Origin of the sequence: Streptomyces sp. NRRL F-5755 (genome assembly GCF_001279365.1) — a bacterium.
GTDB classification, from domain to species: domain Bacteria; phylum Actinomycetota; class Actinomycetes; order Streptomycetales; family Streptomycetaceae; genus Streptomyces; species Streptomyces rimosus.
Window position 1 is genome coordinate 1 of the sequence record NZ_LGCW01000300.1, and the last position, 44,599, is coordinate 44,599.

The 44,599-nt window shown below is 71.5% G+C and carries 44 protein-coding genes and 1 pseudogene; 26 read left to right on the forward strand and 19 right to left on the reverse strand.

Features of this window, described 5'->3' with window-relative positions; all coding sequences use genetic code 11:
• Nucleotides 1-161: 161 nt before the first annotated feature.
• Entirely contained in the window at nt 162-770 is a 609-nt protein-coding gene (locus tag ADK86_RS33485; protein ID WP_053699996.1) for a TetR/AcrR family transcriptional regulator, read from the reverse strand.
• A gap of 43 nt (nt 771-813) precedes the next feature.
• Here ADK86_RS33485 and ADK86_RS33490 point away from each other — a divergent pair, with 43 nt between their 5' ends.
• The 5 genes from ADK86_RS33490 (at nt 814) to ADK86_RS33510 (ending at nt 5,283) form a co-directional block, all read left to right on the forward strand.
• Nucleotides 814-1,785 carry a DUF2867 domain-containing protein gene (locus ADK86_RS33490; protein ID WP_053700025.1) on the forward strand — a complete coding sequence of 324 codons (972 nt, stop codon included), beginning with the start codon at nt 814-816 and terminating at the stop codon, nt 1,783-1,785.
• Between the two features lie 45 nt (nt 1,786-1,830).
• The gene (locus tag ADK86_RS33495) at nt 1,831-2,592 is read left to right on the forward strand and encodes a 4'-phosphopantetheinyl transferase family protein (RefSeq protein WP_053699997.1); all 762 of its coding nucleotides are present in this window, start codon (nt 1,831-1,833) and stop codon (nt 2,590-2,592) included.
• A gap of 193 nt (nt 2,593-2,785) precedes the next feature.
• Nucleotides 2,786-4,276, forward strand: a complete 1,491-nt coding sequence (locus tag ADK86_RS33500) for a CoA transferase (RefSeq protein WP_078952431.1) — start codon at nt 2,786-2,788, stop codon at nt 4,274-4,276.
• 87 nt (nt 4,277-4,363) lie between these two features.
• Entirely contained in the window at nt 4,364-4,906 is a 543-nt protein-coding gene (locus tag ADK86_RS33505) for a GNAT family N-acetyltransferase (protein WP_053699998.1), read from the forward strand.
• On the forward strand, nt 4,906-5,283 hold the full coding sequence (locus ADK86_RS33510; RefSeq protein WP_053699999.1) for a glyoxalase superfamily protein: 378 nt from the start codon (nt 4,906-4,908) through the stop codon (nt 5,281-5,283). Before ADK86_RS33505 ends, ADK86_RS33510 begins: the two co-directional genes overlap by 1 nt.
• 30 nt (nt 5,284-5,313) lie before the next feature.
• Here ADK86_RS33510 and ADK86_RS33515 read toward each other — a convergent pair whose 3' ends face one another.
• Nucleotides 5,314-5,649 carry a DUF6204 family protein gene (locus tag ADK86_RS33515; RefSeq protein ID WP_053700000.1) on the reverse strand — a complete coding sequence of 112 codons (336 nt, stop codon included), beginning with the start codon at nt 5,647-5,649 and terminating at the stop codon, nt 5,314-5,316.
• 155 nt (nt 5,650-5,804) lie between these two features.
• Between ADK86_RS33515 and ADK86_RS33520 the strand changes: the two genes are divergently transcribed.
• The 5 genes and pseudogenes from ADK86_RS33520 (at nt 5,805) to ADK86_RS33540 (ending at nt 12,365) form a co-directional block, all read left to right on the forward strand.
• Complete coding sequence (locus ADK86_RS33520) at nt 5,805-6,710, forward strand: arginase family protein (RefSeq protein WP_053700001.1); 906 nt, start codon at nt 5,805-5,807, stop codon at nt 6,708-6,710.
• Between the two features lie 108 nt (nt 6,711-6,818).
• Complete coding sequence (locus ADK86_RS33525) at nt 6,819-8,858, forward strand: DUF5107 domain-containing protein (protein WP_053700002.1); 2,040 nt, start codon at nt 6,819-6,821, stop codon at nt 8,856-8,858.
• An 83-nt stretch (nt 8,859-8,941) separates the two neighbouring features.
• Nucleotides 8,942-9,691: pseudogene (locus ADK86_RS33530) on the forward strand (aminoglycoside adenylyltransferase family protein); the annotation flags it as partial.
• A 279-nt stretch (nt 9,692-9,970) separates the two neighbouring features.
• Nucleotides 9,971-10,837, forward strand: a complete 867-nt coding sequence (locus ADK86_RS45325; protein WP_053700027.1) for a protein-L-isoaspartate O-methyltransferase family protein — start codon at nt 9,971-9,973, stop codon at nt 10,835-10,837.
• Nucleotides 10,838-10,997: 160 nt separating this feature from the next.
• Nucleotides 10,998-12,365: a cytochrome P450 gene (locus tag ADK86_RS33540; protein WP_053700003.1), complete on the forward strand. Its 1,368-nt coding sequence runs from the start codon at nt 10,998-11,000 to the stop codon at nt 12,363-12,365.
• 12 nt (nt 12,366-12,377) lie between these two features.
• Here ADK86_RS33540 and ADK86_RS33545 read toward each other — a convergent pair whose 3' ends face one another.
• Together ADK86_RS33545 and ADK86_RS33550 are read right to left on the reverse strand one after the other, a co-directional pair.
• Nucleotides 12,378-13,526 (reverse strand): terpene synthase family protein, encoded by a 1,149-nt coding sequence (locus ADK86_RS33545; protein ID WP_078952432.1) that lies wholly within the window; start codon nt 13,524-13,526, stop codon nt 12,378-12,380.
• Nucleotides 13,523-14,203 (reverse strand): hypothetical protein, encoded by a 681-nt coding sequence (locus tag ADK86_RS33550; RefSeq protein ID WP_053700004.1) that lies wholly within the window; start codon nt 14,201-14,203, stop codon nt 13,523-13,525. The genes ADK86_RS33545 and ADK86_RS33550 overlap by 4 nt, the downstream gene beginning before the upstream one ends.
• Nucleotides 14,204-14,433: 230 nt before the next feature.
• On the opposite strand from ADK86_RS33550, the gene ADK86_RS33555 reads away from it, so the two are divergent.
• The gene (locus ADK86_RS33555) at nt 14,434-15,357 is read left to right on the forward strand and encodes an NADP-dependent oxidoreductase (RefSeq protein WP_053700005.1); all 924 of its coding nucleotides are present in this window, start codon (nt 14,434-14,436) and stop codon (nt 15,355-15,357) included.
• Between the two features lie 27 nt (nt 15,358-15,384).
• On the opposite strand, the gene ADK86_RS33560 is transcribed toward ADK86_RS33555, so the two are convergent.
• The 5 genes from ADK86_RS33560 to ADK86_RS33580 all read right to left on the reverse strand — a co-directional run bounded on the left by ADK86_RS33560 (nt 15,385) and on the right by ADK86_RS33580 (nt 20,110).
• The gene (locus tag ADK86_RS33560) at nt 15,385-15,735 is read right to left on the reverse strand and encodes a VOC family protein (RefSeq protein ID WP_030591809.1); all 351 of its coding nucleotides are present in this window, start codon (nt 15,733-15,735) and stop codon (nt 15,385-15,387) included.
• Between the two features lie 102 nt (nt 15,736-15,837).
• On the reverse strand, nt 15,838-16,962 hold the full coding sequence (locus ADK86_RS33565) for a CapA family protein (protein ID WP_053700029.1): 1,125 nt from the start codon (nt 16,960-16,962) through the stop codon (nt 15,838-15,840).
• 191 nt (nt 16,963-17,153) lie between these two features.
• Nucleotides 17,154-17,969 (reverse strand): class I SAM-dependent methyltransferase, encoded by an 816-nt coding sequence (locus ADK86_RS33570; RefSeq protein ID WP_053700006.1) that lies wholly within the window; start codon nt 17,967-17,969, stop codon nt 17,154-17,156.
• 80 nt (nt 17,970-18,049) lie between these two features.
• Nucleotides 18,050-19,531 (reverse strand): bifunctional phosphatase PAP2/diacylglycerol kinase family protein, encoded by a 1,482-nt coding sequence (locus ADK86_RS33575; RefSeq protein WP_078952433.1) that lies wholly within the window; start codon nt 19,529-19,531, stop codon nt 18,050-18,052.
• 135 nt (nt 19,532-19,666) lie between these two features.
• On the reverse strand, nt 19,667-20,110 hold the full coding sequence (locus ADK86_RS33580; protein WP_053700007.1) for a CBS domain-containing protein: 444 nt from the start codon (nt 20,108-20,110) through the stop codon (nt 19,667-19,669).
• Between the two features lie 267 nt (nt 20,111-20,377).
• Here ADK86_RS33580 and ADK86_RS33585 point away from each other — a divergent pair, with 267 nt between their 5' ends.
• Nucleotides 20,378-20,662 (forward strand): DUF6158 family protein, encoded by a 285-nt coding sequence (locus tag ADK86_RS33585; RefSeq protein WP_234317673.1) that lies wholly within the window; start codon nt 20,378-20,380, stop codon nt 20,660-20,662.
• Between the two features lie 168 nt (nt 20,663-20,830).
• Here the strand turns inward: ADK86_RS33585 and ADK86_RS33590 are convergent, their stop codons facing one another.
• A complete protein-coding gene (locus ADK86_RS33590) occupies nt 20,831-21,922 on the reverse strand; it encodes an enolase C-terminal domain-like protein (RefSeq protein ID WP_053700031.1) in 1,092 nt (363 codons plus the stop codon).
• Between the two features lie 331 nt (nt 21,923-22,253).
• Between ADK86_RS33590 and ADK86_RS33595 the strand changes: the two genes are divergently transcribed.
• Nucleotides 22,254-23,114: a SigB/SigF/SigG family RNA polymerase sigma factor gene (locus ADK86_RS33595; protein WP_053700008.1), complete on the forward strand. Its 861-nt coding sequence runs from the start codon at nt 22,254-22,256 to the stop codon at nt 23,112-23,114.
• Nucleotides 23,115-23,283: 169 nt separating this feature from the next.
• Nucleotides 23,284-24,048 (forward strand): SDR family oxidoreductase, encoded by a 765-nt coding sequence (locus tag ADK86_RS33600; protein WP_053700009.1) that lies wholly within the window; start codon nt 23,284-23,286, stop codon nt 24,046-24,048.
• A 12-nt stretch (nt 24,049-24,060) separates the two neighbouring features.
• Here ADK86_RS33600 and ADK86_RS33605 read toward each other — a convergent pair whose 3' ends face one another.
• Nucleotides 24,061-25,377: a PAS domain-containing protein gene (locus ADK86_RS33605; RefSeq protein ID WP_053700010.1), complete on the reverse strand. Its 1,317-nt coding sequence runs from the start codon at nt 25,375-25,377 to the stop codon at nt 24,061-24,063.
• A gap of 183 nt (nt 25,378-25,560) precedes the next feature.
• Between ADK86_RS33605 and ADK86_RS33610 the strand changes: the two genes are divergently transcribed.
• The 3 genes from ADK86_RS33610 (at nt 25,561) to ADK86_RS33620 (ending at nt 28,958) form a co-directional block, all read left to right on the forward strand.
• Complete coding sequence (locus tag ADK86_RS33610; protein ID WP_053700011.1) at nt 25,561-26,361, forward strand: ANTAR domain-containing response regulator; 801 nt, start codon at nt 25,561-25,563, stop codon at nt 26,359-26,361.
• Nucleotides 26,362-26,525: 164 nt separating this feature from the next.
• Nucleotides 26,526-27,740: an aminotransferase class I/II-fold pyridoxal phosphate-dependent enzyme gene (locus ADK86_RS33615; RefSeq protein WP_053700012.1), complete on the forward strand. Its 1,215-nt coding sequence runs from the start codon at nt 26,526-26,528 to the stop codon at nt 27,738-27,740.
• Nucleotides 27,741-27,890: 150 nt separating this feature from the next.
• Nucleotides 27,891-28,958 carry an MBL fold metallo-hydrolase gene (locus tag ADK86_RS33620; protein WP_053700013.1) on the forward strand — a complete coding sequence of 356 codons (1,068 nt, stop codon included), beginning with the start codon at nt 27,891-27,893 and terminating at the stop codon, nt 28,956-28,958.
• Nucleotides 28,959-29,029: 71 nt separating this feature from the next.
• Here the strand turns inward: ADK86_RS33620 and ADK86_RS33625 are convergent, their stop codons facing one another.
• On the reverse strand, nt 29,030-29,386 hold the full coding sequence (locus tag ADK86_RS33625; protein ID WP_053700014.1) for a hypothetical protein: 357 nt from the start codon (nt 29,384-29,386) through the stop codon (nt 29,030-29,032).
• Nucleotides 29,387-29,542: 156 nt separating this feature from the next.
• Nucleotides 29,543-30,328 carry a GntR family transcriptional regulator gene (locus ADK86_RS33630; RefSeq protein ID WP_053700015.1) on the reverse strand — a complete coding sequence of 262 codons (786 nt, stop codon included), beginning with the start codon at nt 30,326-30,328 and terminating at the stop codon, nt 29,543-29,545.
• 110 nt (nt 30,329-30,438) lie between these two features.
• On the opposite strand from ADK86_RS33630, the gene ADK86_RS33635 reads away from it, so the two are divergent.
• From ADK86_RS33635 to ADK86_RS41720, 4 genes are all read left to right on the forward strand, one after another.
• Nucleotides 30,439-30,846, forward strand: a complete 408-nt coding sequence (locus ADK86_RS33635) for an NUDIX hydrolase (RefSeq protein ID WP_053700032.1) — start codon at nt 30,439-30,441, stop codon at nt 30,844-30,846.
• Between the two features lie 46 nt (nt 30,847-30,892).
• On the forward strand, nt 30,893-31,321 hold the full coding sequence (locus ADK86_RS33640; RefSeq protein WP_033034027.1) for an ATP-binding protein: 429 nt from the start codon (nt 30,893-30,895) through the stop codon (nt 31,319-31,321).
• The gene (locus ADK86_RS33645; RefSeq protein WP_053700016.1) at nt 31,315-31,704 is read left to right on the forward strand and encodes a hypothetical protein; all 390 of its coding nucleotides are present in this window, start codon (nt 31,315-31,317) and stop codon (nt 31,702-31,704) included. The genes ADK86_RS33640 and ADK86_RS33645 overlap by 7 nt, the downstream gene beginning before the upstream one ends.
• Before the next feature lie 270 nt (nt 31,705-31,974).
• Nucleotides 31,975-32,829 carry a GIY-YIG nuclease family protein gene (locus ADK86_RS41720; protein ID WP_078952435.1) on the forward strand — a complete coding sequence of 285 codons (855 nt, stop codon included), beginning with the start codon at nt 31,975-31,977 and terminating at the stop codon, nt 32,827-32,829.
• 414 nt (nt 32,830-33,243) lie between these two features.
• On the opposite strand, the gene ADK86_RS41725 is transcribed toward ADK86_RS41720, so the two are convergent.
• From ADK86_RS41725 to ADK86_RS33660, 5 genes are all read right to left on the reverse strand, one after another.
• Nucleotides 33,244-33,729, reverse strand: a complete 486-nt coding sequence (locus ADK86_RS41725) for a type II toxin-antitoxin system VapC family toxin (RefSeq protein WP_078952436.1) — start codon at nt 33,727-33,729, stop codon at nt 33,244-33,246.
• Nucleotides 33,722-34,549: a hypothetical protein gene (locus tag ADK86_RS43500; RefSeq protein WP_159394022.1), complete on the reverse strand. Its 828-nt coding sequence runs from the start codon at nt 34,547-34,549 to the stop codon at nt 33,722-33,724. Before ADK86_RS43500 ends, ADK86_RS41725 begins: the two co-directional genes overlap by 8 nt.
• Nucleotides 34,550-36,894: 2,345 nt before the next feature.
• Nucleotides 36,895-37,704, reverse strand: a complete 810-nt coding sequence (locus tag ADK86_RS33650; RefSeq protein WP_078952437.1) for a WbqC family protein — start codon at nt 37,702-37,704, stop codon at nt 36,895-36,897.
• On the reverse strand, nt 37,646-38,314 hold the full coding sequence (locus tag ADK86_RS33655) for a YdcF family protein (RefSeq protein WP_053700017.1): 669 nt from the start codon (nt 38,312-38,314) through the stop codon (nt 37,646-37,648). Before ADK86_RS33655 ends, ADK86_RS33650 begins: the two co-directional genes overlap by 59 nt.
• A gap of 13 nt (nt 38,315-38,327) precedes the next feature.
• Nucleotides 38,328-39,428, reverse strand: coding sequence for a hypothetical protein (locus tag ADK86_RS33660; protein ID WP_053700018.1), 1,101 nt, complete (start codon nt 39,426-39,428; stop codon nt 38,328-38,330).
• Between the two features lie 186 nt (nt 39,429-39,614).
• Here ADK86_RS33660 and ADK86_RS33665 point away from each other — a divergent pair, with 186 nt between their 5' ends.
• Genes ADK86_RS33665 through ADK86_RS33675 form a run of 3 tightly spaced genes read left to right on the forward strand, consistent with a single transcriptional unit; the run spans nt 39,615 to nt 40,935 of the window.
• Nucleotides 39,615-40,037, forward strand: coding sequence for a hypothetical protein (locus ADK86_RS33665; RefSeq protein WP_053700019.1), 423 nt, complete (start codon nt 39,615-39,617; stop codon nt 40,035-40,037).
• An 8-nt stretch (nt 40,038-40,045) separates the two neighbouring features.
• Nucleotides 40,046-40,459, forward strand: a complete 414-nt coding sequence (locus tag ADK86_RS33670; protein ID WP_053700020.1) for an ATP-binding protein — start codon at nt 40,046-40,048, stop codon at nt 40,457-40,459.
• Complete coding sequence (locus tag ADK86_RS33675) at nt 40,453-40,935, forward strand: hypothetical protein (RefSeq protein WP_053700021.1); 483 nt, start codon at nt 40,453-40,455, stop codon at nt 40,933-40,935. The genes ADK86_RS33670 and ADK86_RS33675 overlap by 7 nt, the downstream gene beginning before the upstream one ends.
• Nucleotides 40,936-41,193: 258 nt before the next feature.
• Here ADK86_RS33675 and ADK86_RS33680 read toward each other — a convergent pair whose 3' ends face one another.
• Nucleotides 41,194-42,159, reverse strand: a complete 966-nt coding sequence (locus ADK86_RS33680) for a hypothetical protein (protein ID WP_234346189.1) — start codon at nt 42,157-42,159, stop codon at nt 41,194-41,196.
• An 859-nt stretch (nt 42,160-43,018) separates the two neighbouring features.
• Between ADK86_RS33680 and ADK86_RS33685 the strand changes: the two genes are divergently transcribed.
• Together ADK86_RS33685 and ADK86_RS33690 are read left to right on the forward strand one after the other, a co-directional pair.
• Nucleotides 43,019-43,624: a hypothetical protein gene (locus ADK86_RS33685; RefSeq protein WP_053700023.1), complete on the forward strand. Its 606-nt coding sequence runs from the start codon at nt 43,019-43,021 to the stop codon at nt 43,622-43,624.
• Between the two features lie 114 nt (nt 43,625-43,738).
• Nucleotides 43,739-44,239, forward strand: a complete 501-nt coding sequence (locus ADK86_RS33690) for an NUDIX domain-containing protein (RefSeq protein ID WP_053700024.1) — start codon at nt 43,739-43,741, stop codon at nt 44,237-44,239.
• Nucleotides 44,240-44,599 lie beyond the last annotated feature (360 nt).

The following is a 44,599-nucleotide window of genomic DNA, read 5'->3' on the forward strand; positions in this document are numbered from 1 at the left end:
GGGGTGGGGCGGGTGGTCCGGTCCGGACCTCTCCACTCCATGCCCCATGCACGTAGTACGTCTATGTGCAGCCCGGCCAATTCCGGCCGCGCGACGGCGTGCCGCGGGGCATCGGACCGCGGAGGGCGGAGGGCGTCGTTCCGCAGCCTGCGGACGCCGGATCAGTCCTGGTGGAGCAGGGTGTCGAGCACCGAGTCCAGGTAGCCGTCGCGGCCGGGCCCCTCGGGGAGGCTCCCCGGGACGGCGTGGCTCAGCTGGGTGTGGCCGAGATACGCCGTATACGCGAGCAGGCCCCGGCGGCGGGCCTCGGCCTCCGGGAAGCCCAACGCGGCGAACAGTTCGGCCAGATGACCGACGCGGCGGTCCGTCACCCGCCGCAGGGCCGCCGCCACGCGCGGGTCCGCGGCCGTGGCCAGCAGCGCGACCTCCAGCGGGTCCTCGGCCGACGCCGCGGTCGCGTACGCGAACAGGGCGCGCAGCCGCCGCTCCGGGTCGGGTTCGGCCGCCAGCTCCGTGATGACCGCTTCGGTGTGCGACTGCTCCCAGCGCTCCAGCGCGGCGTCGACCAGCGCCTCCCGGTTGGCGAAGTGCCAGTAGAAGCTGCCCTTCGTGGTGCCGAGGCGGGCGGCGATCGGCTCCACGGCCACCGCGGCCAGGCCGCCTTCGCCGATGGCCGCGAGGGCGGCTTCGGCCCAGTCCTGCGCGGTCAGCCGGCGGCGGGTGCCCTTCGGCTGCGTACGTTCCCCGGTTCGCTGTGGCGCCATGACCATACGCTACCGTACGGTCAACATACGCAACCGTATGGAGGTGCCCATGCGCACGGTCCGCGATGTCCACGCACGCACCGTCGGCGCCCCGGCCGGGACGGTCGGTGCCCTGCTCGACCGGCTGGCGGGCGACGACGACCCGCTCTTCCCGGTGCCGGTGTGGCCCGCCATGCGCTTCGACCGCCCGCTGGGCACCGGCGCGACCGGCGGCCACGGCTTCGTCCGCTACCGGGTCACGGCGTACGAGCCCGGGCGCCGCGTCCGCTTCGACTTCCCCGACGGCGGTCACCACGCCTTCGAGGTCACCCCGCTCGACGCCGGGAGCTGCCGGGTGACCCACGTCCTGGAGAGCCGGCTCCGTGGCGCCGGGCGCGTGGCCTGGCCGCTGGCGATCCGGTGGCTGCACGCCACCGTCGTCGAGGAGGTCTTCGACAACGTCGAGCGCGCGGCCACCGGCACGGTCCGCGCCCCGGTCCGCCGGTCCCCGTATGTCCAACTGCTCAATCGCCTCCTGTGGGACCGCCCCACCGCCGTCGCACTCCCCGCCGGCGCCCGGCTGGCCCGTACCGCCTTCGCGCGCACGGACTTCCAGGACGCCTGGCAGCTGCCGCTGCCGCCCGGGATGCCGCGCGACCCGGCGGCCTGGAAGGACGTGCTGCGCGGCGCGTTCCCCGAGCAGGGCCGCGCCACGACCGCGGACGGGGGCGAACTCCTGCTCGGCAAGGACGCCCGCCACCTGGACTTCCGGGCGTCGATCCTGGTCGAGAGCCCCGCCGCGGGGGCGGACGGGCGCACGGCGGGCCACGGCGGCCGGGTGACGCTGAGCACCGTCGTGCGGACCCACCACGCGGGCGGGCGGCTCTACTTCGCGCTGGTCCGGCGCGTGCACCCGGTCCTCGCCCGTGCGATGCTCCGCCGTACGCACCGCAGGCTGGCGCTGGCCGCACCGAGCGCGGGGGAGCGCGAGTGGGCCGCGCGCGCCCCTCGGGCCGGGTACGGTCACCGGACACGGCCGTGACGGTGCCGGGCGGACGGGCGACACGAGAACGAGGGAGTACGACCGATGACCACGGGCGATACCTGGGCCCCGAGCGACGAGTGCGGCGCCGCGCGGCCCGCCCTGATACCCGAGGCGTACGACCCGGCCGCGCTGCCGGGACCGCTGCCGGCGGACGGCCCGCCGGCGGTGTCGCTGTGGCTGGTGCGCACCGTGCCCGAGGCCGGACTGCACGACACCACGGTGCTGGACGCGGGCGAGCGCAAGCGCACCGCCGCGTTCGTCCGGCCCGGTGACCGCGACACCTACGCCACCTCGCACAGCGCGCTGCGCCGCCTGCTCGGCGCGTACCTGGACCGCGATCCGGCCGCGCTCCGTTTCGTACGCGAACCCTGCCCCTGCTGCGACGAGCCGCACGGACGTCCCGCGCTCGCCGGTGCCGGGATGCCGCTGCACTTCTCGCTCTCGCACACCGGCGACATGGCGCTGATCGGCTTCGCGCGCACGCCGGTGGGCGTGGACATCGAGAAGCCGGCGTCGCCCCGGACCGTGGCCGAGGTGTCGGGCATGCTGCACCCGCAGGAGCGCGCGACGCTCGACGCGCTGCCGGAGGCCGCCCGCCCGGCCGCGTTCGCGCGCTGCTGGACCCGCAAGGAGGCGTGTCTGAAGGGCAAGGGCAGCGGCCTGGCGGGCGACCTGATGACCACGACGCTGGTCGGCGCGGGGCCGGTACCGGTCCCGGTGCCCGGGTGGGAGATGGCGGACGTGACGGTGCCGGACGGGTACGCGGCGGCCTGCGCGGTCCGTACGGGGGGCGTCGGGGGCTGACCGGGGACGCCGGGATGGGCGGGTCCCATCGGCCCGCCGCGCAGTCGGGCCGTTTTCGGCGGCCCGCGCGGTGGTGCGTATGGCGAGCGGCGCGACTGACCGGGATGCCGGGATCACCCGGACCCACCGGCCCGCCGCGTAGTTGAACTGTTCTTGATCGACGCCGTACCGCACCGGATGCCACACTTCGTGCATGACGCACTTACCTCCGGGCGGTACGGCGGACGGCGCGGAAACCGGCGCTCCGGACCAGGTCGCCCGTGGCGGTGCCACCGCCACGGACCTGGTCTGGGCGGCCCTCGGCGGAGACCCCGCCCTGCCGGAACGCGTCACATACGGCGGCCCGCCCGGCGCGGCCGAGGACCTGCTCGCCGCCCGGCTCCCCGTCCTCCCGGCGGCCCGCTCCGCCGTCGCCGTCTGCGCGCTCGCCGCCGCCGAGCTGACCGCCCGCCGCACCGGGCGCGCCGTACCGGCCGTACGCGTGGACGACGCCGCGGTCACCACCGCCTTCCGCAGCGAACGCCATCTGCGCATCGACGGCCGCGCCCTTTCGGCCTTCGCGCCGCTCTCGCGCTTCTGGCGGACCGCCGACGGCTGGGTCCGCACCCACGCCAACTACCCGCACCACCGCGCCCGGTTGCTCGCCGCACTCGGACTGCCCGGGACGGCGGACGTGGCGGACGTGGCGGCCGAACTCGCCGGGCGGCGCGCCGAGGAAGTCGAGGAGACCGTGTACGCGGCGGGCGGGCTGGCCGTCGCCGTCCGTACGCCGGGCCGGTGGGCCGCCCACGCGCAGGGCGCCGCGGTGGCCGCCCGGCCGCTGCTGACCCTGGAGAGCATCGGCGCCGGGGCCCCGCCGTGCCGCCTCGCCGCGCTCGGCGACGGCCCGGACCCGCTGCTCCCGGCCGCCGGACTCCGGGTGCTGGACCTGACCCGGGTGATCGCCGGGCCGGTCGCCACCCGCACCCTCGCGCTCCTCGGCGCCGATGTCCTGCGCCTCGACGCGCCCCACCTGCCGGAGAGCCCGGACGCCCACGCCGACACCGGCTTCGGCAAACGCTCGGCCACGCTCGACCTCGGTTCCCGTACCGGACGCGCGGCTCTCGACGGCCTCCTCGACACCGCCGACGTGGTCGTCACCGGCTACCGGCCGGGTGCCCTGGACCGGTTCGGCCTGGCGCCCGAGGCCCTGGCGGAGCGCCGGCCGGGCCTGGTCGTCGCCCGGCTGTCCGCCTGGGGCGGCCATGGGCCGTGGGGCGCACGGCGCGGCTTCGACAGCCTGGTGCAGGCGGCCACCGGTATCGCCGTCATCGAGGGGGACGCGGACGGCACCCCGGGCGCGCTGCCCGCCCAGGCCCTGGATCACGGTACGGGCTATCTGCTGGCCGCGGCGGTGCTGAGCGCCCTGACCGAACAGTCCCGTACGGGCGGTACGCGGCTGGCCACCCTCGCCCTGGCCCGGACCGCCACCTGGCTGCTCGACGAGATCCCCGGACCGGACCCCGCCCCGCGGCCGACCGCCACCCGGCCGTACGACCCCGCCCGCTGCCTCACCGATACCCCCAGCCCCTTCGGCACCCTCCGCCATGCCCTCCCGCCCGTCGCCTTCGAGGGCGGCCCGCTCAACTGGCACCGCCCGCCGGGGCGCTTGGGGGCCGACGCCCCGGCCTGGGAGGACCGCTGACCCGGCGGGCCCGGAAGCACGCCCCGCGGCTCGCGCACCCCGCCGGAATGCCTGGCGTGGCGGCCCGTCACTTCGTACGATCGGACGATGGGTGACGATCATTACCTCGCCACCGGTCCGCGGGTCGGCATCCGGCACTTCACCGCGGCGGACCGGGCGGAGTTCACGGCGCGGGCGCGCGAGAGCGTGCCGTTGCACCGGCCGTGGCTGTCGCCGCCGGTCACCGACGCGGCGTACGACCGCTACTTCGCCAAGCTCCAGGAGCCGACGCGCGAAGGCTTTCTGATCTGCGAGCTGGAGTCCGGCCGCATCGCGGGGTTCCTGACGGTCAACAACATCGTGTACGCCGCCTTCCGCAACGGCGCGGTCGGATACGGCGCGTTCGCGCACGCCGCCGGGCGCGGCCTGATGAGCGAGGGGCTGCGGCTGGCCATGCGGTACGCCTTCGACGAGCTGGGGCTGCACCGCCTGGAGATCAACGTCCAGCCGGACAACGAACGCTCCGTGGCCCTCGCCCGGCGCGCGGGCTGCCGTCTTGAGGGATACTCGCCCGACTTCCTGTTCATCGACGGCGCCTGGCGGGACCACGAACGCTGGGCGATCACGAGCGACATGTTCGAGGCGGCCTGATGTCCGAGATCACCTTCCGGCACCCCGTCCCGGTGCTGCGCGTCTTCGACGTGCCCAAGGCGCACGAGTTCTACCTCGGCTACCTGGGCTGCGCCGTCGACTGGGAGCACCGCTTCGCGCCGGAGCTGCCGCTGTACACGCAGGTGTCGCGCGGCGGCCTGGTGCTGCACCTGTCCGAGCACCACGGCGACGGGACGCCCGGCTCGGTGGTGTACGCGGAGCTGTCCGGCGTGCGCGCGCTGCACGCCGAACTGTCGGCCAAGGTCTACCCGTTCCTCAGCCCCGGCCTGGAGGAGGACGGCGAGATCGGGCTGACGCTGACCCTCACCGACCCGTTCGGGAACCAGCTGCGGTTCAACGAGCCGCCCGCGCGGTGAGCGGTTCCCGGCCCTGGAGGCCGGACGGGCTCAGCGGCCCTTCCGGTTGATCTTCATGGTGTCCATGTCGGTGGCCGAGGAGCGCAGGTCCCGGTAGCCGTACCCGGCCGCGGTGAGCGCCGCCTCCGCCTTCTCCTCGGCGAGGGCGGCGGCCAGCTCCTCGCCGTCCGCCGCGTCCGAGACGATCACGTACCGGTAGGTGAACGAGCGCAGCGCGGTGTCGTAGACGAGCGAGCCCTCGGGCGTGAACCGGTGCTGCGCCAGGCCGTGCTGGTCCGCCTCGGCCAGCAGCTTCGCCCTGGCCTCGTCGGTCAGGCCGTCCCACCGGCCGCGCACGATCACCCGGTAGGTGTGCTGCGTCGCCATCGCCGTGTCCCTCGTTCCGTTCCGTACGTATCGATGCGCTTGCAACGGTACGGCATGGCGCCCGGCCGCGCGTCCCCTTTTCCGGTGCCGGCTGACCCCTGCCCCGCCCCCGGAAAACCGTTGCCTCCCGCCTCCCGGTGCGATGAGATGGCCGGATGCGCCGCATCGTGCTCCTCGACGCCCCCTCCAACCTCGGCCTGCGCCCGCCCGCGCCGGGCACCGTCCCCGGCTGCTACAAGCTGGCGGGCGCGCTGCGCGAACAGGGCCTGCTGCGGCGGCTCGGCGCCCTCGAAGGCGGCGTCGTCGTACCGCCCCGCTACGACCTGAACGGCTGGAAGGAGGGCGACGGCGACTTCAACGCCGCCGCCATCGCGGACTACACCCGCCGGCTCGCCGCCCGCGTCGAGACACACGTACGCGCGGGCGAGTTCCCCGTCCTGCTCGGCGGCGACTGCTCCATCCTCCTCGGCGCCGTCCTCGGCCTGCGGCGCACCGGCCGCTACGGCGTCGCCTACCTCGACGGGCACGCCGACTTCCGGCACCCCGGCAACACCGGCCGCAACGGACCCGTGGGCGCCGCGGCGGGCGAGGGCACCGCCCAGATCACCGGCCGCGGCCAGGCCGACCTCACCGGCATCGACGGCCTCGCACCGTACGTACGCGACACCGACCTGCACATTCTCGGCATCCGCGACGACGACGAGGACCGCCCGGAACTGACCGGTCTGGGCATCTCCCACCGCACGGCCTCCGAGATCAGGGAGCAGGGACCGGCCACCGTCGCCCGCAAGGTTCTGCGCGATCTTCAGGACGCCGCCCCGGACGGCTTCTGGATCCACCTGGACGCGGATGTCCTCGATCCGAGCGTCATGCCCGCCGTCGACAGCCCCGACCCCGGCGGGCTGCTCACCGCCGAACTGCGCGACCTGCTCGCGCCGTTGGCCGCCTCCCCGCGCTGCGTGGGACTCGACCTCACCATCTACGACCCGGACCTCGACCCCGAAGGCACCGGCGCGGCGCTCCTCGCCGGTCTGCTCGAAAGCGTCCTCGCGCGGCCCTGACCGCACCTGGCCTCAATAGGCCCTGTTCAGGCGCGCGCCGACAGGGTTCCATGGTCAACAGGCGGCCACCGTACCCGAGGTGGCCCGGTACAACCATGCGAGGCAGCAGTGGCCACGAGTGTGCGACGCACGACCCTGACCCTTCCCGCGGCGCCCGTCGGCCCGGCCGGTCCGCTGCCCGCCGTACGGACCCTCGGCGACGTGCACCGCGTCGAGCTGTCCGAGGATCTGGACCTGCCGCCCGACATGGCCCGCCAGCTCCGCTACGCGCCACTGGACTCGCTGCTGCCCGAGAGCGTCCGCGACGGGTACGGACGGACCCGTGCCGACACCGCCCTCGACGCGCTGGTCATCGAGAACGACCGGCTGCGCGCCACCGTCCTGCCCGGCCTCGGCGGCCGCGTCCACTCCCTCCACCACAAGCCCACCGGCCGCGAACTGCTCTACCGCAACCCCGTCCTCCAGCCCGCCAACTTCGCGCTCAACGGAGCCTGGTTCTCCGGCGGCATCGAGTGGAACATCGGTGCCACCGGGCACACCACCCTCTCCTGCGCCCCGGTGCACGCCGCGACCGTACCGGCGCCCGACGGCGGCGAGATGCTGCGCCTGTGGGAGTGGGAGCGGCTGCGCGACCTCCCCTTCCAGGTGGATCTCTGGCTCCCGGAGGGCTCCGACTTCCTCTACGTCGGCGTACGCATCCGCAACCCCCACCTGAACGCCGTCCCCGCCTACTGGTGGTCCAACATCGCCGTACCGGAGGACGAGCACACCCGCGTCCTCGCCCCGGCGGACGCCGCCTGGCACTTCGGGTACGAACACCGGCTGCGCCGCATCCCCGTCCCCGAGTCCGACGGCGCCGACCGCACCTACCCGCTGCGCAGCGAATTCCCCGCCGACCACTTCTACGACATCCCGGACGGCGACCGGCGCTGGATCGCCTCGCTCGACGGCTCCGGACACGGCCTGGTCCACACCTCCACCGACACCCTGCGCGGCCGCAAACTGTTCCTGTGGGGCGCCGGCCGCGCCGGACGCCGCTGGCAGCAGTGGCTCACCGAACCCGGCACCGGCGGCTACGCGGAGATCCAGGCGGGCCTGGCCCGTACGCAGCTGGAGCACGTACGGCTCGACGGCGGCGCGGAGTTCGCCTGGCTGGAGGCGTACGGGCCGCTCGCCGCCGACCCGGCCGCCGTGCACGGTACGGACTGGGCGGCGGCCCGGCGCGAAGTCGGCGACCGGCTCGAAGCGGCCCTGCCGCGCGCAGAGGTGGACGCGGCCTTCGCCGCCTGGCGGCCGCACGCCGACCTCGAACCGAAGGAAACACTGGCCACCGGCTCCGGCTGGGGCGCGCTGGAACGCGCCCGCACCGGCCACGACCTGCCCGGCACCCCCTTCGCCGAATCCACCATCGGCCCCGAACAGCGCCCCTGGCTGGCGCTGCTGCACACCGGCGACTTCCCGCGCGAAGCCGGCGTGCCCACCGCGCCCCTCGTCTCCGCACCCTGGCGCGACCTGCTGGAATCCGCGCCGCCCGGACCGGCCACCGACTACCACCTCGGCATCGCCCAGTGGCACGCGGGCGACCGGGCCCAGGCCGTCCGCAGCTGGGAACGGGCCCTGGCACACGGCACGGACTGCCGGCCGCTGTACTGCCTCGCCGTCGCCGAGGAGACCGAAGGGGAGACGGCGCGGGCGGCCCAGCGCTACGCCGAGGCGCTGGCCTGCGTACCCGACGACGAGACGGGGCCGGAGCACACCGCGCCGCTGCTCCCGGCGTTGGTCCGGGCCGCGGTCCCCGCACTGCTCGCCGCCGGACGGGCCGACGAGGCCGCCGCCGCCCTTGACCGCATCCCGGCAGCCGCCCGTACGAACGGCCGCTTCGCCCTGCTCACCGCCCAAGTGGCCCTGGCCCGGGGCGACGCCCCGGCCGCCCGTGCCGTCTTCGACCGCGGCTTCGAGGTCCCCGACCTCCGCGAGGGCGACGAAACCCTCAGCGACACCTGGTACGCCATCGCCGACCGCCTCACCGCGGGCACCGGCCCGGTGACCCCGGCCGTCCAGGCCAAGGCCCGTGCGGAACACCCACTTCCGGAGCGCTACGAATTCCGGATGCGGGAGATTCCGCTCCCCGCCGGCGCAGTCGATTGAGCTGACCGGCAGCCATCAGCCGCCACTCAGCGGCGCGCGGGAAATCGCGTGCCGCCGGGCGGGCGGTGTCCGACACTGACGCAATGGACCAGCTCGCGCAGACCGCCGGACTCGTCGGCGACGTCCTCGGCCCGGACCTCCTCGGCACCTACCTCCACGGCTCCGCCGTGCTCGGCGGCCTCGCCCCGGCCAGCGACCTGGACGTACTGGCCGTCACGCGGCGGAGCCTGGACGACCGGCAGCGCCGCGCGCTCCTCGCGGGCCTGCTGGAGATCTCCGGGCTCACGGCCACCGTCCGGCCGGTCGAACTCACCGTGGTCGTACAGTCCGAGGTCCGCCCCTGGCGGTTCCCGCCGACCGGAGACTTCCTGTACGGCGAGTGGCTGCGCGACACACTCCGGACGGGCGGACCCCCGATGCCCGAGCCGATGCCCGACCTGGCCCTGGCGCTCACGATGGCCCTGGCGGGCGACCACCCCCTCACCGGACCACCGCCCGCCGAACTCCTCGACCCCGTCCCGCACACCGACCTCGTCCGGGCGAGCGTCGAAAGCATCCCCGAACTCCTCGCCGACCTGGCCGGCGACACCCGCAACGTCCTCCTGACCCTGGCCCGCATCTGGACCACCCTGGCCACAGGCCACGTCAAGCCCAAACACACCGCCGCCGACTGGGCCCTCACCCACCTCCCCACCCCACACCGCCCCGCCCTCCGACACGCCCGTGACCTGTACCTCACCACCCTTTACGAGGACGAGGTCTGGCCCCGTGAGCTGATGGAGCAGGTGCGTCCGCACGTGGACGAGGTGCTGGCCCGGATCGATGATCTGCGGCGGGGGGGAATGAGCGGGGCGGCTCCCCGCCACCGTGGTGGGTGCCGGACGACGACCGCGGCGCGATTCCCGGGACCCGCTGGCGCTCCGCCGGCACCCCCTGGACACTGTTCCTGTCGAACCCGCCTGTGCGAAGGGGGCCGTGATGGGGCATCGGCAGGAACAGAACGGGCAGGTCGGTGGGGACTTCGCGAGTCCTGGGGAGCCGGGGAGTCCGATGCCGGAGGACGATACGCCGGTGGAGGACGAGGACGACGGGTAGCGCGGCCCGGTACCGGCATGGTGGACGCGGTGGCGCTGCGGCGGGGATGCGTGGCGGCGATCGACGGGTACGGCGGTGGGTACTTCCACGAGCGTGACTGGCTGCGGGCGGCGTTCCTGGAGGTGCCGCGCGAGCACTTCGTACCGGACCGGGTGTGGTGGCCCACCCGGCGGGACGGACGCTATCCGCTGCTGGACCGGAACGAGCGGCCGGGGCAGTGGCTCAAGGCCGTCTACCGGCCCCTCGCCGCGCTGATCACGCAGATCGACGACGGGCGGGTGCGCCCCGAGGACGGCCCGGCCGTCGAGGGGTGTTTCACCAGTTCCGTCTCCTGCAGCGCGGTCATCGTCGACATGCTGCACCACCTGGACCCGCAGCCGCACGAGCGGGTGCTGGAGATAGGTACGGGCAGCGGCTACACCACCGCCCTGCTGGCCCGCCGGGTCGGCGCCGCCAACATCGTCACCGTGGAGATCGACCCCGACCTGGCGCGGCGGGCCGCCGGCAATCTCGGCGCCCTCGGCCTGGCCCCGCACACCGTGGTCGGCGACGGCGAGGGCGGCTACGCGGCTGCCGCACCGTACGACCGGATTCTGTCCACGGCCGCCGTCCGTCACATACCGGCCGCCTGGCCCCGGCAGGTACGCACCGGTGGAGTGATCATTACGCCGATCGACACCCCGTACAACACCGACGCCCTGGTCAGACTCGTCTGCGACGGACGCGGCAACGCCACCGGCCGTCTCATCAAACCCGTCACGTTCATGAAGACGCGCGGCCAGCGGCCCCGCCGCTCCTACGGGGAGCTGGGCTGGCCCGGGTGGAGCGAGCACCGCGTCACCGTCGGGGCGGACGGGCAGCATATCGACATGGGCAGGCCGTGAGCTGACGGGGACGCGCCCCGTATGGCCCGGTGTGGCTGGGCGGGCGGAGCCAGGACACCCGCATAGGGTGCGGTGCGGGCGTGTTCGGCGTGATCACGCCTGCGCGTGCCGCCCGGCCGCGTCCGCCACACCGCGCCGCGGAAGAGCGAAGAGCACCGTCATGGCGAGCCGTACCCGTATCGATACAACCAGTCGTAGCGCGCACCGGCTGCACACCGTCCCCTTGCGCCACGTCCTCGGCGGCCTGCGGGCGGGCGGTCCGCTGGCGCTGATGGAACGTACCGGGCGCCGGTCGCAGGGCGCGCTCACCCGGCTGGACCTGGGCGCCTTCCGGCCCTTCCTGGTCACCCACCCCGATCATCTGCGGCACGTCCTGCGCGATCACGGTGCGAACTACCGCCGGGGCACGGCGATGTGGAAGGCGATGGGGCGGCTGACGGGGCTGGGGATCGCGGGCGAGGGGCCACAGTGGCGGGCCAGCCGTGAGCTGTGGTGCCAGGGGCTGTCGGGCGGTGCGCACGCCTTCGCCGACGGTACGGCCGACGCGGTCGCCGGGGCGGTGGCGGACCTGGAGCGGCGGGTGGCGGCGGGCGCGACGGTGGACGCGCTGACGGAGATGACCCGTATCGTGCTCCGGGTCATCAATCCGGCGTTCTTCGGCTCGCGCATTCCGCAGGGGGAGTGCGACCGGCTCGCCGCGGCGGTAGCCGTCGCGTTCGACTCGCTGCTGTGGCGGATGGCGCTGCCCTTCGTACCGCTCGCCGTGCCGTTGCCGGGCGACCGCGCCTTCACCCGCGCCACCCGTACGGTCAACGGCATCCTGCTGCCGCTGATCCGCCGGGCACGGCACGCGCGGCACCGCGGCCCGGACCTGATGAGCGCGCTGCTCGACGGGGCGGACGCCGACGGCCGGGCGCTGGGCGACGCGCAGGTGGCCCAGGACATCGTGGCCATGTTCGTGGCGGGTTCGGAGTCCAGCGCCCTGACGCTGACCTGGGCCTGGGTCGCCCTCGCCGGGCATCCCGACATCGCGGCGGAGGTGCGCCGGGAGGCCGACGCGGTGCTCGGCGGAGGGCCGCCCCGGCCCGAGCACGCCCGCCGGCTGGTGTTCACCCGCAGGGTGCTGGCCGAGGTCTGCCGCCTGTATGCGATGGCGTGGGCGGTGCCGCGGACGGCCGTCGCCGAGGATGTCATCGGCGGGGTGACCGTTCCGGCCGGTGCCACGCTGGTGCTCTCCCCGTACCTGACCCACCGGCTGCCCGCCTTCTGGGAGCGGCCGCTGCGTTTCGACCCCGGCCGCTTCACCGACGAGCGCGTACGGGGCCGGCACCCGCTGGCCTACCTGCCGTTCGGTGACGGGCCCCACCAGTGCGTCGGCCAGGCGTTCTTCTTCCAGCAGGCGGCCCTCGTCGTGGCCACGATGATGAGCCGCTTCCGTATCGCCATGCCGACGCGGGCCGAGCCCAGGGCCGCGGTCGCGCTGCGCCCGCGGGGCCGTGTCGATCTGGTGCTCACCCCGCGCGGCTGACGGCTGGCGGCCTCAGAACCGGTCCCACCACCAGGCGATGGACGGGATCGGCGGCGGCGCGTCGGCGCGCGGCGCGACGGGGGTGAAGGAGCCGGTGGTACGGACGGCGCCGGGGTGGCGGCCGTCGGGGTTGGTGTAACGCCCGGCGCGCAGGCCCCATTCGAGGTTGCCGCGGATCAGGTGGGAGAGGTGGCCGAGGTAGCGCCGCAGCGGCTCCTGCGTTGCGGGCAGCACCTGGTCCCGCAGTCGTACGAAGCGCAGGGTGAGCCGGTTGCACAGGTCGACGGCCGCGGCCGTCGCCGCTTCGAGGCCCAGGCCGTGTTCGGCGGCGAGGATGTCGACGAGGTTCAGCCGGCAGCGCGCGGGCCGCGGGTCACGGGCGGCCAGCCAGCGTTCCTTGCCGTAGGAGAACAGATCGTCGTCGAAGGCCGCCGTGGTGAAGGCCAGTTCGCTGAGCGCGCGCACCACGGGCGCGTCCATCGCCGCGCCCGGTATCTCCGCGCCGTCGACGATCTCCGTCCAACTGGTGGTCGCCGTACCGGCCGCGGTGTGCTGGCGCAGGTGGGCGTAGTCGTCCAGGGACGGCGTACGGTCGCCCAGGCGGCAGCCGAACTCCCACAGTACGCCGAGGAACCAGGCGCGGTGCCCGTCCACCATGCGCCTGACCTGCACCGGTGTGCCTTCGGCACGACAGCGCGCCGCCAGGTCGCCCGCCGCTGCCAGGTACGGGTCCCGGTCGTCGCCCGGTACCGTCCCCGGCGCCTCCAGCACCCGCAGCAGGCGCGTGGCGAAGCCCGCGAAGTCACCGGCGCGCAGGCTGGCCGGGCCCTCGTCGCAGTGCTGGTCGTCGAAGGCGAACATCAGCGCGCACCAGTCCACCGCCAGCTGGAGGCGGCCGCCCGGCGCCCGGGGCATGATGCGGCCGTAGAAGCCCCCGACGTCGTTGCCGGTCATCCGCACCCGCTGCGCGCCGTCCCGGCACAGGCCGTACCCGTTCAGCCAGTCCGCCGCGCACGCGTTCAGCCGGCCGGCGTCCGGGTGGACGGCGCTGGGCAGCGGGCAGTAGCGCGGGGGGAGTACGACACGGACCTGCTCGGCGCCACCGTGCTCCTGTACGCCGACGGCGGCCCGGCCGAGGACACCGTCCCGCGTGCCCGTCACGGCAGCAGGGCGCGGGACAGCGCCCGTGCCGCCTGGGCCACGTCACCACCGGCGGTGGTGTCGAACACCGTGCCCTGGCTGGACAGCGGGCTGGTGCCGAAGGCTTCCTGGAGAGCGTTGTGCCCGCCGGTGCCCAGGCTCAGGGCGGCGGCGCCCTCGGCGGAGCCCTTGGCGAGATCGACCTTGGTCTTGCCCACGTCGAAGGCGAAGGAGAACAGCTCCACCGACTGCTGCCGCGCCCGGCCCGCCTTGGCGCCCTCGGCGGCGGCCGTACCGTTGGCCCGGTGGGAGCCGAAGTCGAACACCACGTCCGTGAAGGACACGCTCCGGCCCCCGGCCTTGCGGAAGACGATCCCGCCGTCGGCGGGCACGGAGCCCTTGCTCAGGTCGAGGGCGAACTCGCCCTTGCTGATCGGCAGCCGCACACACCGGCGTCCGCCCGAATCCACGACGGTTCCCGGGCTCTTCGCCTCCAGCGCCACGCCCTGGTCGGCCAGCGCCTTGGTGGCGGCGGCCGTCGGACACAGGTCCGTCTGCGCCTTGCCGACCTTCACCTGGGGAGCGGGCAGCACGCTCGGGGACACGCCGGCCGCCGCGCCCGCCCAGGACAGGACACAGCCCCCGGCGGCCAGCGCACAGGCGGGCACGGCGATACGGGTCCAGCGGGGCACAGACATGACCGACTCCCGTCGACGGCGGCGACCGGCGGTACGCCGCTGCGCTGACCGGCCTCCGCCCCCGCACGGGCCGGCCTCCTTCCACGCGAACACACCACCCGTCCTCCGCACTACCGGACGCGGGCCACTCGGGTGACACGGCGCGGTGCGGGTACATGTGCGGGACCTGCGCGGATACCCGTGCGGGACCGGCGCGGACCCCTGCGGGGAACCACTTGGGAGGCACGATCATGAAGGCAGTCATCGCGCACAGCTACGGCGGCCCCGACACGCTCACCTGGACCGACCAGCCCGACCCCAAGGTGGGGCCGGACTCGGTGCTGGTGCGGGTGAAGGCGGCCGGGGTGAACCCGGTGGACTGGAAGGTGCTGGCGGGATATCTCGATCCGATGATGGACGTGCACTTCCCGCTGATTCCCGGCTGGGACGTGGCCGGTGTCGTCGAGGCGGTCGGCCAGGACGCGACCGAGTTCGACGTCGGTGACGAGGTCGTCGGATACGTACGCAAGGACGAGGTCCAGCACGGCACGTTCGCCGAGCTGGTGGCCGCGCCCGTACGGACCCTGGCGCGCAAACCCGCCGCCCTCGACTGGCAGCAGGCCGCCGGGCTGCCGCTCGCCGGGCTCACCGCCCTCCAGGCCCTGGACCGGGTCGGCGTGACCAAGGGGGAGACGGTGCTGGTGCACGCCGCGGCGGGCGGCGTCGGATCGTTCGGTGTGCAGATCGCGGTGGCCCGCGGCGCCCGCGTCATCGGTACGGCCAGCGAGCGCAACCACGACTTCCTGCGCTCCCTGGGCGCCGAGCCCGTGACGTACGGCGACGGACTGGCCGGCCGGGTACGGGAGTTGGCCCCCGACGGGGTGGACGCGGCCGTGGACTTCGTCGGCAACGGCGTCATCGACGTCTCGCAGGAACTGCTGCGGGACACCTCCCGCGTCGCCTCCATCGCCGACAGCGAGGTGAAGCGGAAGGGCGGGCACATGGTGTGGGTGCGGCCGGACCACGCCGGTCTGACGGCGCTGGGCGACCTGGCCGACGCCGGGAAGCTCACCGTGCACGTCGATACGGTGCTGCCGCTGTCCGAGGCGGCCGAGGCGTTCCGCCGGAGCCAGGAGGGCCGGACGCGCGGGAAGATCGTGCTGGAGGCATCCTGACGCCGGGCAAGGCGCCGCCTTCGGGCGTCAGGCCGCCTTGCGGTCGACGTACTCGAAGACCGAGCCGTCCGGATGGCGGGCGACGACGTTGCGGCCGATCGGCGTCGGCAGCGGGCCCGCGATGATCTGCGCGCCGACCGCCGTCAGGTCGGCCACCGCGTCGTCCACGTCCTCGACGGCGAGCGTCGCGGTGATCTTGCGGAGGATCGACAGCTGCGCCTCCGGACCGCTCATCAGGAAGAAGCAGCCGACGGCCGCGACCGAGACGCCACCGTGGTGGAAGCGCATCGCCTCGGCGCCGGTCAGTCGTTCGTAGACGCCGATCGCGGCGTCGAGGTCGGTCACGCACACCCGCAGCGAGGTCCCCAGAATGTCCATGGGGAAAGCGTAGTTGGGGCGGCGCGCCGTACGCGATCAGTTGCGGGATTCGCGCCCGGCCGCCGTCCCGGCCCTCGTCCGGCGGGCCGGCCGGTCACCCGTTCAACCGGTCATCGTCAGGCCGTCGGCGGCGGCGCCCCGCGACAGGACCACGTCGCGGATGGCGTCGCGGGCCCGCGCGTGGGCCGAGTCGCGGGGCGCCGCGGTGGTCAGCGGGACGACACGGAAGTCGCGGTCCACGTCGGTGAATTGCGGGATGAACTCCGCCTTGGTGACGTTCCAGCGGCCGCCCGCCGCGTGCGGCGGGGCGAAGGTGAAGCGGGCCATCGAGCTCTGGTTGCCGCGGGAGTCCACCGCGCCCTGCGGGTTGTACATGTAGCCCGCCAGCTGGTCGCCCATCCCGTAGACGACCCAGGTGCCGTTGACCTTCTCGTACGCCTGCGGGACGTGCGCGTGGGTGCCGATGATCAGGTCGATGGCGGGGCGGTCGCCGGTGCGGGCGGCGGTGAGGTCGCGGGCGAGGGCGCGCTGCTGCCCGTCGGGTTCCTGCTGCCACTCGGTGCCCCAGTGGAGGCTGACCACGACCACGTCGGCGCCCGCCCGGCGGGCGGCCCGCGCATCGGCGAGGATCTTGTCCCGGTCGATCAGACCGACCGTCCAGGGCTGCCCTTCGGGTACGGCGATGCCGTTGGTGCCGTACGTGTACGCCAGCTGCGCGACCGTCGCCCGGCCGGCCTTGAGCAGGGCGGGGCGGGCGGCCTCGTCGGCGGAACGGGCCGAGCCGGCGTGCCGTACGCCCGCCGAGTCCAGGGCGCCCAGCGTGCGGCGCACCCCGTCGGCACCCGCGTCCAGGGTGTGGTTGGAGGCGGTGGAGCAGGAGTCGTAGCCGGTGGCCCTGAGGGCGGCGGCGACCTGCGGCGGGGACTGGAACGCGGGGTAGCCGGTGAAGGGGCCGCCGTCCGCGCCGTACACCGTCTCCATGTGGCAGATGGCCAGGTCGGCGCCGGACACCTGCGCGCGTACCCCGGCGAGCATCGGCCCGAAGTCGTAACCGCGGCCGTGCGCGTCCTTGCGGGCCTGCTCGATGATCTCGGTGTGCGGGAGGACGTCGCCGGTGGCCAGGAGGGTGAAGCCGCCGGGCGCCGCGGCCCCGGCGGGCCGCCCCGGGGTGGCGCCGTGCCGTCCGGCGGCGGGCTGCTGGGAGCCGCAGCCCGCCGCCAGGAGCATCAGCGCCGCCAGGGCGGCCAGAGCGGCGGGGGCGGCCCGCCCGTGCGTGGGTCTCACGGATCTTTCCTACCGCCGCGGCGGGGAGAGTTCGCGTCGGCCGTGGCGGTCGGGTCAGGGGGCCGCCGTACGGGCACGTACGGAGCCGGGCGCGGACCCACCGTACGAACCCGGCCGTATCCGGGCGCGGACTCTCACACCCGGCACAGCACCTCCCCGTGCAGGACCCCGAACCAGCCGTCCTCCCGCGCGCCCCACTCCCGCCAGGCGGCGGCGATCCGGTGCAGCTCGTCCTCGGTGGCGTGGCCGCCGTCCACCGCCAGCCGGGCGTACGAGGAGGCGACCGTGCGGTCCGCCCACAGGCCGCTCCACCAGGCGCGTTCCTCGGGGGCCGCGTAGCACCAGGCGGTGGCGGTCGAGGTGATCGAGGCGTCGGCGAAGCCGGCCTCCCGCGCCCAGGCGCGCAGGCGCCGGCCCGCGTCCGGCTCGCCGCCGTTGGCGCGGGCCACCCGGTGGTAGAGGTCCAGCCAGCCGTCCAGCCCCCGGACCGCCGGGTACCAGGTCATGGCCGCGTAGTCCGCGTCCCGTACGGCCACCACGCCGCCCGGCTTCGTCACGCGCCGCATCTCGCGCAGCGCCTGTACCGGGTCGCCCACGTGCTGGAGGACCTGGTGGGCGTGGGTGACGCAGAAGGAGGCGTCCGGGAAGTCCAGTGCGTGGACGTCGCCGGTCACGAAGCGGACGTTGGTCAGGCCGCGCTCCTCGGCGGTGGCCCGCGCCCGCTCCAGCACCTCCGGCGCCCGCTCCAGCCCGGTCACCCGGCCCTGTGGCACCAGCGCGGCCAGATCGGCCGTGATGGTGCCGGGGCCGCAGCCGATGTCCAGGATCTCCATGTGCGGCTTGAGCGCGTCCACCAGGTACGCGGCCGAGTTGGCCGCGGTGCGCCAGGTGTGCGAGCGCAGGACGGACTCGTGGTGGCCGTGGGTGTAGACGGCGGACTCGTGCGGCATGGCGGACGGCTCCTTCGCGCTCCGGGTCGGTGGGCTCCTCACCGTACGCCGGGTGACCGCATCATGAGAACGTCGTCTCGCTATTCGGGCAGCAGGCGGTAGACGGTCAGCGCCTCGTTCTTCTTGCAGATCGTCAATTCGTGTGGCGCGTCCGCCACTTCACCGTCGTACGCCAGCACGCTGCCCTCCGCGAGCCCGCCGATCCGCAACGAGCGCACCCGGGACTCGCTCAGTACGGGGGAGTGCCGCAGCGCGCCCGTCAGGGCCGCGGTCAGCAGCCGCGTACGGGCCAGCCGCCCGCCGTGCACCACCCGCACGTCCAGCACGCCGTCCGCCAGATCGTGCCGCCGCACCGGCGCCAGGCCCAGCCCGCGGTACGCGCAGTTGCCCGCGAACAGCAGCCACAGCTCCCGCCGCTTCCCGTTGACCTCCACCGTCACCGGGTCGGCCGTGCGCAGCACCTTCCAGGCCGCCAGCACCCCGGCCGGCCAGGCCCCGATCCGGCCCGCCCACTCCTCGCGCACCCGCACCAGCTCCGGGTACGCGCCGACGGAGAAGGTGTTGAGGAAGTACGTCGGGTCCGCGCCCCGCGCGGTACGGAAACCGGCCAGGTCCACCGCGACCGCCTCACCGCCGGCCACCGCGCGGGCGGCGTCCCCCAGGGTCTCGATGCCCAGGTCGTACGCGAAGTGGTTGCGGGTGCCGCCGGGCAGCACCGCCAGCGGCAGGCCGTGCCGTACGGCGACCGCCGCCGCGGCGCTGACCGTGCCGTCGCCGCCCAGCACGCCCAGCGCGCCGCCCGCCCGCTTGGCCTGCTCGGCGGCCTCCTCCAGCGCCTTGTCCAACGGCGGGCACTCCGGATCGCCGCACAGCACCACCTCGGCCTCCGGCAGTACGCCGCGCACCTCCTGCTCCCGGTCGGGGCGCGGCCCGGTGCGCTGCCCGGACGCGTGGTTGGCCACCACGAACAGCCCGCGGCCCCCCGGCAGCGCGGGCGCGTCGGCCGCCGGGCGCGCCGGGGGCGCCAGCTGTGCCCGGGTCGGCGCGAGGCCCCGTACGGCCAGCGCCGCGCCCACCCCGAGCGCGGCGCCCGCCAGCACGTCGCCCGGATAGTGCACACCGGTGTAGACGCGGGAGAACGCGACGGAGGCGGCGACCGGCGCCAGGGCCAGCCCCCACCACTTGTTCTCGAAGGCGACACCGGTGGCGAACGCCGCCGCCGAGGCCGCGTGGCCGGACGGGAAGGAGGTGGTGAACGGCTGGCGGGTCAGCTGCCGTATCACCGGCACGGCGTCCAGCAGCGGCCGGTCGCGGCGCACCGAGCGCTTGCCCAGCGTGTTGACCGTCGCCGACGCCGTCGCCAGCGAGGCCACCCCGCGCAGCGCGGCCCGCCGCATCGGCCGCCCGCCCAGGACGGCGGCGCCCGCCGCGATGCCCATCCACAGGAGGCCGTGGTCGGCGGTGCGCGTCAGCCGGGGCAGCACCCGCTGCGCGCCCGGCCAGTGCCGTGACGCCACGCTGTCGAAGATCCGGCGGTCCCATGTACTCAGCAGCTTTCGCATGCGCCACCTGTACCCCAAAGGGCGGGGCGCAGACAGCAACGCCGACGTGCCCGGCATCATCCGCTTCATCCGCAACCGGCTCCCATCAGATCAATTCGGTCGAACAGGGGCGTGATTCCGGTACGGCCCCGGGCGTCAGACGCGGCCGGGGTCCTTCGTGCCGCCGTCCGGGGCGGCCCGGCTGATGTCCGCGAGCGCCGAGTCCGGGTCCTGCGCGCGGGCCAGGTCGCCGATGCTGACCACGCCCACCGGCGTCCCGTTCTCCACCACCGGCAGCCGCCGCACCGCGTTGGTACGCATCAGCGTCACCGCCTCGCTGATGTCGTCGTCGGGGGCCACACAGACCGGCTCGGGCGTGCACACCGAGCGGCAGGACACGGCGAGCGGGTCGACGCCGTCGGCCACCGCCCGCAGTGTGATGTCGCGGTCGGTGACCACGCCCAGCAGTACGCCGTCCTGTGTCACCAGCACGTCGCCGATGTCCTGCGCGCGCATCAGCTGCGCCGCCTCCACGAGCGAGGCGTCCGGCTGGACCGCCGTGACGCCCGACGTCATGACGTCCCTCACGAACTGTGCCATGGCTGACCGCCTTGTCTCGGGTTCCGGTCGCCGCGCCGAGCGGAGGCCGGGCCCGTACGATCGAAGGAGGCGACCGGGCGGACCGGATGGCCCCAGGTGCCGGAACGGCCCGCGGAGCCGGGGCCCGTCCTGGTAGTGAGTGGGGTGAGGAAGTCTGGTTCCATGTCCGCCTCCGGGGCTCGGGCCGGGCCTGCCGCCGGACGTGTCCGGGTGGTTGAGCCGCCGGGTACCCGAACGGAGGCACCCGACACGGAGGGAGAAGCCCCGATGCCGTCTCACGACACACCCGCGGACGTTGTGCGGCCCGCGCAGAACCTGACCGCAACGCCCGGAGTCCCGCCCGCGCGCCTCGACGAACAGCAGCTGCTGCGCGAGCTGGAGACCATCCACCGCACCCGGCACGACACACTGCTGCACGGCTCCGGCGACGCGCTCGCCACCCACAACGCGCGCATGGCGGAACTGGAAGGCGAGTACCTGCGCCGCCATCCGCGCCGCTGGGTCGCCTCCGGCCGCACCCGCTCCGGCGCCCGCGCCCGCGCCGGCTCCTGACCCGGGGATGTTTGACCGCGAGCGGCCCTTGGTACCCGGGCCCCGGCCGAGCGGTCAGGGAGAAGACCGCGGGGCACAGCGGGGCACGGGAAAAGGGATGGTGGGGAGAGTCCGGGCGCGGGATGTGGGGTCCCGCGCCCGGTTCCCCGTCCGCCCGCCGCCCGCTCCTCACAGCACCCGGTACGGCGTCGCCTCCTCGTGGCGGAACCGCAGGCCGTGGCCCGGGAGGCGGTTCGCGCCGGGGCGTACGGTGCCGCCCGACGGGTCGAGGCCGCCGTCGAAGAACATCGACTCGATGCGCACATGGTCGTGGAACCACTCGATGTGCCGGAAGTTCGGCACGCACGCGGCCGGGTGGGCGTGCGCGTGCGGGGCGCAGTGCGCGGAGACCTCCAGGCCGTGGGCCTCGGCGAGGGCCGCGGCACGCAGCCAGACCGTCAGTCCGCCGCAGCGGGTCGCGTCGATCTGGAGGCAGTCCACGACCGGCGCCATCCGGGCGAAGTACGGCAGGTCGTAGCCGTACTCACCGGCCGCCACATCGCACACCACCAGGTCCCTGACCACCCGCAGGCCCTCCAGGTCGTCGGAGGACACCGGCTCCTCGAACCAGCCCACGCCCTGGTCGGCGAGGACCTGGCCGATCCGGACGGCCTGCTTGCGGGTGTAGGCGCCGTTGGCGTCCACGTACAGCTCGGCGTGCGGGCCGATGGCCGTACGGGCGTGGCGCACACGGGTCACGTCGCGCTCGACGGCCCGGCCCCACTCCTCACCGATCTTGATCTTGACCCGTTCGATGCCCTGGCCGTGCACCCAGCCGTTCAGCTGGGTCGCCAGATGGGTGTCGTGGTACGTGGTGAACCCGCCCGACCCGTAGACCGGCACCACGTCGCGCACCGCGCCGATCAGATGCAGCAGCGGCAGCTCCAGCAGCCGCGCCTTGAGGTCCCACAGGGCGATGTCCACCGCGGACAGCGCGCACGCCACCAGGCCGGGACGGCCCGCGTTGCGCACCGTCCGGCTCATCGCCTCGTACGCGCCCTGCACGTCCAGCGCGCTGCGGCCCAGGACCGGCCGGGTGAGCAGGTCGCGGACGACCGAGCCGGTGTCGGCGGCGGCGTAGGTCCAGCCGAGGCCGGTGGTCGTGCCGGAGCGGGCCTCGACGACGATGACGGTGGTGGTGTCCCACGCGAGGGTGCCGTCGGCTTCGGGCGCGTCGGTGGGGACGGTGTAGGCGGTGACGTCCAGCCGCTCGACGTTCATGGCGGGGGTGGCTCCTTCCGTCTCGGTACGGACCCGGGTCCGGCGCACACGCCTGCCGCTCCTGCCGTTCCGGCGCCGCGGGCCGGACCGTGACCGGGTGTCAGCGGCCGTCCCGCACGGGTTACCGGGCCCCGGGGCCGGAAACCTCCGGACCGGGCGCCCGACCCGGTGGATTCGGCGCCCCGGGCGTTTACCGGCACCGGCTCCGGGCACGCGACCGGTGTGCTTCGGACCGGAGGCACGCCCGTGGGAGCGAATTCGCCCTGCGAGCGTGCTCTCCGGCTGCGCTCCCACGGAAGGACCCCCGTCCACCGATCAGGGAGCCGAGACCATGCCCTCTGTACGCACACCCTTACGCCAGGGCGCCTCGCGCGGCCGGCACACCGAGTGCCCGGGCGGCGCGCGCCGCACCCCCCAGAACAAGCACCCGCACGACGACGCGCCGGACACCGGCGCCGACTTCCGCAGGCTGATGGCGCTGCCCGACGGGCCGGAGCGGGACGCACTGCGCCAGAGCATCGTCTGCGCCTGGATCCCGATGGCCGAACGCCTCGCGCGGCAGTTCCGCAACCGCGGGGAGACCACCGAGGACCTGACGCAGGTCGCGGCGCTCGGCCTGGTCAAGGCCGTCGACCGGTACGACCCCGACCGCGGCTGCGCCTTCGAGAGCTTCGCCGTGCCGACCATCGTCGGCGAGGTCAAGCGGCACTTCCGCGACCACATGTGGGGCCTGCACGTGCCCCGCCGCGTCCAGGAACTGCGCAACCGCGTCCGTACGGCCACCATCGAACTCACCCACGCGCCCGACGACCACCGCCCCCCGGCCCGGGACATCGCCCGGCACACCGGCATGACGCTGGAGGAGGTGCTGATCGGCATGGAGGCCCTGGAGAGCTACTCGACGCTCTCCCTGGACGCCGAACTGCCGGGCGCCGACGACGGGTACGCGCTCGTGGACACCCTCGGCGGCCCGGAGCCCGGCTTCGACCTCGTCGTCGACCGCGAAGCGATCCGCCCCAAGCTGCGGATGCTCCCCGAACGCGAGCGGCAGATCCTCTACCTGCGGTTCTTCTGCGACATGACGCAGAGCCGGATCGCCGACCGGCTCGGCATCTCCCAGATGCACGTCTCCCGCCTCATCAACCGCACCTGCACCCGCCTGTGCGACCAGGTGGCGGGCCGGGCGGCGTAGCCGTTCCGCTGCCGGGGCCCTCCGCAAGGGCCCCGGCCTTCTCCGCGGGCCGCTCCTCGTGAGCGGCCCGCGGCGTACGGGTGAATCCGCGCGCGGACCGTTGCGGAAGCCGCCGCGGTGTTCAAGCTCCTTGCAGTACCCCGCGGCGCTCACGTGCAAGGAGACGGTGATGGGCAGCACCCCGGACATGACGCTCGACGGCAAGGTCGCCTTCGTCGGAGGCGCGTCCCGCAACCTCGGCGCCCTCATCGGCACCACGCTCGGTGCCGAGGGCGCCAGGGTGGCGGTGCACTACAACAGCGACTCCTCCCGGGCACAGGCCGAGGAGGTCGTCGAGCGGATCAACGCGGGCCCCGGAGAGGCGTTCGCCCTCCAGGCCGACCTGACCCGCGTGGCGGAGGTGGAGCGGGCCTTCGACGAGGTCGGCAGCCGCTTCGGCAAGATCGACCACAGTGTCAACACCGCGGGCATGGTGCTGAAGAAGCCGGTCACGGAGATCACGGAGGAGGAGTACGACCGGATGTTCGCGGTCAACTCCAAGGCCGCGTTCTTCGTCATGCGCGAGGCGGCCCGCCGCGTCGAGGACGGCGGCAAGATCATCACGATCGTCACCTCGCTGCTCGCCGCCTACACCGGCCTGTACTCCGTCTACGCGGGCAGCAAGGCGCCGGTCGAGCACTTCACCCGCGCCCTGTCCAAGGAGCTGTTCGGCCGCAACATCTCCGTCAACACCCTCGCGCCGGGGCCGATGGACACCCCGTTCTTCTATCCGGCCGAGGACGAGGACTCCATCGCGTTCCACAAGTCCTCGGCGATGAACGGCGACCTCACCAAGATCGAGGACATCGTGCCGTGGGTGCGGCACCTGCTGACCGACGGCTGGTGGGCCAACGGCCAGACGATCTTCCTCAACGGCGGCTACACCACCCGCTGAACCGCCCCTCGCTCAGGGGTGCAGCGCCCGCCCCAGATGACGGGCCATCCGGTCGACGGTGCCCGCCTCGGCCATGCTGAACGCCCGCCGTCCGCCCGTGCGCAGCAGCGTCAGCACACCGCGCACGGGCCCCGACCGCGCCCGCAGCGGTACGCACAGCAGCGAGGTCACCCCGGCGCGGGCGAGGATCGGCACCCCGTCCGCGTCGTGGCCGAACACCCCCAGGTCCTCCGGGCGCACCTGGAGATGGGCGTTGCCCGCGCGGGCCGCCTCGACGACGACCGGGCAGTTCCCGGGCAGCTGGGAGGCCAGGGTGGCCCGCAAGGCGTCCGTGCCGTCCGGGTCCTGTGCGGCGGGCGCGTCCGGCCGGCCGGACGGGGCCGTGGCGCCGTGCCGGTCCGCCGGGGCATCCGGTGCCGCGCCCTCACCGGCGGCGTCCTCGCCGTCGTACGCGCCGTCCCCGTCGTACGGAGCGTCCGGACCGGCGCCCCCGTACGCCGCCACGCGCACCAACGGGCCGCCGCCGCGGGTGACCAGATCGGCCGTCACCCAGTCGGCGAACCGGCCGCGCAGCACCCGGCATGCCTGGTCCAGTATCGCGATGGGGTCCCGCGGCGCCTCCAGGAGCGTCATGGTCATGTCGTCCAGGAGGTCCATCAGCTCCGTGGTGCGGGTCAGCTCGGCCAGGCCCGGCGGCATCGTCGCGCGGCCGGCGCCGCCGCGCCCGCTCCGGCCGCCCCGGTCCGCCGCCAGCGCCTCCGGGCCGGTGAGGAAGACCGTGAGCACGGACGTGCCCGTCTCGCCGCGGGGCCGCAGCGCCGTCATCGTCGCGCGCAGCGACTCGCCCTCCCGCCGCGCCCCGTCCGGCGGCGGCAGCAGCCGCACCACCAGGCTGCGGTCGCCCTCGTTGCGGGAGACCGCCGCCACCTGGGAGCGGAAGGCGGCCCGCTCCTCGGGGGCGAGCGAGGCGGTCAGCGGGCGGCCCGCCGCATAGCCGGCGCGCATGCCGAACAGCCGGGTCCCCGCGAAGTTCAGCCGCCGTATCACCGTGTCCGGGCCCAGCAGCGCGACCGCGTACGGCATCCGCTGGAACAGCGCCCGCAGCAGCTGCTGTTCGTCGGCGGCGCGCCGGGCGCCGTTGTCGCGCTCCCCGGGCAGGCCCCGCTCCAGGCGCGGCAGGAGCACGTCGACCACGTGCTGGAGCTCCAGCAGGGCGGCGTCCAGGACGGACAGCCGCTCCGTGGAGGGCAGGGCGCGGGCGGCGCGCAGCTCGTCGACCCGTCTGCGGAAATCGGTGAGTTCCGCCGTCACGCGCTCGCCCTCGGCCATGCCCTCACGCTAGCCGGTGCGCCCCCGGACCGTACCCCGCGCGGACCAAGCCGTCCGGACACCGCGGCTCCGTCACCGGAACTCGACGGGATTCCGGCGTTTTCGCCCGCCCGCACCGGGCAGCCGATCCGTTGCGGCCCACGCACCCGAAGGGACTGACCCACAGTGGACGCAACGACGCCTATGCGCACGCTCTTCGAGGCCGGGGCGTCCGACCTCGACGAGGGTGCGCCCGCCCGTAGCCTGGCGCACCTCGCCGAGCAGGCCGCCTGGTGCACCCCCGACAGCTGCGGCGCCGCCGCCACGGTGAGCACCGGCGAGGACACTTCCGAGGCCCCCACCGCGGTGACCCACCCCGATCTGTCCGCCCTGGTCAGTGTCCAGTGGGAGTCCGGCGAAGGGCCCATCCCCACGGCCCTGGACAGTGGCCGGGCCACCGGCGCCGACGACCTGCTGCACGAGCGCCGCTGGCCGGAGTACCGGGCCATGGCACTCCAGGCGGGGGTACGCTCCAGCGCCACCCTCCCGTACCGCCGGGACGGCATCACCCTCACCATCACCGTCTACGGTTTCCGCCCCGGCCTGAAGGTCGAGAAGGGCTGTACGGCCACCGACGTGCTCGGCGAGCTGGCCGCCACCGGGCTGGCCCGGGAGCGCCGCTACCGCGAGGCCCTCGCCGAGGTGGACCAGCTCGACACCGCCCTGCGCACCCGGCCGGTGGTCGACCAGGCATGCGGCATCCTCATGTACGTGCTGGGGTGCGACCCGGACACCGCCTTCGACACGCTGCGCCGCCTGTCGCAGCGCACCAACCGCAAACTGTCCGACCTCGCCGGCGCCCTGGTCCGCACCCGCGGACACGGGCTGGAGTCGGAGCTGCGGTGCCTGGGCGACCGGCCGCGGGACACCGGCCGCGCCACGGCGGCACGCGACGGGGCCGAGCCCGGCCGTACCCCCGCACCGGGCACCGGCCACGGACGGTAGCCCGCGACCGTACCGCTCCCCGCCCCACCCGCCCGCGCACCGGCTCTCAGCCGACCGGTGACGTGTCGCCCCGCCTCCCGGCCCCCGCGATCTGCAAAGGTGGTCGGGGCCCGCACTCATGTGATGGGCCCACGATCGACCCGCCGTGGAGTGTGGAGGTACGGATGCAGCGGACGGCCCTGGATCCGGATCCGGCCCCGGAGCCGGATCCCCCGGCGGGGCTGCCGGTCCTCCCGGAACTCGCCGCGCACCTCACCGCCGCGGCGGACCGTACGGAACCCGAGCCGCCCGGCGGGTCCCGGCCGCTGCGCGCCGCCGCCTGCGACTACTGGAGCCGCCGGGGCCTGGCGACCGCGCCGGAGCGGGTGCTCGCCGCGCCGGGCGCGCCCGCCCTGCTCCTCGCCCTGCTCGCCGCGGCCGGCGGCGACGTGCTGCTGCCGCGCCCCTGCGCCGAGTGGTACGCGCCGGGCGCCGGGCTGCTCGGCAGACAGGTGCACCGCATCCCCGTACCGGCCGAATCCGGCGGCGTGCCGGACGCGTTCGCGCTGCTGGAGGCCGTACGCCGGGCCCGGGCGGCCGGCGAGGGACCGCGGGTCCTGCTGGTGTCGGTCGCCGACGACCCCAGCGGTACCTGCCCGCCGCCCGAGCTGGTGCACGAGGTGTGCGAGGCGGCCGCGGCGGAGGGGCTGTGGATCGTCAGCGACGAGACCGGCCGCGACCTGCTGCACGACCCGCACGACACGGTCGTCCTGAGCCCGGCCGAGATGCTGCCGGACGATGTCGTCGTCCTGACCGACCTGCGGGCCACCCTCGCGCCGGCCTCCTGGCCCGCCGCGCTGGCCCGGTTCCCGGACACCGGGCGCGCCGCCCGGCTGCGCGCCGCGACGCTGGACCGGCTGGCGGCGCTGCGCACCCCGGTGGCCGGCCCGGTCGCCTCCGCCGTCACGCGGGCGCTCGCCGAACCGGAGGCCGTACGCGCCCGCACCGCCGCCGCGGCCCGCACGCACGGCACGCTCGCCGGAGCACTGCACCACGCCCTCACCGTGTGCGGCGCCGTCTGCCGCCCCCCGCACGCGGGCAGCCATCTGTACGCCGACTTCGACCCGCTGCGCCCCGTGCTGGCCGGCAAGGGCATCACCGGCCCGGCCGACCTGGAAGGCGCGCTCGCGCCCTGGGCGGCGCGCGGCGGACACCGCTTCGGCGACGACCACCGGGCGCTGCGCGTACGGCTGAGCACCGACGCGCTGCTCGGGCCCGACGCCGGACGCCGGCAGCAGCTCCTCGACGCCACCGACCCGCTGCGACTGCCGCATGTCGCCGAGGCGTTGAGCGCGCTGTCCGCCACGCTCGCGTCGCTCACGGACACCGGCCCCTCGTAGCGCCGGGCCCGCCGCGTACCGCCCGTACGCCTCTCCCGGCCCTGCCGCGTACCGCCCGTACGCCCCTTCCGGCCCCGCCTTCCCGGCCGCCCCGGCTCTCGCCCGCGACCGGCACCACGACCGGTCACGCCCACCGAATGGAGCCCCTCGATGACCGAACAGACCGAACGTTCCCTCACCGAGCCTCTCCCGACCGCCGGCGCCCCGCACCCGGCCGGCCCGCACCCCGAGTCCCCGGCGCTCCGCCCGCTCCGCGAGGTCCGCCGGTGGCCCCGCGACTTCACCGACCGCCTCACCGCGCCGCTGCCCGGCGTCCGCGCGCTGGCCCGCATCGCCCGCGAGGGCAAGCTGCGGCCCTCCGCCCAGGCACTCCTGGACATCCCGGAACTCCCCTTCGAACCGGGCCCGCTGCCCGAGCCCGGCCCCCGGGACATCGCCGTCACCTGGGCGGGACACGCCAGCTGGGTGCTGCGCGTCGGCGGCCTGACCGTGCTCACCGACCCCGTGTGGTCCCGCAAGATCCTCGGCACCCCGCCCCGCGTCACCCCGGTCGGCGTCCGCTGGCAGGACCTGCCGCCCGTCGACGCGGTCGTCATCAGCCACAACCACTACGACCACCTCGACCTGCCCACCCTCAAGCAGCTCCCGCCGCACACCCCGCTCCTGCTGCCCGCCGGACTGGCCCGCTGGGCCCGCCGGCGCCGCTTCACCCACGTCACCGACCTGGACTGGTGGGAGGCCGTCGAACTGCCCGGCCCCGCGGGCCCGGTCCGCTTCGACTTCGTGCCCGCCCACCACTGGAGCAAGCGCACCCTGACCGACACCTGCCGCTCCCTGTGGGGCGGCTGGGTCCTGACCGCACCGGACGGGCGGCGGGTGTACTTCGCGGGCGACACCGGCTACGGCCACTGGTTCGAGGAGATCGGCAGCCGCTACCCGGACATCGACCTGGCACTGCTGCCGATCGGCGCCTACGACCCACGCTGGATGCTGCGCCCGGTACACACCGACCCCGAGGAGGCAGTCCGCGCCTGCCACGACCTGGGCGCCCGGGCGATGGCCCCCATGCACTGGTCCACATTCCTGCTGTCCGCCGAGGCCCCCTTGGACCCGCTGCGCCGCGTCCGCGCAGCTTGGGAGGCCACCGGGCGCCCGCGGGAGGATTTGTGGGATCTGGCGGTTGGGGGGTCGCGGGTGTTGGGGGAGGGGGAGGGGTGAGGGCTGGTCTCGTACGGCGAGGGCGGAAAGCTGGTGACATCCGCTCTCCAGAAGCGTCGCCAGGTCGGTCATCAGGCCGCGTCCCCCATGGCGGCCGGGAAGGCGGCCGGAGTGACGGCGGCGGCCCGGTAGGCGATGCCGTGCCGCTGCTGGCCGTTGAACACCGACTCCCACGGCCGGGCCACCAGGCCGGGCAGGGAGACCGGGGCGCCGAGCGCCAGGCCCTCGGAGGCACCGCTCTCCGGAACGGTGACCTTGATCAGGGACGACTCCCCTTCCTCGATGTAGACGACGCCGATCGTCATCAGCGCTTCGCCGTTGTTGGCGTCCTTGGCGATCTCGCCCGTCTTGCGGTCGCGGACCTTGGGCTCGGGCGCCTCGGTCAGCAGGATCGTCGCGGCCGAGGTCTCCACACGGATGGTGCGCAAGGCTTCTTCCCATCTACTCGTCTAGACAAGTTGCAGTCTTCGCGCCCGGCTCTTCCGGGAACGGGGACCACCTTGCCACACAACTTGCCCACTCGTCTATACGAGTATGCGTGCCGGGGTGTACGAGTCCGAAGAAGTGGCCTCGCGCACCGCCGGTCAGGTAGCCGGGAGCTGATAGGAGAGGACGTACGCGTCCGCCGCCATCACCGTGTCGCAGACCTCCACGGCCCGCTTCTCCGTGTCGTAAGCCGTGCGGATCAGGTGGATCACCGGGACGCCGGACGCCAGTTGCAGCGTCTTGACCTCGGCAGGTGAGGGCATCCGGGCGCGGATCTCTTCCTCGAAGTGGTCAAGGTGGTGGCCCAGTTCTTCCAGCCGGGCGTAGATGCCGCCGGGGCCGGGGTTGGGTTCGGCGATCTGGGTGCCGCGGGCGATGTCGAGCGGCAGGTAGGAGGTGGCGAACTCGACCGGCCGGCCGTCGAGCAGGTAGCGGCGCCGCCGGGCGAGCACGCGCCGCACGGAGCCGAGCCGGGCGGAGATGTCCTGACTGGCCTTCTCCTCCTTGACCTCCAGACCATCCACCTTCGGGTGACTGCCGACGGCATCGGCCTCCACGATGAACGCCGACTTCCCCTGCTCGCGGTGGCGCCGGGCGAACCGGTCGGAGGCGAGGCGCCGCACGGGCGGGCGCGGCCGGACGAACACGCCCTTGCCGTGCTCGGCATGGACCAGGCCCTCCCCCTGAAGGACCGAGAAGGAGTTCCGCACCGTCATACGGGAAACCCCGTAGTGCTCCACCAGCTCAGCTTCCGAGGGCAGCTTCTCCCCCTCCCTGAACCGGCCACGGTCGATGGCCTCGCGAAGCTGATCGGCGATCTGCCGGAAGACCGCACGATCACTCGTGGGGTCGAGAGCGCCAAGAACGCTCGGAAGAGACGTCACGTGGACTACTCCTTTAGGTATCTAGACGAGTGGGCGAGTGCTATTGCTACGGTGGAGAGCCTAGCCATCCGAAGGGGCCGAGGAACGTGAGCACCGACCGTCCGCACTCCGTGAGCGTCGCCGGAGTCATCGTTGACGACCAGGGCCGGGCTCTCCTGATCAAGCGGCGCGACAACGGTCACTGGGAACCGCCGGGCGGAGTCCTCGAACGCGAGGAAACCATCCCGGAAGCCCTTCAGCGCGAAGTGCTCGAAGAAACCGGCGTCAAGATCGAGCTTCCGGCGACCTTGACCGGTGTCTACAAGAACATGACGGGCCTGATCGTTTCTCTGGTCTTCCGCTGCCGGGCCGCCGACGGCACCCCCACCACCGGGGACGAAACCCGCGCGCTGCGATGGGCCACCCGCGAAGAAGTCACCGAACTCGCCGACGAGGCGTACGCGATCCGCGTCCTGGACGCGCTCGATGCCATGACCCCGCCGGCCGTCCGCGCCCACGACGGCGTGAAACTCGTCTAGCCCGAACCCGCTGCACATGGCGGCCTACCAGCACGAAGGAACTTGTATGCACGAGTATACGAGTAGAGTCCAGGTCTGGGGGCTCAGTTGCCCAGGTTCCCCGGAAGAGGTGAGCCGGGCCCGCCGGTGGACCCGCGACATACTGCGTGATTCCCCGCTGGCCGAGGACGCCGAGCTGATCGTGAGCGAGCTGAGCTCGAACGCGATCTTGCACACCGCCAGCGGGCGGGACTCCGGCAGCTTCCATCTGTCCCTCGCGGTTACCCCGCAGGTCATCGCCCTGTCGGTCACCGACGACGGCGGCGCAGGCACGATCCCGAAGGTCGAGGACCAGGACGAGGAGGCCGAGCACGGCCGCGGGCTCGGCATGGTCAACGCGATCGCTCACCGAGTGGTGGTCCACAGCAGTCAGGGCGCCCACACCGTCACCGCAGAACTCTTCACGAGCAGCCGACCAGGAGCCCACCCATGCTGAAGACCGGCAAGCCCCGCTGCGGCTACTGGTGCGAATGCTGGACCCAGGACCTCGCGGACCCGACCGAGAGGCCGGCCCTGCACGCCTCCTTCGACGCCTACTCGGCCCGTCAGGCCGACAGGTGGGTAGCGGTCGCCCTGCGCACCATCACGCCGGCCCTCTCCCCGGAAGCCTCACACGAAGCCTGGACCTGGCTCTGCGAAGGACGACTGAAGGCCAGGGCAGCCCTGCTCCGCCGACAGCCCTACACGGTGACCGTCACCCAGGCCACCACCCGCATCACCTGGACGATCCGCCCGGTGATCTTCCTTCCTCTCGTCCACCGGCAGGGCACCGTACTCCCCGCCTGCACAGAAGACTTCAAGCCCCTCCCGCCAGCCTGAGTTACAACTTTCTCTACTGGTTCAAGAGCGGCTCGCTCACGCTCGCCGCGCGCGACCCGGCCCCCGACCGGGCCACGCTCATGTCTCCGCCCCGCTCGGCCCGGCCGGCGCCCGTGCCGCGCGCACAGCAACCCGCCGCCTGTTGCCAGAGAAGAGGTACGTCCTGGCTGGGGCGGCCGGCTCCGCGCTAGGTGATCCCTGCTGTCAGTGGCTGGCAGTAACCTGGCCACGCAAAGCCAGAAGGGTGACCCATAATCGCCAGGAGAGCACTTGACCGAGAGTACCCGTGGGGTAATTTACATTCTCGCAAATTCCCTCATCCCTGGAGTACTGAAGATCGGCCGCACACACAGAGAGTCCACAGAGCGCGCCAGAGAGATCTCCCGGGCAACCGGAGTGCCGATCGAGTATGAAGTGATCTACGATCAGGTCGTAAGCGACGCCAGAGCCGCAGAAAAAGAGCTGCACTCCCTGCTTCACATTCACCGCGTGAACGCGCAACGCGAGTTCTTCAGAATCCCAACCCGCGAGGCAATTCGACACGTTCAGAAAGTCTGTGCTCACTATCAAGTAAACGAAGTAGTTGAGGCGGTAGAAATAGATGCCCTACCCGCCATGGAAATCCGAATGCGCCGATGGCTGCGGCGTGACCTAGTGGCGTTGAAGTTCGTGCAATATCCCGACCTATGCCTCATCAAATGGATCATCCAGCCGGACCATAGAAAGCTTGCGGCATACGAGAATATTTTCGACCTGGCAGTGATCGGTAGCGAACGCGACAGGTGCATGGAAGATCGGGCACGACACCACGATGTTTGCCAATGCGAGGGTGGATCCTTTTGCCCAGTCCACTATTCCGCAAAAGAGAATTTCGAGTTTTTTCTTGAGCTAGACCCGTATTCGATGATCATGACAGGATTGGAAATCCTGACTCCCGAAGCATCCGACTATGTGGCTCATCTTTGGGAAGATCGTAAGCTGGAGCCGCCAAATCGCCTAGGATGGAATATCGTCGGCGTTAAATACGACATGATGGGGCCTGAAGAAGAGTGGCGAAAAGTTCTGGCTAAGAATGGAATCGCCGATAGGGGAACCGAAGGCGGCGCCGAAATCATCGACGGTTGAGCCAGCGTCCTGCAGCAGTCACTGCCCAATGTCTCGCCGCCACGGTCCCGTCGTCGTGACTGGTTCTCGTCGACGACACAAGTCAGTAGCGTGGCCGAGGCCGGTGGGGGTGCAGCGAGGCACACGCGTGCGTGCTCGGTCAGCGCACCCGCCGTCGTGGCTGACTGTCGTCGGCTGAGGTTCGTCACTGCCGTGCCAGATGCAGGGATCAGCCAGGGCCAACAGGGGTGTCAAGCGGTCGAGTTTCGGGCCGCCACATAAGGTATCGAAGCCGTAGGTCAGCGGCCCCGCTGCCCCGCCTCTCTCCGTAAAGCGGGCGTCGCAGTTCGAATCCTGCCCAGGGCACCAGACAAAATTCCATCGACCGATCACATTTGACATCTACGCTGAGGGGTCGGGCGCCTCTTACGATCTTCAGGCGCCAATCTCGGCAGCGGCCAAGGCATCAATCTCTATGTCATCCGTGGTCGGATTCCACAGCTCCCGGGGAGCCGTGATGTGCGTTATTCCGACTGTTTCTCCATACGGGAACGCCTTATCCCTAGAAACGAAATAGTCGGCCTTCATTCGGATAGCTGTTGCTAGGTGGGTGGCATCCGGACCCCTGAGTCTGTAATCTGCGGCGAGCTGACGTACCTCCCTGGCAATCAGCATGTCAACCTCGACCCACTGTATTTCAAGACGCTCCAAGTATTCTTCCACGACGCGGTCTCGCTCATCCGGATCGACGTCACCTTTTCTGCCGTTTAATTCGACCAATAGCAAGGTAGAGGCAACTATCTGAATATCTCCTCTGTGGGCAGCCCGTAGAACCTTGTAGGAATTAGGCCACAAGCCTTTTTCCTTCTTTATGACGTTGAGGAAAATATCCGCATCAACGTATACCAAAGGTTCAGTCACTTCTCACCTGCCTCAGATATTCAGCCGTGCTGAGGTCACCCGTTATCCGAGGATTGATGCCAAGGATCTCGGCCGGGTCCACGGGACTCCGGCGATCAGGAAGCACTTCAAGGTCTGTCATCTGCAAAGAAACAGCCTGCCCTTCCGTGTTCCTTTGCAGGACGCCAGAAGCAATCACACGGCGACCCCACGCATTTCGCAGTACCTCACTGTGATCACTATGAGCGACCACGCGAACTGCGTGGCGGGTTCGGGGATCACGGATAAGGGCCCTAGGTGCACTTCCCCTGTTGTGACTCAGAACGTCTAGCGTCCCCGTAACGCTAGAGAAAGCGCTCTTAGCTGGAAGAATGGCTTGCGTAGCGTTACTTACGGTACCTTCATCAACAACGGCTGTGTGATGATCGCCGCTCAAGCTGGTGACCGCGACCTGCCCAATTCCGCCTTGCCCGATATGCTTTCCGATGTGCCCCACGCGGGCAACGGTTCGCTCGCTGAAGAATGGTGGAATCTTCGGCGACTCGGTAAGCAATTCCACACCATCGACGAAACCATTCAGTGGGGTCGCAATGGACTGCGGAGATCGTTTGGCAGGCACCACGGCCGGGACAAGGACAATCCGTACGTCCCTTTCCATCTTCATATCTTGAATCGCCCAACGAAGTCGTGGGCTACGCACTGGCAGGGCAGTCCGGTCGACCTCTTCAAGAGACAACCTCACCTCACCAAGAATCTGTGTATAGGTCTTGAGGTCGAGGCGAGATGACGTGGAGGCGATGCGCACCTCAAGAGCGCTATCGTCACGGACAGCAGTGGTCACGGCTACACCCCTCTCCTGCGTCTAGTCCCATCGTCGCACCAGGGTGCGACAGACGCGCTGTACGTGCTGCCACTTACCAGGTGGTCGACGCTACGGAGCTTTGATCCGCAGCACTCCACCTTTGGTCACGGGAGTGACTTAATCGTTACACGATCAGTTAGTACCCAGCATGGCAGTGCGGCACGCCAAGCGTTGCTTCTGTTCGAGCTGCCTCACGTGCTGGCGGAGCGTACTTGGTACGGCTTCTGAGCTGGGCAGAGCCGTGAACTTCTCCTGTCCCGTTGGTCAGCGGAACAGGAGATCAGTAGACGGGCATGCCAAGCTCCATGGATCAGCACCGTGCCAGAGGCGTGCCAGATCGTGCCGAGAATCGCGGGGAACAGCGGGGACTGGTCATACGTGCAACCAGGGCGTCCCCGCAGCCTCGCCGCAGGTCAAGCAGCACCTGCCGCTTGAAAATCCGAGCTTCCCAAGCTGAGTGCGCACCATCAGATTCGAGCCTCTGCGTCGGTACTGATCAGCTTGTGGAATCGCCGGCCGGGTCGGTACTAGGGCGAGCATGCCTGTCGCCCACGTATGAGGTCGTCAACTCATAGCGCATCGCTTGCACAAGATCACCTCTCTTGGCGGATACGCCTCCCAGCTCATCTCCCCCCGTCAAGGCAACACGTGCAGCTGAGTACAACGCCGGGCGGAAGGAGTCGATCGCCGAGAGCACAGGGGTACCGGCCAAGATAGTCATCTCAAGGTCGATCTTGGCGAAAGCCACCGAGGCGTCCAACGCTGCTGCTGCCAGTGGGGAGGCTCGCCGGGCGTCCTCTGAACCACGGATCGGCCCGTTGGAGACTCCTTCCAGGCCGCCAGCATCTCGCAAGTCCCGCAGGACCCGGACCCAGTCGTCTGCAACAGAGAGGTACCGAACGTAGAGCGCCCTTCGTTCGATCCACAAGGCTGCTTCACGCTGTTCCAGAGATGATGTGGTCGATTGGACCAGGGCGAGCGTTTCCTGTCGTCGCAGATCAGCCGCCTGCCAGGCTCTCTGCTGTCTCGCTTGGCGCCGTTGGAGGAGGTAACCAAAGCCTGTGCCAAGGACCGTCCCAGCCACGGCTATGGCAGAGAGAAGGTACGGCTGCAAGGCCCCTCCCGCAGCAGAGCTGATTCCCCGGCTTCGATCGTGGCGGCGAGAGGGGCCACCCGTCTCAGTTTCCGTCTCATTCAGCCCCGTTCACGGCCGCTCAGACGAGACCAGGAGTCGGGTGCTGCCCACGAGCGGGCCCGCCCATGAACGCTCCTGCACACAGCCCACCACCACAGTTGGAAAGCGTGCGCCCTCGAACAACCTCCCTGGCCTGCCGTGCACCGCTGCGCGGAGCAGTGCGCCTTCCATAGAGGACATGTGCCCGGCAATCCTGCACTGGTCCGCACAACGGTCGAGACCGAGGGTGGGAGACGTGGCTCGTACGCAGTCCAGGTGTGGAGCGCTCACGGGGAAGGGAAGTCGGTGTCGGCGGCTGGCGATGGACGGTGCGTCGCGATACAACCTGCACCGTGGCGAGTGGTCGTCGTACACCATCGAGAAGCACAAGGAAGCCGAACGCAAGGCGAAGACACGCAAGCGGCGCAAGTGACTCCAGCCGGTGTTGACATCCATGGCTGACATCAACGACAGCGGATAGCAGCGGCGTCGTGCGGCCTGACACGACCACGGCCGCCCCGCGCAGCACGGGCGGACAGGCGGTCAGACCGAACTCCTAAAGCGGATGTCAAAGGTTCGAGCCCTGCCGGCGGCACAATGCTGCGCAAACCCGCCCCCAAGGACGGAGCCGCCCTGGCGATTTTTTTGACGCCGCGGTTCTTGTCGTCCTCGCTGCTGCCCGCGGGCACCGTCTCCGTCACCACGACCAGTAGGCCGCCGCCCAGCAGACCCGCCTCTACCTCCAGGCCGCCTACGGCCAGGCCACCGCAGCTCCTCTGGCCGCCCTCTCCCGCCGTGCACCCGCCGCCCCATGACCGAGCGGTTCGTCGCCCTGGTCCGCGAGACGGTTCCGGCGCACGCCCAGCAGATCCTCGACGACCCTGCCTGGGACACCCTGGCCACTGCCAGCACAGGGGGACACCAGCCCCCCATGCTCCTACGACAGGCCGCCGACCAGTGCACACTCGACGACGGCCGCTCACCGGCACGCACCCTCACCTGGTGCATCCACCGGCTTGCCCAGCGCCCTGCCCCCAGCGCACGAGCCCGCGCGGACACGGGCACAAGACCGTCCCACCGCGCTCAGACGAAACCGCTTGCCCCGCACCAGCCGACCAGCGCAGAGGTACACAGGCGTCCTCGCTGACGACTACGGCGCGACCGTTGCCCCTTCGACGGGACCAGGCGAGTCAACCGCCAGCGCATGGAACTCGGCGGCCAGACACAGAGGGCCCAGTTGCGCCAGGAGGGGCAGTGCGCTGACTTCGCGTCCGTCCACCCACACCCCCGTCTGTGGAGGGCGGAACGGAGTGACTGCGATGCCACAGGTGTCGAACAGTCTGGTCCTCAGGTAGCGCATACCGCCTGTGCCACATAGATACGTCGTCGCGCCGGTGGCAACAGCAAGGTCGGCAAGACGCTGAGTCCGGCCTGATCGGGAAGGCAGGGTGCTGCTGCGCAGGAGGCGGCCAGGCCAGCCGAGGACCTCCAGGAGCGCCCGTGTGGAGGCTTCGGCGACGGCAGCAGTTCTTCCACTGGTGGCGATCAAGCCGAGGACCGGATCGAGAGCTGGTTTCAGGGCCGGCCAGTGCGGGCTGGCTCCGTAGCAGTGTTGGAGGGTGTGCCGGATACGGCGGCGGGCCCGGGCCGGGTCGACGATCTCGGCGTCGCGGATGAGGGTCGACCGGCCGTTGGGAAGGTGGGTGGGCAGGGTGAGCCACTGTCGCCGTGCCGGGTCGTTCAGAGCCGCCAGGCGGGCTCGGTGCTGGTAGTCGCGGCGGGCGAACTGTACGTCGTCGAGGACGATCCAGTAGTCGGCGGCGAAGAGCTTGGCGAGAGTGGTTAGCCGGGGGAAGAAGTTGGGCTGGTGGATCGCGCACCGCCCGCCCGGCGGCGGCAGGTCAGGTGGCGAGGAGACGGCTGTCGAAGCCGTCCTTGATGAGGGACTCGTAGGCGGCATGTACGTCCTCCGGGACGTCCTGCTCGATGGCGAAACCGAGCTTGGGGTATTCGATCACCCGCTGCATGTCGCCGACGAGCATGTCGGTGACGAATGCCTCGTCACCGATCGCCTTGAGGTAGTCGTCGAACTCCAGCGGTTCGGACGCGCATACCACCTTCACCTCGGGCCAGACCTTGCGGCAGGTGGCATAGGCGCGTCGCTCCATGTAGGGCATGGCGGTCAGCAGCACCGACTTCGGGGCGATGCCGACGGCGGCCAGTACCTCGCGGGAGAAGGCGATGTTCTGGCCGGTGTTGGCGGCGTTCGGCTCGATCAGGACCGAGGTGTCGGGAACGCCGAGTTCCAGGGCGTGCTCGCGGAAGTGGACGGCCTCGCCGCGCGGGAAGCGGGCGGCGGTGTTGGGGCTGTTTCCGCCGGTGAAGATCAGGGTGGGGAAGTGGCCGGCGTGGTAGAGCTCGGCGGTGAAGGCGGCGACGCGCAGGTCGTGGCTGCCCAGGCCGATGGCCACGTCGCAGGGCCTGAGCTGGTGGTGCATCTGGTGGTAGTCCCAGATGAGTTTCGCGTTGTGCCACTGGTCTTCGGTGATGGTCCGCTGCTTGTCCGTCACTCGTTCTCCCTGGTCACCGTCGCCGGGGGCGGTCTGCCCCCTCGCTTGTGGTCCGGATGCCCTCGATGCTGCCCAGTTGGTGGCTCATGCCGTACTGGGCGGCGACCTTGGCGGCGCGGTCGAGGACCTGTAGTCCATCATTCCGGGTGGCCGGGTCGGAGAGCAGGATGTGACCGTGGGCGGTGTCCAGACGTACGCGTTGCATCGGTGAGTCGGTCGTGCCGGTGCGGCGGGCGATGTCGATGAAGTGGAGGGCCTGGGTGAGATCGCCGGCGCCGCGGTGGGCGAGGGCGAGCTTCTGGTGGGCCACCGACCAGTCGTCGGGTTCGGCCAGGTCTTCGAAGTCGCGGGTGGCGGTCATCATGACACGGGACGCGTAGTCATGGTTGCCGTCCTTGCTCAGTGCCGTACCCACCCACAGGCGGGCGCGAGCCCTGTCGCGGCGGGAGAGGCGGTCGTCGACGGCCAGGGACTCGTAGTGGCGTGCGGCCACTTCCAGGCGGCCCGACATCTCGGCGACCACCGCCAGGGACAGGTCGAGCTGCGCGATGCGGCGGGGGATGCCGAGCTGGGTGAACAGCGAGCGGGCACCAGTGTAGGAGCGCTGGGCCGAGAGCGGCCCCAGTACGGCGCCTTGGTCCCGGTACAGATCGCCGATCAGGGCGGTGGAGCGGGCGAAGAGGTACAGGCCCTTGTCGTCGAGTTCCGGTGGCCCGAAGCGCTCCAGCCAGCGGCTGAGCAGGTTCTCGGCGAAGGCGAAGTTCTGGCGGGAGAGGGCGACCACCACCCGGTCCAGGTCGTCGGTCCAGGACTCGTACTCCCAGGCTCGCGGTCCTGAAGCAGTGACGCGCCGCCCCGGTCCCTGGCCGGGGCGGCCGGCCTCCGACAGGAGGGTTTCGAAGCGCAGGTGCACCGCGGCGTCCGCGCGGGCCAGAGCGGTGTCCAAGATGGCCTGGGTGTCCGGGCGGGGTTCGGTGGAGGCCAGAAGCTTGTCCCACTTGGCGACGGTCCGTGCTGCGACCCCGAGGTGTTCGGCCAGGGCCCGCACGCTCATCCGCAGGGCGAGGCGCAGGGCGTGGGCCTCCAGCCCGGTCCAGTGGTGCACGGTCGCCACGCGTCGCTCCCTTCCGGACAGCATGGAAGCACGAGGCAGGTATGCGGGGGCACGTAAATGCAACGGAAGTACAACAGCCGGTCATTTTCCACCGGCCAGGTCCGGTCCACCCTCGAAGTACCGGCCGGAATTTCGCAGTCCGCCCCGGTGCCTTCCCACTCCCCAAGCCCTTGGACGGTCACGCGCATGGAACCCCTCACGGAGCACCGCCCGGTGAACGGCCCGCTCGTTTACGGCTTCCTGAGGCTTGTCCGCAGCTCCCCTGCCCGTCAGTCAGCTCTGTCGGACGCCCTCGTCGAGTACTGCCGCAGCCACGAGTTGGTACTGGGCGGGCTCTTCGTCGAGCGCGGTACGGGCGCGAGCGCTCGTACCGCGGCCTTCACCGGGCTACTGGACGCACTGGCTCTGCCCGATGCCTACGCCGTCGTCCTCCCTGCCCCCTCGCACTTGGGCCCCCGGCCGATAGCGGCCGAACGCAAGCGGCAGATCACCGGATCGACAGGGGTACAGCTGCTGCTGATCCGCGGCGGGATGAAAGCTCTACGCCGAGCGAAGCCTTCCAGCGGACGTGGTCCGCGCCTAGGAATCGTTCTGGACGCCGAAACATGAGGCTCCCCATGCCCGATCCCGCACACAGAACCTTCCCCGCCGTCCCCGAGTCCGTCGGCCTGGCCCGCAGCTTCGCCGACCGCACACTGACCTCCTGGGGTCTGGACGGACGGGCCGACGATGTTCGCCTGTGCGTCTCCGAGCTGGCCACCAATGCCGTCACCCACGGCACGGTTCCCGACCACGACTTCACCCTGACCGTGACCGCCGAGGACGACGCCATCTGCGTCGAAGTCCGTGATCCCAGTCCACGCCGCATACAGCTACGCCACCCCACCATCGAGGACACCACCGGCCGCGGCCTGCACCTGGTCGGCGTTCTCAGCGACGAATGGGGCGTGACGGAGCACGGCACGGCCGGCAAGACCGTATGGACCCGCTTCAAGACCACCGCCCCGGCCTCCGAGAAGGCGCCATGCTGACCACCTGCACACCGTCCGTCGTCAACGCCCCCGGCCCGGGCCTGCTGGCTGCACTGGGCGCCTGGACCTGGCTCGGCCTCGACCCGGCCGACGCTCCGCTCGCCCACCTCCTCCTCGCCCACCCGCCCGGACGTACCGCCCGCGACACACCAGCTGCCATCGAGGCACGTATGCAACGCATCGCCGCCTCCCTGGGCGGCCTCGCCGCGCCGCAGGAACACGTTCCAGACGTCGGCGCCCGGCTCCTCATGGTCAGCCCCACAACCGTGCTGCTGCGGTTCGAGGGCACCCGCTATGGCGTACGGCTACCGGTCCGCCCCGGCTGGACCCGACACGTCCGCCACCACGACCACGCCGTGATCACCGTCGGCCTGTCCCCACTACCGCGAAGCGCCGACCTCACCGACGTCGACACCTATCTCCACGACACGCTCGCCACGGGCCGTCTTCTGTTCGGCCTCACCCACCCTGCTTGATCATCATGCGCATCCAGCCCCATGCACCACTCTGGCTACGGTGCGAGAGGGAATGAACGCTCGCTCCGGCCCCTCTTCAAGGGCCGGTATTAGGGGCAGGGTTGTGCCATGGTGCTGAGGAGGTTCGCAGCGGACACCTTCACGAGGGCCGAGCTGGGGCGTACAGGGCTGGAGGAGCTGTCACGCAACTTGTTCGAAGCTTGCTGCCTCCACGCCGCCCGGCGGGAGTAACGCCGACCAAGTGGTTGGCGCCGCCTCTCAGCCATCCTGTATCGCTCCGGTGACCTCCGGGAAGGCGTCACCGGTCGGCCAGTGCTCAGTCAGGCCGAGGACGGTATGGACCGGGTGATCCGGTAGCCGGTATTCGACGTGAGCATCGACCAGTTGTGCGGTTGCCCAGGTGGGCAATATGGGAGCCGAGAGCGAGCTGGGGTCGGGGCTTCGCCAGAGGACAGGAGTGTTTTTCGTCCACGTCCAGGGCGCTGGGTTGGCGACGGTGAGTACGCCGCTGACGCGGCCGTGCATATGGTCGTAGGTGGCAGTCCAGTAGCCGTCGGGCATTCGGCCGAAGTTCGGCGTGCTGGACTGGGTGTACTCGACCGAGGTCCCGTACAACGCGGTCTCCGTAGCCTCAGGTTTGGGGAACAAGGCCGCCTGGCCAACCGCCACGATGAACGGCAACGCCAGATCGCCGTACTTCCTGCCCTTCCTCTTGACCGCGTCGAGCACCCGCGTCGGCTCGTCACCAAGCCAAGCCGACGCGGGGTGGATGCCGATCGTCCTACTCGCTGGATCACCTCGCTTGTCAGGGCTGCGGGGAATCGCCTCGAACGTGAGGCACCAGCCGGCCTCCTGCCATACGTGCCTGGGCAGTGGCACTTGGCGCTCGTACTCCCCTATGACTTGGTCGGGGTCCAGGTTCGCGAGCCACCGCGTCAGCCCGGCCTTCAACCGTTTCTGCGGCGGCATTGTCGGTCCGGCCCTGTCGAGCTTGTACGACACGAAAAAGTTGGGGCTCGGCACGCCGTCGATGGCGTCTGTCAGGCCGGGCGGGAGCGGGTTGGATTCGGTTTCACCCAGGCGCTGCGCCGTCCAGATCGCCTCTATGACGAATTCTTCCCCCTCATAGGCAACCAGAAAGTCAGGGTTCTTGCCGCGGGTCCCTACGCCAGGCTCGATCTCCACGGCACAACCGGAACCAAGCAGCATCTCGTGCAGATACAACTCCCACAACGTAGAAAAGACGTTAGTGTCAGAGTTCCGGTCCAGCAACCGACTGCGGAAACCGGGCTGAGCCTGGACCGGGAGGTGCGAGCACCACTCGTTGATCACATCCCGGACCTGGTCCCAGAACGGTCCCGCGACCCTCGCAAGGAACTCGGACGTCGGCTCCGCCGCTCGCTTCGGCGACGCGTCCGCCCGATTCCGGCTCGCGTATACGACCACGGCCAACGATAGTAGGCAGCCCCACTGACAGCCTCAACCATCGGCACCCGTCGTTGGCGCCCCTGCTTGCGTGAGCGGACGGGGAAGCACAGTCGGCCGAAGCAGGACCAACGAGGCCGCCGCATGGCGCTGATCAGGCCGAACAGCACCACGCAGCAGGGCCGTGTACCGGCCGGCAAGAATTCGATCCAAAACCTGAAGCGGGTGTCCACATACCAGTTTTAATGGGTGAGGTCCCTTTGTCATCCACGCCTGACATCAACGAGGGCGGTCATTGGCGACCGGGACGCCTTCCCCGCAGCCGGTCCACCTGTGGGTGTCCAAGCAGACCCACAGCCGGTCCGACGCGCCGTAAGCTTATGGGGGCCGTGATCACTTGCACCCAACCAGCGCCACCCCAAAGCCGTTCCACCAACCTGGCGCTTTACCTGGCGGGCAGCGTATCGGTACATTCGATCTTCTCAGGGAGGGGAACGATGACCGGCGTCTTGGAAGCTGCCCTCGCACAGCGCGATGGCCTCGATCGGTATCGCTCTGCGAAGCGCATGTTGTTCGCGCTGCGTGGAGCCTGGGCGGCGTGATCGGGATGTATACCTCTGAGCCTGCCGGCTTGAGCGACGGCCCGGAGCGGTGAGACGTGGCCGACCGCCCTGCTCCGGAGACGGGACCGCCAGCCCCGGTCACTGACCAGCAGATCCGCAATGCCCTCCGGCAGGCGCTGCTCACGGTGTGGACTCGGGAGCCGGACTTGGTGAGCGAGGGTGCGAACGAGCGCGCCGTCGTCGCCCGCGTCGCATTTGCACTGCAGGCGGCGATCACGTCTTGGGGAGCGCAGTGGCGAGTGGACGTCGAATACAACCGGTGGCGTCGCCCCGGGTTCGGAGTGATCAGAAAAGCCCTGTACGTGGACGGCTTCGACGCAGCGGAGCGCAGGCCCGTGTACCCCGACTTGATCCTTCACGACCCGCATGGCCGCTTCCAAGAGCGCAACCTGCTCGCTCTGGAGGCCAAGCGTGGGCGTCCCCGGCCCCGTGATCGTGACTTCGACCTCGCTAAGCTGCGCGCCTACCTGCGCGAGCTGCATTACCGTCAGGCCGCTTACCTGGAGTTTGATGGCTGTGGAGAACCGCCCCGGCTGCAATGGTTCCAGCTGAGAGATGGCCAAGTGCACACCGCTGGCGTCGAGGACGGGTGGCAGCAGAGCGTGGATTCAGGGTCTCAAGATCCCCTCCCAGGGTTGTGACGGCCGCGAAGTGGTCACAGAGAACACCAGGCCAGAGGTCTCGTCGTCCGAGCGGGCCACAGGTTCTCCGGTCTCGGAGCACATACATGGCACACGGCTGACGAAGGGACCGCCATGGCTCAGTCGATGTCCGACGCCCAGCCCAAAGCCCTCAAGCCCGCCCTCGACTCCATGACCCTCCTGGTCGCCGCCGTAATCGTCCACGACAAGGCCACCAATCGCGTCGTCCTCCTTCAGCGCAGTCGGAACGCCAAGTTCGCCCAAGGCATGTGGGATCTTCCCGTCGGCAAGAGCGAGCCCGGCGAGCCCATCACCGAGACGGCGGTGCGCGAGCTGTACGAGGAGACGGGCCTGACCGTGAAGCCCGAGTCGCTGAAGGTCGCCCACATCATCCACGGCGCCTGGGGCGTCGAAGCCCCCAATGGCTTCCTCACCGTCGTCTTCGCCGCCCACGAGTGGACCGGCGAACCCGAAAACCGCGAACCCCACAAGCACGCCCAGGTCCGGTGGATCGACGCGGACGCCATCCCCGAGGAGTTCGTCGACACGACCGCAAGCGCTCTTGACCGGTACCTCGCTGGTGGATCCCAGGTGTCGCTGGATGGCTGGAATTAGGCAGCCTTGTCCGCCCTGCCGCAGCCGCGCTCCTAGCCGATACCCCGCCAAGTGACTAAAGGGCGCCCGCCGAGCTACGGGCGCGAGGCGGGCTGTTGGCTCGGCTGACAGCCGAAGGCCCGTCTCTTCGGCGGATGGCTCTTCGCGTAGCGACCATCGCACTGGAGCCGAGAAGCTGAGATTGAGCGTACGAGTAGCGCCGAATCGGGAACCTCAGTGTTCTGACGTTGGCGCCACCAAGGCAGAGTCACTCGCGGCCCATGAGTTGGGTCACAAAACGGGTGACGCCTGCCCCTGTACGGCAGAGCCCGGACGCCGCACGCATCCGAATCACCTACCCCCCTCACCCACCCCTCCCAC

Excerpts from the sequence above, each read along its gene's own strand:
- ADK86_RS33550 (WP_053700004.1), bottom strand. The coding sequence starts at position 14,203 with ATGTCTGTGCCCCGCTGGACCCGTATCGCCGTGCCCGCCTGTGCGCTG.
- ADK86_RS33650 (WP_078952437.1), bottom strand. The coding sequence starts at position 37,704 with ATGCCGCCTACGAGTCCCTCATCAAGGACGGCTTCGACAGCCGTCTCC.
- ADK86_RS33485 (WP_053699996.1), bottom strand. The coding sequence starts at position 770 with ATGGTCATGGCGCCACAGCGAACCGGGGAACGTACGCAGCCGAAGGGC.
- ADK86_RS33645 (WP_053700016.1), top strand. The coding sequence starts at position 31,315 with ATGCTGAAGACCGGCAAGCCCCGCTGCGGCTACTGGTGCGAATGCTGG.
- ADK86_RS33605 (WP_053700010.1), bottom strand. The coding sequence starts at position 25,377 with ATGGCCGAGGGCGAGCGCGTGACGGCGGAACTCACCGATTTCCGCAGA.
- ADK86_RS33520 (WP_053700001.1), top strand. The coding sequence starts at position 5,805 with ATGCGCCGCATCGTGCTCCTCGACGCCCCCTCCAACCTCGGCCTGCGC.
- ADK86_RS33560 (WP_030591809.1), bottom strand. The coding sequence starts at position 15,735 with ATGGACATTCTGGGGACCTCGCTGCGGGTGTGCGTGACCGACCTCGAC.
- ADK86_RS33670 (WP_053700020.1), top strand. The coding sequence starts at position 40,046 with ATGCCCGATCCCGCACACAGAACCTTCCCCGCCGTCCCCGAGTCCGTC.
- ADK86_RS33570 (WP_053700006.1), bottom strand. The coding sequence starts at position 17,969 with ATGCCGCACGAGTCCGCCGTCTACACCCACGGCCACCACGAGTCCGTC.
- ADK86_RS33515 (WP_053700000.1), bottom strand. The coding sequence starts at position 5,649 with ATGGCGACGCAGCACACCTACCGGGTGATCGTGCGCGGCCGGTGGGAC.
- ADK86_RS33665 (WP_053700019.1), top strand. The coding sequence starts at position 39,615 with ATGGAACCCCTCACGGAGCACCGCCCGGTGAACGGCCCGCTCGTTTAC.
- ADK86_RS33505 (WP_053699998.1), top strand. The coding sequence starts at position 4,364 with ATGGGTGACGATCATTACCTCGCCACCGGTCCGCGGGTCGGCATCCGG.
- ADK86_RS33495 (WP_053699997.1), top strand. The coding sequence starts at position 1,831 with ATGACCACGGGCGATACCTGGGCCCCGAGCGACGAGTGCGGCGCCGCG.
- ADK86_RS33580 (WP_053700007.1), bottom strand. The coding sequence starts at position 20,110 with ATGGCACAGTTCGTGAGGGACGTCATGACGTCGGGCGTCACGGCGGTC.
- ADK86_RS33565 (WP_053700029.1), bottom strand. The coding sequence starts at position 16,962 with ATGCTCCTGGCGGCGGGCTGCGGCTCCCAGCAGCCCGCCGCCGGACGG.
- ADK86_RS33610 (WP_053700011.1), top strand. The coding sequence starts at position 25,561 with ATGCGCACGCTCTTCGAGGCCGGGGCGTCCGACCTCGACGAGGGTGCG.
- ADK86_RS33540 (WP_053700003.1), top strand. The coding sequence starts at position 10,998 with ATGGCGAGCCGTACCCGTATCGATACAACCAGTCGTAGCGCGCACCGG.
- ADK86_RS33500 (WP_078952431.1), top strand. The coding sequence starts at position 2,786 with ATGACGCACTTACCTCCGGGCGGTACGGCGGACGGCGCGGAAACCGGC.
- ADK86_RS33590 (WP_053700031.1), bottom strand. The coding sequence starts at position 21,922 with ATGAACGTCGAGCGGCTGGACGTCACCGCCTACACCGTCCCCACCGAC.
- ADK86_RS33510 (WP_053699999.1), top strand. The coding sequence starts at position 4,906 with ATGTCCGAGATCACCTTCCGGCACCCCGTCCCGGTGCTGCGCGTCTTC.
- ADK86_RS33620 (WP_053700013.1), top strand. The coding sequence starts at position 27,891 with ATGACCGAACAGACCGAACGTTCCCTCACCGAGCCTCTCCCGACCGCC.
- ADK86_RS33690 (WP_053700024.1), top strand. The coding sequence starts at position 43,739 with ATGGCTCAGTCGATGTCCGACGCCCAGCCCAAAGCCCTCAAGCCCGCC.
- ADK86_RS33615 (WP_053700012.1), top strand. The coding sequence starts at position 26,526 with ATGCAGCGGACGGCCCTGGATCCGGATCCGGCCCCGGAGCCGGATCCC.
- ADK86_RS33640 (WP_033034027.1), top strand. The coding sequence starts at position 30,893 with ATGCACGAGTATACGAGTAGAGTCCAGGTCTGGGGGCTCAGTTGCCCA.
- ADK86_RS33595 (WP_053700008.1), top strand. The coding sequence starts at position 22,254 with ATGCCCTCTGTACGCACACCCTTACGCCAGGGCGCCTCGCGCGGCCGG.
- ADK86_RS33675 (WP_053700021.1), top strand. The coding sequence starts at position 40,453 with ATGCTGACCACCTGCACACCGTCCGTCGTCAACGCCCCCGGCCCGGGC.
- ADK86_RS33490 (WP_053700025.1), top strand. The coding sequence starts at position 814 with ATGCGCACGGTCCGCGATGTCCACGCACGCACCGTCGGCGCCCCGGCC.
- ADK86_RS45325 (WP_053700027.1), top strand. The coding sequence starts at position 9,971 with ATGGTGGACGCGGTGGCGCTGCGGCGGGGATGCGTGGCGGCGATCGAC.
- ADK86_RS33575 (WP_078952433.1), bottom strand. The coding sequence starts at position 19,531 with ATGCGAAAGCTGCTGAGTACATGGGACCGCCGGATCTTCGACAGCGTG.
- ADK86_RS33600 (WP_053700009.1), top strand. The coding sequence starts at position 23,284 with ATGGGCAGCACCCCGGACATGACGCTCGACGGCAAGGTCGCCTTCGTC.
- ADK86_RS33555 (WP_053700005.1), top strand. The coding sequence starts at position 14,434 with ATGAAGGCAGTCATCGCGCACAGCTACGGCGGCCCCGACACGCTCACC.
- ADK86_RS33585 (WP_234317673.1), top strand. The coding sequence starts at position 20,378 with ATGCCGTCTCACGACACACCCGCGGACGTTGTGCGGCCCGCGCAGAAC.